Source organism: Lentzea sokolovensis, assembly GCF_033949975.1.
GTDB classification, from domain to species: Bacteria; Actinomycetota; Actinomycetes; order Mycobacteriales; family Pseudonocardiaceae; genus Lentzea; species Lentzea sokolovensis.
In genome coordinates this window covers 1-57,671 of the sequence record NZ_JAXAVU010000013.1, presented here as the reverse complement: position 1 = coordinate 57,671, position 57,671 = coordinate 1, and the positions used below count along the sequence as shown (strand labels likewise).

The 57,671-nt window shown below is 69.2% G+C and carries 54 protein-coding genes (1 of these 54 running past the window's edge); 12 read left to right on the top strand and 42 right to left on the bottom strand.

What is annotated here, in order from left to right; all coding sequences use genetic code 11:
- A protein-coding gene (locus tag SK854_RS31425; protein WP_319978746.1) for an immune inhibitor A domain-containing protein crosses the window boundary here: on the bottom strand, positions 1 to 2,246 show its 5' portion. Its footprint begins 79 nt before the window's first position; the window shows 2,246 of its 2,325 coding nt (coding positions 1-2,246); it begins with the start codon at positions 2,244 to 2,246; its stop codon lies beyond the left edge, outside the window.
- A 212-nt stretch (positions 2,247 to 2,458) separates the two neighbouring features.
- On the opposite strand from SK854_RS31425, the gene SK854_RS31420 reads away from it, so the two are divergent.
- Positions 2,459 to 2,953, top strand: coding sequence for an RNA polymerase sigma factor (locus SK854_RS31420; RefSeq protein ID WP_319978745.1), 495 nt, complete (start codon positions 2,459 to 2,461; stop codon positions 2,951 to 2,953).
- On the opposite strand, the gene SK854_RS31415 is transcribed toward SK854_RS31420, so the two are convergent.
- Together SK854_RS31415 and SK854_RS31410 are read right to left on the bottom strand one after the other, a co-directional pair.
- The gene (locus SK854_RS31415; RefSeq protein ID WP_319978744.1) at positions 2,935 to 3,804 is read right to left on the bottom strand and encodes a hypothetical protein; all 870 of its coding nucleotides are present in this window, start codon (positions 3,802 to 3,804) and stop codon (positions 2,935 to 2,937) included. The genes SK854_RS31420 and SK854_RS31415 overlap by 19 nt on opposite strands.
- On the bottom strand, positions 3,801 to 4,130 hold the full coding sequence (locus tag SK854_RS31410; RefSeq protein WP_319978743.1) for a TfoX/Sxy family protein: 330 nt from the start codon (positions 4,128 to 4,130) through the stop codon (positions 3,801 to 3,803). Before SK854_RS31410 ends, SK854_RS31415 begins: the two co-directional genes overlap by 4 nt.
- Positions 4,131 to 4,251: 121 nt before the next feature.
- Here SK854_RS31410 and SK854_RS31405 point away from each other — a divergent pair, with 121 nt between their 5' ends.
- Positions 4,252 to 4,488, top strand: a complete 237-nt coding sequence (locus SK854_RS31405) for a YggT family protein (RefSeq protein ID WP_319978742.1) — start codon at positions 4,252 to 4,254, stop codon at positions 4,486 to 4,488.
- Here the strand turns inward: SK854_RS31405 and SK854_RS31400 are convergent.
- Entirely contained in the window at positions 4,469 to 6,004 is a 1,536-nt protein-coding gene (locus tag SK854_RS31400) for an FAD-binding oxidoreductase (RefSeq protein ID WP_319978741.1), read from the bottom strand. The two genes, SK854_RS31405 and SK854_RS31400, sit on opposite strands and share 20 nt — an antisense overlap.
- A 94-nt stretch (positions 6,005 to 6,098) precedes the next feature.
- On the opposite strand from SK854_RS31400, the gene SK854_RS31395 reads away from it, so the two are divergent.
- Entirely contained in the window at positions 6,099 to 6,884 is a 786-nt protein-coding gene (locus SK854_RS31395) for a hypothetical protein (RefSeq protein ID WP_319978740.1), read from the top strand.
- Here SK854_RS31395 and SK854_RS31390 read toward each other — a convergent pair.
- Positions 6,881 to 9,469, bottom strand: a complete 2,589-nt coding sequence (locus tag SK854_RS31390) for a CHAT domain-containing protein (protein ID WP_319978739.1) — start codon at positions 9,467 to 9,469, stop codon at positions 6,881 to 6,883. The two genes, SK854_RS31395 and SK854_RS31390, sit on opposite strands and share 4 nt — an antisense overlap.
- Entirely contained in the window at positions 9,466 to 9,870 is a 405-nt protein-coding gene (locus SK854_RS31385; RefSeq protein ID WP_319978738.1) for a hypothetical protein, read from the bottom strand. The genes SK854_RS31390 and SK854_RS31385 overlap by 4 nt, the downstream gene beginning before the upstream one ends.
- On the opposite strand from SK854_RS31385, the gene SK854_RS31380 reads away from it, so the two are divergent.
- The 5 genes from SK854_RS31380 to SK854_RS31360 all read left to right on the top strand — a co-directional run bounded on the left by SK854_RS31380 (position 9,859) and on the right by SK854_RS31360 (position 14,570).
- Entirely contained in the window at positions 9,859 to 10,746 is an 888-nt protein-coding gene (locus tag SK854_RS31380) for a S8 family peptidase (protein ID WP_319978737.1), read from the top strand. The genes SK854_RS31385 and SK854_RS31380 overlap by 12 nt on opposite strands.
- A 54-nt stretch (positions 10,747 to 10,800) precedes the next feature.
- Positions 10,801 to 11,418 (top strand): RNA polymerase sigma factor, encoded by a 618-nt coding sequence (locus SK854_RS31375; protein ID WP_319978736.1) that lies wholly within the window; start codon positions 10,801 to 10,803, stop codon positions 11,416 to 11,418.
- Complete coding sequence (locus SK854_RS31370; RefSeq protein WP_319978735.1) at positions 11,396 to 11,839, top strand: hypothetical protein; 444 nt, start codon at positions 11,396 to 11,398, stop codon at positions 11,837 to 11,839. The genes SK854_RS31375 and SK854_RS31370 overlap by 23 nt, the downstream gene beginning before the upstream one ends.
- 98 nt (positions 11,840 to 11,937) lie before the next feature.
- Positions 11,938 to 12,738, top strand: a complete 801-nt coding sequence (locus tag SK854_RS31365) for an SAM-dependent methyltransferase (RefSeq protein ID WP_319978734.1) — start codon at positions 11,938 to 11,940, stop codon at positions 12,736 to 12,738.
- On the top strand, positions 12,738 to 14,570 hold the full coding sequence (locus SK854_RS31360) for a diguanylate cyclase domain-containing protein (RefSeq protein WP_319978733.1): 1,833 nt from the start codon (positions 12,738 to 12,740) through the stop codon (positions 14,568 to 14,570). The genes SK854_RS31365 and SK854_RS31360 overlap by 1 nt, the downstream gene beginning before the upstream one ends.
- Positions 14,571 to 14,613: 43 nt before the next feature.
- Here SK854_RS31360 and SK854_RS31355 read toward each other — a convergent pair whose 3' ends face one another.
- The 7 genes from SK854_RS31355 to SK854_RS31325 all read right to left on the bottom strand — a co-directional run bounded on the left by SK854_RS31355 (position 14,614) and on the right by SK854_RS31325 (position 22,146).
- Positions 14,614 to 15,132 (bottom strand): snapalysin family zinc-dependent metalloprotease, encoded by a 519-nt coding sequence (locus SK854_RS31355; RefSeq protein WP_319978732.1) that lies wholly within the window; start codon positions 15,130 to 15,132, stop codon positions 14,614 to 14,616.
- A 273-nt stretch (positions 15,133 to 15,405) separates the two neighbouring features.
- Positions 15,406 to 16,122, bottom strand: coding sequence for a hypothetical protein (locus SK854_RS31350; protein ID WP_319978730.1), 717 nt, complete (start codon positions 16,120 to 16,122; stop codon positions 15,406 to 15,408).
- Complete coding sequence (locus tag SK854_RS31345; RefSeq protein ID WP_319978728.1) at positions 16,119 to 16,979, bottom strand: hypothetical protein; 861 nt, start codon at positions 16,977 to 16,979, stop codon at positions 16,119 to 16,121. The genes SK854_RS31350 and SK854_RS31345 overlap by 4 nt, the downstream gene beginning before the upstream one ends.
- A 127-nt stretch (positions 16,980 to 17,106) precedes the next feature.
- Positions 17,107 to 17,703, bottom strand: coding sequence for a GTP-binding protein (locus tag SK854_RS31340; protein ID WP_319978727.1), 597 nt, complete (start codon positions 17,701 to 17,703; stop codon positions 17,107 to 17,109).
- Between the two features lie 16 nt (positions 17,704 to 17,719).
- Positions 17,720 to 18,142, bottom strand: coding sequence for a roadblock/LC7 domain-containing protein (locus tag SK854_RS31335; protein WP_030468876.1), 423 nt, complete (start codon positions 18,140 to 18,142; stop codon positions 17,720 to 17,722).
- Complete coding sequence (locus SK854_RS31330) at positions 18,139 to 20,931, bottom strand: sensor histidine kinase (RefSeq protein WP_319978726.1); 2,793 nt, start codon at positions 20,929 to 20,931, stop codon at positions 18,139 to 18,141. The genes SK854_RS31335 and SK854_RS31330 overlap by 4 nt, the downstream gene beginning before the upstream one ends.
- A 219-nt stretch (positions 20,932 to 21,150) precedes the next feature.
- Positions 21,151 to 22,146 carry an ABC transporter substrate-binding protein gene (locus SK854_RS31325; RefSeq protein WP_319978725.1) on the bottom strand — a complete coding sequence of 332 codons (996 nt, stop codon included), beginning with the start codon at positions 22,144 to 22,146 and terminating at the stop codon, positions 21,151 to 21,153.
- Between the two features lie 198 nt (positions 22,147 to 22,344).
- Between SK854_RS31325 and SK854_RS31320 the strand changes: the two genes are divergently transcribed.
- Together SK854_RS31320 and SK854_RS31315 are read left to right on the top strand one after the other, a co-directional pair.
- A complete protein-coding gene (locus SK854_RS31320) occupies positions 22,345 to 23,514 on the top strand; it encodes a 4-hydroxybenzoate 3-monooxygenase (protein ID WP_319978724.1) in 1,170 nt (389 codons plus the stop codon).
- A 176-nt stretch (positions 23,515 to 23,690) separates the two neighbouring features.
- The gene (locus tag SK854_RS31315) at positions 23,691 to 24,428 is read left to right on the top strand and encodes an IniB N-terminal domain-containing protein (RefSeq protein ID WP_319978723.1); all 738 of its coding nucleotides are present in this window, start codon (positions 23,691 to 23,693) and stop codon (positions 24,426 to 24,428) included.
- A gap of 341 nt (positions 24,429 to 24,769) precedes the next feature.
- Here the strand turns inward: SK854_RS31315 and SK854_RS31310 are convergent, their stop codons facing one another.
- The 14 genes from SK854_RS31310 to ald form a co-directional block, all read right to left on the bottom strand.
- Positions 24,770 to 25,579, bottom strand: coding sequence for an ABC transporter ATP-binding protein (locus SK854_RS31310; RefSeq protein ID WP_319978722.1), 810 nt, complete (start codon positions 25,577 to 25,579; stop codon positions 24,770 to 24,772).
- Entirely contained in the window at positions 25,563 to 26,330 is a 768-nt protein-coding gene (locus SK854_RS31305) for an ABC transporter permease (RefSeq protein ID WP_319978721.1), read from the bottom strand. Before SK854_RS31305 ends, SK854_RS31310 begins: the two co-directional genes overlap by 17 nt.
- Positions 26,327 to 26,905, bottom strand: coding sequence for an ABC transporter permease (locus SK854_RS31300; protein WP_406601850.1), 579 nt, complete (start codon positions 26,903 to 26,905; stop codon positions 26,327 to 26,329). The genes SK854_RS31305 and SK854_RS31300 overlap by 4 nt, the downstream gene beginning before the upstream one ends.
- 246 nt (positions 26,906 to 27,151) lie before the next feature.
- A complete protein-coding gene (locus tag SK854_RS31295) occupies positions 27,152 to 29,884 on the bottom strand; it encodes an nSTAND1 domain-containing NTPase (RefSeq protein ID WP_319978719.1) in 2,733 nt (910 codons plus the stop codon).
- 115 nt (positions 29,885 to 29,999) lie between these two features.
- The gene (locus SK854_RS31290) at positions 30,000 to 32,714 is read right to left on the bottom strand and encodes an nSTAND1 domain-containing NTPase (protein ID WP_319978718.1); all 2,715 of its coding nucleotides are present in this window, start codon (positions 32,712 to 32,714) and stop codon (positions 30,000 to 30,002) included.
- Between the two features lie 172 nt (positions 32,715 to 32,886).
- Positions 32,887 to 35,628, bottom strand: a complete 2,742-nt coding sequence (locus tag SK854_RS31285) for an nSTAND1 domain-containing NTPase (protein WP_319978716.1) — start codon at positions 35,626 to 35,628, stop codon at positions 32,887 to 32,889.
- Between the two features lie 169 nt (positions 35,629 to 35,797).
- Positions 35,798 to 36,532: a pseudouridine synthase gene (locus SK854_RS31280; RefSeq protein ID WP_319978715.1), complete on the bottom strand. Its 735-nt coding sequence runs from the start codon at positions 36,530 to 36,532 to the stop codon at positions 35,798 to 35,800.
- Complete coding sequence (scpB, locus tag SK854_RS31275) at positions 36,525 to 37,349, bottom strand: SMC-Scp complex subunit ScpB (RefSeq protein ID WP_319978714.1); 825 nt, start codon at positions 37,347 to 37,349, stop codon at positions 36,525 to 36,527. Before scpB ends, SK854_RS31280 begins: the two co-directional genes overlap by 8 nt.
- Positions 37,346 to 38,179: a segregation and condensation protein A gene (locus SK854_RS31270; RefSeq protein WP_319978713.1), complete on the bottom strand. Its 834-nt coding sequence runs from the start codon at positions 38,177 to 38,179 to the stop codon at positions 37,346 to 37,348. The genes scpB and SK854_RS31270 overlap by 4 nt, the downstream gene beginning before the upstream one ends.
- Positions 38,176 to 38,499 carry a hypothetical protein gene (locus tag SK854_RS31265; protein ID WP_319978712.1) on the bottom strand — a complete coding sequence of 108 codons (324 nt, stop codon included), beginning with the start codon at positions 38,497 to 38,499 and terminating at the stop codon, positions 38,176 to 38,178. The genes SK854_RS31270 and SK854_RS31265 overlap by 4 nt, the downstream gene beginning before the upstream one ends.
- Complete coding sequence (locus SK854_RS31260; RefSeq protein WP_319978711.1) at positions 38,496 to 39,419, bottom strand: ParA family protein; 924 nt, start codon at positions 39,417 to 39,419, stop codon at positions 38,496 to 38,498. The genes SK854_RS31265 and SK854_RS31260 overlap by 4 nt, the downstream gene beginning before the upstream one ends.
- Before the next feature lie 100 nt (positions 39,420 to 39,519).
- The gene (locus SK854_RS31255; protein WP_319978710.1) at positions 39,520 to 39,849 is read right to left on the bottom strand and encodes an ArsR/SmtB family transcription factor; all 330 of its coding nucleotides are present in this window, start codon (positions 39,847 to 39,849) and stop codon (positions 39,520 to 39,522) included.
- A 24-nt stretch (positions 39,850 to 39,873) separates the two neighbouring features.
- Positions 39,874 to 40,749: a site-specific tyrosine recombinase XerD gene (gene xerD / locus SK854_RS31250; RefSeq protein WP_455032267.1), complete on the bottom strand. Its 876-nt coding sequence runs from the start codon at positions 40,747 to 40,749 to the stop codon at positions 39,874 to 39,876.
- An 8-nt stretch (positions 40,750 to 40,757) separates the two neighbouring features.
- Positions 40,758 to 41,828 (bottom strand): alanine dehydrogenase, encoded by a 1,071-nt coding sequence (ald, locus tag SK854_RS31245; protein WP_319978709.1) that lies wholly within the window; start codon positions 41,826 to 41,828, stop codon positions 40,758 to 40,760.
- A gap of 53 nt (positions 41,829 to 41,881) precedes the next feature.
- On the opposite strand from ald, the gene SK854_RS31240 reads away from it, so the two are divergent.
- A complete protein-coding gene (locus SK854_RS31240) occupies positions 41,882 to 42,490 on the top strand; it encodes an NINE protein (RefSeq protein ID WP_319978708.1) in 609 nt (202 codons plus the stop codon).
- On the opposite strand, the gene SK854_RS31235 is transcribed toward SK854_RS31240, so the two are convergent.
- From SK854_RS31235 to SK854_RS31225, 3 genes are read right to left on the bottom strand one after another with little or no spacing between them, the layout of a single operon-like run.
- A complete protein-coding gene (locus tag SK854_RS31235; RefSeq protein WP_319978707.1) occupies positions 42,487 to 42,852 on the bottom strand; it encodes a DUF2752 domain-containing protein in 366 nt (121 codons plus the stop codon). The genes SK854_RS31240 and SK854_RS31235 overlap by 4 nt on opposite strands.
- 39 nt (positions 42,853 to 42,891) lie before the next feature.
- Positions 42,892 to 43,509, bottom strand: a complete 618-nt coding sequence (locus SK854_RS31230) for an NUDIX hydrolase (protein WP_319978706.1) — start codon at positions 43,507 to 43,509, stop codon at positions 42,892 to 42,894.
- Entirely contained in the window at positions 43,506 to 45,188 is a 1,683-nt protein-coding gene (locus SK854_RS31225; protein ID WP_406601848.1) for a CTP synthase, read from the bottom strand. The genes SK854_RS31230 and SK854_RS31225 overlap by 4 nt, the downstream gene beginning before the upstream one ends.
- Before the next feature lie 177 nt (positions 45,189 to 45,365).
- Between SK854_RS31225 and SK854_RS31220 the strand changes: the two genes are divergently transcribed.
- The gene (locus tag SK854_RS31220) at positions 45,366 to 46,049 is read left to right on the top strand and encodes a hypothetical protein (protein ID WP_319978704.1); all 684 of its coding nucleotides are present in this window, start codon (positions 45,366 to 45,368) and stop codon (positions 46,047 to 46,049) included.
- Between the two features lie 4 nt (positions 46,050 to 46,053).
- Here the strand turns inward: SK854_RS31220 and SK854_RS31215 are convergent, their stop codons facing one another.
- From SK854_RS31215 to SK854_RS31160, 12 genes are all read right to left on the bottom strand, one after another.
- The gene (locus tag SK854_RS31215; protein ID WP_319978703.1) at positions 46,054 to 46,992 is read right to left on the bottom strand and encodes a copper transporter; all 939 of its coding nucleotides are present in this window, start codon (positions 46,990 to 46,992) and stop codon (positions 46,054 to 46,056) included.
- Positions 46,989 to 48,173, bottom strand: coding sequence for a putative cytokinetic ring protein SteA (gene steA, locus SK854_RS31210; protein WP_319978702.1), 1,185 nt, complete (start codon positions 48,171 to 48,173; stop codon positions 46,989 to 46,991). Before steA ends, SK854_RS31215 begins: the two co-directional genes overlap by 4 nt.
- Positions 48,174 to 48,235: 62 nt before the next feature.
- On the bottom strand, positions 48,236 to 48,676 hold the full coding sequence (locus SK854_RS31205) for a hypothetical protein (protein ID WP_319978701.1): 441 nt from the start codon (positions 48,674 to 48,676) through the stop codon (positions 48,236 to 48,238).
- A complete protein-coding gene (locus SK854_RS31200) occupies positions 48,673 to 49,104 on the bottom strand; it encodes a hypothetical protein (protein WP_319978700.1) in 432 nt (143 codons plus the stop codon). The genes SK854_RS31205 and SK854_RS31200 overlap by 4 nt, the downstream gene beginning before the upstream one ends.
- Positions 49,101 to 49,706, bottom strand: coding sequence for a hypothetical protein (locus SK854_RS31195; protein WP_319978699.1), 606 nt, complete (start codon positions 49,704 to 49,706; stop codon positions 49,101 to 49,103). Before SK854_RS31195 ends, SK854_RS31200 begins: the two co-directional genes overlap by 4 nt.
- Positions 49,699 to 50,304 carry a hypothetical protein gene (locus SK854_RS31190; RefSeq protein WP_319978698.1) on the bottom strand — a complete coding sequence of 202 codons (606 nt, stop codon included), beginning with the start codon at positions 50,302 to 50,304 and terminating at the stop codon, positions 49,699 to 49,701. Before SK854_RS31190 ends, SK854_RS31195 begins: the two co-directional genes overlap by 8 nt.
- 73 nt (positions 50,305 to 50,377) lie before the next feature.
- Positions 50,378 to 52,159, bottom strand: coding sequence for a DNA repair protein RecN (gene recN / locus SK854_RS31185; RefSeq protein ID WP_319978697.1), 1,782 nt, complete (start codon positions 52,157 to 52,159; stop codon positions 50,378 to 50,380).
- Positions 52,160 to 52,254: 95 nt separating this feature from the next.
- On the bottom strand, positions 52,255 to 53,145 hold the full coding sequence (locus SK854_RS31180; protein WP_093604897.1) for an NAD kinase: 891 nt from the start codon (positions 53,143 to 53,145) through the stop codon (positions 52,255 to 52,257).
- Entirely contained in the window at positions 53,142 to 53,939 is a 798-nt protein-coding gene (locus tag SK854_RS31175; RefSeq protein ID WP_319978696.1) for a TlyA family RNA methyltransferase, read from the bottom strand. The genes SK854_RS31180 and SK854_RS31175 overlap by 4 nt, the downstream gene beginning before the upstream one ends.
- A gap of 6 nt (positions 53,940 to 53,945) precedes the next feature.
- Positions 53,946 to 54,113, bottom strand: a complete 168-nt coding sequence (locus tag SK854_RS31170; RefSeq protein WP_382428719.1) for a hypothetical protein — start codon at positions 54,111 to 54,113, stop codon at positions 53,946 to 53,948.
- A gap of 4 nt (positions 54,114 to 54,117) precedes the next feature.
- Positions 54,118 to 54,912: an HAD-IIA family hydrolase gene (locus tag SK854_RS31165; protein WP_093604903.1), complete on the bottom strand. Its 795-nt coding sequence runs from the start codon at positions 54,910 to 54,912 to the stop codon at positions 54,118 to 54,120.
- On the bottom strand, positions 54,909 to 57,581 hold the full coding sequence (locus SK854_RS31160) for a hypothetical protein (protein WP_319978694.1): 2,673 nt from the start codon (positions 57,579 to 57,581) through the stop codon (positions 54,909 to 54,911). Before SK854_RS31160 ends, SK854_RS31165 begins: the two co-directional genes overlap by 4 nt.
- Positions 57,582 to 57,671 lie beyond the last annotated feature (90 nt).

Here is a 57,671-nt window from a genome sequence, read left to right as displayed (position 1 = left end):
AGCTTGACACCCGCGTTCGGCTGCTCGGCGTACCAGAACTGCTTGGTGTCGTCGAACGTCGGCTGAGCAGCCGCGCCGCGGACGTAGGACGCCTTGCCGTTGACGTGCAACGTGAAGGAGTCCGACTTCTGCAGCGAGAACGGCGCGTCGTATCCGCTGACGGTCGGCGACCAGCGCTGACCCTCCAGGTTGTAGAGCGGCGCCGGGTTGGCGTCGATCGGCAGGATCAGGCCCTCACCGGGGTGCTCGCTGACGTTGTTGTCGAGGAAGCTCGTGTTCCACAACGACACCAGCAGCCCGTCCTGGTACGGGAAGTGCTCCACGAAGTCGGGCTTGTCCGGGAAGCTGTAGCGGTACGGGCCGGTCTGGTTGTACTTGCCGTACGACTCGTAGGTGCGGTTCGAGGCGATGTAGAACTGGTCGAACGTCTTCGTCTCCTTGCCCTCGGTCGTGCGGAAGCCGCGCGTGGTCCACAGACCGGCGGTCTCGCCGCCGTCGGTCAGCACCGGGGCGCCGTCCGCGGTCACCGTGATCTGGTCGGCGAAGAAGCCCTGCAGCGCAAGAGCTCCGTCGGTGCGGTAGGCGAAGCGCAGCTTGGTGTTCTTGCCGGCGTACGCGTCGAGCGACACGTTCACGTCGACCCACTGGTTGTCCGACGAGCTGCTGATCGCGGGCGAGTTGCCGGAGTCCCGCGCGAACGGCTGCCCACCGGCGGTGCCGTCGAGCTGCGTCCAGCTGCCGTCCTCATTGGACGCTTCGACGTAGAGGTAGTCGTAGTCGGCCTCGATGTCGAAGCGCGCCTTGAGGGTGAGCGACGCTGACGTCTTGCCGCGCAGGTCCAGCGGGGCCGTCATGGAGTGGTCGAGGTCGTTGCCCTTCTCGCTCCACCACATCTTGCTGCCCGCGAAGGGAGCGCCGTAGTCGAAGTTCTTCGAGATGTCCGGCAGGACGACCACGAGCCCCTGGGCCTTGGCGCTGTTGTACTCGTGCGGGCCGAGGTCGAAGACGCGTTCCTGACCGGCGACCGCCACCTCGTAGTCGAGCCAGCCGAGCTGCAGCTTGTCCCAGGCGGAGAACTCGTTGGCGCGCTCACCGGGAGCCTCACCGGGGGCGTTCACCCGGTTCTGCGCCATGATCGACCACCAGTTGACGCCGTTCGTGCCGCCGTTGGTGTCGTAGTGGTCCGGCAGGCCGAGGTCGTGGCCGTACTCGTGCGCGAAGACGCTCACGCCGCCGTTCTCGGGCTGCACGGTGTAGTCGCCGACCCAGATGCCGGTGTCACCGATCTGCGCGCCACCGAGCTTGTTGCTGCCAGGGCCGGACGTGTAGTTCTTGTACGCGTAACCGCGGTGGCTCCAGAGCGCGTCCTCGCCCTGCAACGGGTCGCCGTCGGCCTGGTCACCACCGGCGTGCACGATCTGGAAGTGGTCGATGTAGCCGTCGGCCTCGTTGAAGTCGCCGTCGGAGTCGTAGTCGTAGCGGTCCCACTGGTCGTACTCGGCCAGTGCCGCCTTGATCTGCTCGGTCGTCTTGCCCGCGGCCTTCTGGTCGGCGACCCACTGCGTGACCGCGTCCTTGATGAGCTCACGCGAGTTGTTGCAGATGTTGTCGTTGCACGGGTAGCCGTTGCTGCGACCGTAGCGCGCCTCGTTGTACTGGACCTTCACCCAGTCCGTGACGAGCCCGTTGACCGTGTACCGGCCGCTCGACTGCTTGTCGTAGAAGTTCGCGACGGAGTTGGCGTCCTTCTTGCGGCTGAAGTACAGGTCCTGGAAGTACTTCTGGCTGAAGTCCTTGCGCCAGATCGTCGTGTTGTCCACGGCCCGGTTCGGCTCGGGGATCTGGTTGTGCGCGGGCCCGTCGAACCGCTGCGGCCCCGGCGTGGCCGGGTTCGTGTCGCGGTCGGGGTAGTCGGGATGCCGCTCGTTGCCGAACTCCGTGAGGATCACGAAGATCTTGTCGGTCTTCTCCCGCTTGAGCTCGACGTACTGGTCCTTGTCCTGCTTCTTGCCGACCTTCGCGACGGTGCTGGTCCCCCGCTTCTCGGTGGTGGCCTGACCGGTCAGCACGTCGGCGAGCGCCTGCTGCTTCAACGCGCGGCGCTTGATCTCCAGCTCGTGCGGCTGCTCGTCGGACTGCCGCGTCTCCTGCGCCTCGGGCTGCGCGGGCGGCGTCGCGGTCGCCGGTGTGACCATGCCCGCGGTGATGAGCGCGAGCGCCGCCGCTCCCGCCAGAACTCTTCGCACTTGTCGTTCCCCTCTCGGAATCCCGAGCGCACGCTACGTAGGGGATTTTCGGCTCGACACGTCCGAAGGTCGGGAGAAAAGGGACAAGCCGGGTTCGCATGAGTGCTTTCGTCGGTGGTGAGCGGCACCTCCGGCCCCGTACCGTGGACTCGCTCCAGCTGTGATCCGTGCCTGCATGAGGGGTTGGCCGCGGATTCACCTGGAGGAAGTCAGTGCACACCGAAGCGGACTTCGACGTCGTGTTCGTGAAGTTGTTGCCACGCCTGCAAAGCCGTACGGCGCAGCTCGTCGGCGACCGTCACCTGGGCGAGGAGCTGGTGCAGGAGGTCTATGTCCGGTTGAAGAGCTCTTCGACGCGTCAACGTGGTCTGCTCGAACACCCGAACCCGTACGCCTACGCGCTCACCGCGACCATGAACCTGGCTCGCAGCAGGTGGCGTGCCGAACGGCGGTGGGTGGTGCGGGAGCACGTGGACGCCGGCGTCTGGCAGGGCGCCGCCGAGGGCGACGAGTTCGTGGCCGGGTTGCTGCGGCAGTTGACCGGCAAGGAAGCCTCCGCGTTGCTGCTGGTCGACCTGGCCGACCGCACGTTGGAGGACGCGGCGCGTCTGCTGGGCGTGCACAAGGGAACCGTGCAGCGGAACCGCGTTCGTGCGCTGGCCAAGCTGCGTGCCGTCCTCGTGCGCGATCACCAGACCAGCAGGTAGTGCTCCTTGACGACGGCGACCAGGTCCTCCCAGTCGTTCAGCAGCGGTTGCAGGGCCGCGATGTCGCCGTCGTACTCGAGAACGAAGCGCAGCCCGGGTTTCGCGGGATCCGAGAGCGTCAGCCCGCACTCCTCGTCCATCGTGTGCGTGCGTTCTTCCACCTCCCGCACGAGGCCGAGCACGTACTCCGGCAACGACGGCACCGTCTCGGCGTGCGGCACCACGACCACCACGTCGGGTTCCTCGACCAGTGCGCACTGCCGGGCGACCTCGGCGTCACCGGGCGGCGCGAAGATCACCCACGCCGACTCGTGCCGCCGCCACAGCAGGAACGAGTGGGTGTGCATCTCGATGTCGCCCCGCGCGTCCTCGGCGGTGCCGCCGAGGACGGGATCGTCGATCAGTTCTTCCAGGCGCGCCAGCACCTCGGGCAGCACCTCGCGGTCGATCCTGCCCACGTGCCCCAGACACGTGACGGCGAGCTGGGCGAGATCCCGGTCGGCACCACGGGTCACGTCGAGCAGGATGCGCTGCAACTGCTCGCGTTCCGGGTCGTGGCGGACGAGGGCGAGCATGGCCTGGTTCGCGTCAAGGCCGCCCGCGCGGAGCTCACCGTGCCAGCGCACCACGCACTCGGCGATCACGACGTCGGCCGACCGCGCCAACCACTCGTCGATGTCGCCGGTCACCGTCGCCCAACCGCCGCCCTCGGCGCGCACGACCAGTTCGTCGTCCACGACGCCGACGAGCGGGTCACCGTCCCACTCGAACACCAGCCCGCCGAGCCCTGGGACCTCGCGGACGTCCCGCCAGTCCTCAAGGGCGGCGCGGACCCGTTCGACCAGGCTCACTTCGGCGGCAGCGCTTCCACGAACTCGCGGCACCGCGCGATCCAGTCCTCCAGCGCCTCGTCCTCCGCCACCGCCTCGCCGTCGACGACCACCCAGCCGTTCATCGGCCGTCCGGTGAAGTCGAAGACGCGGGCGCCCGGCTGGGCCAGCGCGTCGGCCTGCGCCTGCGGGCCGACGCGCGCGATCACATCGGAGCCCAGCACTCCTACCAGCATGTTTCCCCGCCACATGAACACCAGGCTGCCGAACATCTTCTTCGTGCTCAGGTCCGGTAGGTCGCCCAGCGACTCGCCCAGACGGTGCGCAAGGCCCTCGTCGTACGCCACACGCTGAATACTGTCTCAGCGAGTTGCCAGGCGCCTCTCAGTTTCGTGTGGCTTGATGGACATACAGGACATAGGGAGGCCCATCTTGTTCGGCTTGGTCGGATGGATCGTCGGTTGGATCTTGACGCTGTTCATCCTCGTGATGATCGGCCGGATGATCGTGGACTGGGCGGTCACGCTGCAGGCGCGCGGTGACTGGGTGTGGAAGGTGCGGCGGGTGACGCACGGCATCACCGAGCCCGTGCTGGCGCCGGTGCGCAAGGTGTTGCCGCCGGTGCGGTTCGGCGGGTTCGGGCTGGACCTCGCGTTCACGGTGGTGTTCATCGCGGCGCTGATCCTCAGGTCGATCGTGTGGTGAGGACGCCGGGGTTGAGCACGCCCTGAGGGTCCAGCGCGGCCTTGGCACCGGTCAGGGCCGCTCCGAAGACGTCCGGCCGTTGGCGCGTGTACCAGGGCATGTGGTCGCGGCCGACGGAGTGGTGGTGCGTGATGGTGCCGCCTGACGCGATGAGTGCTTCGGACACCGCGGCCTTGATCTCGTCCCACTGCTCGGTGAGGCTGCCCCAGCGGCCCGGCGCGTAGATGCCGTAGTAAGGCGCGGGGCCGTCCGGGTAGACGTGGGTGAAGCGGCACGTGACGATCCCGATGCCGCACACCTTCTTCAGCGCCTCGGTCGCCGCTTCCGTCACCGCCGCGTGCAGTCCGGGGAAGCGGTCCCAGGTGCAGGCCGTCTCGAACGTCTCGGTGATCATCGCGTGCTGGGCCATCGCGTCCCGCTGGTAGGGCATGCGCAGGAACGACTTCCGCCACCGCTGCGCCGTTCCCTCGACGACCTCGCCGTCACCGCAGAGCTCCACAGCGCGAGCCAGCAACGCGTCGACGGGGTGGTCGGCGGACTCGAAGGCCAGCACCAGCACGGACGACGGCGAGCCGGCGTTGAGGAACGCCTCCGCCGGATCCAGCAACCGGCAGTTGGCGGGGTGCAGACCGGACTGCGCGATCAGCCGCGTCGCCTCGACGGCCCGGTCCCACGACGCGAACCGCACCGAGGCGCCCGCCCGGTGAACCGGCGGCTCCTGCAGCCGCATCCACGCCTCGGTGATCACGCCCAAGGTGCCCTCGGAGCCCAGGAAGAGCCGGTCCGGCGACGGACCCGCACCCGATCCCGGCAACCGGCGCGACTCGGAGATGCCGCTCGGCGTCACGACCCGCAGCGACTCGGTCAGGTCGTCGATGTGCGTGTAGAGCGTGGCGTAGTGGCCGCCGGCCCGCGTCGCGAGCCAGCCGCCGAGCGTCGAGAACTCGAACGACTGCGGGAAGTGCCGCAACGTCAGGCCGTGTTGTTTGAGCTGGGCCTCCAGCGACGGCCCCAGCACCCCCGCCTGAATCCGCGCGGCACGACTCGTCGGATCGACCTCCAGCACCCGGCCCAGCCCGCCGAGGTCCAGCGTCACGACCCGATCCAGGTCACGAGGTTCGACCCCGCCGACGACGGAAGTGCCGCCGCCGAAGGGAATCAGCGCCACGCCGTTCGACCCGCACCAGTCGAGCACGTCCACGACGTCCTGCTCGGTGCGCGGCCGGGCGACTGCGTCCGGCAACGGCCCGACGTCGCCGGAGAGGTTGCGGGTGACGTCGCGATAGGCCTGGCCGCGGGCGTGCGCGAGCCGGTCGACGAGATCGGTCGAGTAGATCTCGCCCGGCGGCTGGACGCGCGACTCGGGCAGGTCCAGCGACGACGGGTCCGGTGGCTCGTGGAACGTCAGATCCGCGTCCGGCAGCACGGCCCGGACCCGCTCGACCAGCGCACGGCGTTCCTCCGGGGTGACGGCGTCCTCGACGGTGCCCCAGCCCCACCACGACCTCGTTGTCATGACGAGCAACCATAAGCGAAACGCTGCCGTTCTGGAATGGCATGAGTAGAAGTACACGCGCGCACAAGAGGATCGCGGCGCTACCGTCGCCGTCATGAAGTTCTGGGGGATAGCACTTCTGGTGATGGCGCTCGTGGTGACCGCGTACTTCGGCGGCCAACCTGACGGCAACAGCGCTACCGACAAGAAGGCCGGACAGGTCGCCGAGGCCATCGGCTACCCGCGCGGCACCGACGCCAACGCCTATGCCCGTTCCGCGCTGTACGACAACTCCGACCAGAAGTACTTCGCGATCCTGGAGATCACCGACAGCCCGACGAACGATCCGGAGAAGGTCCGCGCCAGCCTGCTCTTCCGCATCTACGACCCCGGCACCTCCGAGGCCCCGCCGAGCTTCCGGCTCTGGGAGGAGGACCCGGTGACCGCCTGCTACCGCGCCGACTTCAACCACTACGGCGTCACCGACGGCGGGCCCGAGCGCGTCCGCTGTCCCGCCGACGCCAGGCCGATCGTCCCGCCGCCCGCTCAGCGCACCGGCGTGCCGGAGAACTACCCCGACGCCCTCAAGACCGTCCTCGCCGCGCTACCGCCCGCCCCGACGCAGGACGAGGTGCTCGCGGAGCTGCGCGCGAAACTCCCGCCGATGCCGGTCGATCCGGAGACCAAACTGCCCTGGAAGGAGCCTCGCCTCGACGCGTTCGTCCAGGACGGTGCCGTCGGCGTCGTCGTCGCCGGCGGTGGCGACTGCCTCAACGGGGTGCGGCTCGCGAACGGCACCGTCGAGGCGTGGTACCCGCCGCGCGTGCAGACCCAGCCCGGCGAGATCGGCTGTTCCGGTCAGGGCGCGCTGGTCCTCTACCGCACGCCGCCTCCGCACTAACCCGCGCCGAAGCAGACGAAGCCCACGGCCGCGGCATAGGCCGCGTCGTCGGCGGAAGCCCGCTGCACCGCCGCCAACGCCTCGGCCGGAGCCATCCCGGCGGCCAGCTTCTGGTGCAGCTCCACCATCACCGGAGCCGTGCCGTCGGTCGGCACCGGCACCACGGGCGCGATCAACGTCCGCGTGCCCAGGCCGAGCAGAGCAGCGGTGAAGCCCATCAGCTCGTCACCAGGCCGGACCGCGGACTGCCCGGTGTCGCACGCCGACAACACCACCAGCGTCGGCGGGGTGCGCAGGCGTTCGATGTCGTAGACGGTCAACGGCCCGTCGGCCAGCTCCAAAGCCGAGAACAGCGGGTTGTCGACGCGGAACGAGCCGTGGGCGGCGATGTGGGCGAGAGCGGCACCGTCCATTGCGGACGCGACAGCGCTCACCGTCGCCTCGGCGTCGACCAGAACGCGTCCAGGTACGTGCGCGCTGATGGCCTTGATCTCGGCGGGCGCGGCGGCCATGCGCGGTCCCGCGGCCAGCACGGCCTCGCCGGAGGCATCAGGCACCGAAGTGGCGCGCAGCCAGACCGAGGCCGACGGCGCGACGGTCACCTGGCGGTTCAGGACGGCCCACGGCAACCCGTTCAGGGCACCGGTCGGCACGACCACCAACGGCCGGCCGTCGATCCGCGACGCCAACGGGTCGAGCAGGCGGCGAGCCAGCAGCGAAGCGGCGTGCGACGCCGACGAGCGGGCCACGGCCATGTTCGGCAGCTGCGGCGGCAGGGTCACGAGGCGGTGCAGGGCGAAGCGGAGCAGGCGGATCTCGCGGACCACGCCCTCCACGGCGCCCAGCGAGTGCAGCGAGGCGCGGCCGCCGGCCAGGACGACGGCCATCAGCACGCCGTCGTACTCCACGAACTCGATCAGCGCCGACGAGCCCAGAGCGGACCCGAGCGAGCCGACCGACGGTGGCTTGAAGACGGAGACCTCGCCCGACACCTGGCGGGTGAGGTCGCGAACGCGTTGCTCGGCGCGGACCAGCTTGGCGCGCAGGGCACCGGCGGGTTTCCCGGCCAGCACAGCGGATTCCACGTCCGCCGCCACCGCGCGCAACGACGCCAGCGCGTCTTCCAGACGGGGGTCGTCCGGCGGCGACACGGACTTCATCCGCAACGCCCCGGCCCGCCAGCTCTCGGTCCACGACAGCACGCGCGCCGCGTTGCCCGAGGCCACCGCGAGCCGCAGGCCCTCCAGCGCGAGAGCCTGGCCCTGCACACCGGTCGACGCCCGCAGTTCCGCCGCGCCCAGCGACACCCGGTACTCGTCCAGCAGCCCGATCCCCCGGCGCAACGCGGACGAGGTCCCCCGCACGTCACCGGAAAGCTTGCGGCGCAACGCTTCCGCGTACCAGCCGCGCACGCGCAGACCGGCCGGGCCGCGCAGCCGGGCGCCGGCGGCGACGGAGAGCTCGGCGACGGCACGCGCCCGGTGGCCGAGGTCGGCGGCGACCAGGCCGGCGTCGATGCGCGCCTCCAGGGCGGGCAGCCGCCAGTCCATCGCGTCCAGCTCGGACGCGACCCGCGACAGGGCCAGCCGCAACGGCCTGTTCCGGTCCCCGCGCAGCACGGCCGCGTGCAGCTCCAGGTAGCGGGCGCCGGCCGCCCACAGCAGGCGTTGCTCGCGGCGGAACCGGCGGCGCGCCTCGGCGGCGAAGGAGTTGGCGGCGTCGGGATCGTCGTCCAGCAAAGCGATCCGGGCGCGGAAGTACAGGGCCTCCGAGACGCCCAGCGGGTTCTTCAGCGCCTTCAGCTCGGTGATCGCGCGGTCGGCGGCGGCGCGGGCCTCGTCCAGCAGCGGCACCGAGACGAGCAGTTCCAGCCGGTTGACCAGCAGAACTGGCCGCATCACGTCGAGGCGGCGGTGCACCTCTTCCGCCTTGTCGAACAACGTCAGCGCGGCGGGGACGTCGCCGCCGCGGGTCGCCATGATGCCGGCGTTCCAGTGCACGTCGGCGACGCCGAGCTCCTGGCCGAGCTCGCCGAGCAAGGACGCCGCCAGCTCGAAGTCCGCTGACGCCTCACGCATGTTCCCCACGTACGCGCGCACGAGGCCGCGGTTGTTGAGAGCGCGCGCCTCGACCAACTGGTCCCCCACGCGGCGTGCGCCGGCGATGGCCGCCGTGTAGTCGCGCTGCGCGTCGTCGTAGCGGGTCAGGTAGTGGAAGACGACGCCGCGTTGCATCAGGGCGGCGACCGAGTCCGCGCCGGTCAGTTCCGGCATGGCGTCGTCCAGCAACGTCAGCGCGGCCTTCTGCTTGCCCGTGTAGGCGAGCACCCACGCGAGACTCATCTGGGCCAGCGCGGCCAATCGGGGCAGCGACGCGTCCGAGGCGATCCTGATCGAGCGACGCAGGTGCCTGGCCGCGCCGGGGAAGTCGTGCATCTCCCGCAACGCGAGGCCGATCGCACGCTCGGCGATCGACCATTCCGAGCGATCTTCCGTCGCGCGAAGGACAGCGCGGGCCATCTCCACGGCCGCGCGCGGGTTGCGCTGCCTGGCCTCCAGCGCGTCCTCCGCACAAAAGTCGGTCACGGCAACACTTTATCCGCTGTGGTAGCTTGATCAAGCTCGGTCGGGGTGCCCGTCAACGCTGCTTTAGTGAGGCCGTGGTGTCGAAAACGCCAGAAAGCGCGGAGCTTTACCAAAGAGCTTTCCTGCAGCTCATCGCCGAGGACAAGAACATCAGCTTCCACGCCGAACGAGGGCGTGAATTCCTTTATCGACCCGGCCAGTTGCTCGTCGCAGCCGAGGATCAGCAACGGGTGATCGAGAAACTGCGCGAAAACAACATCGTCGCCCGGCCCGGCGAAGGATTCGCCGGATTGGCGCGATTGACGTTGCCGAACAACGCGGAGGACATTCCCCGCATTGTTCGTCTGTTGCGGGATCAACGAAACTGGCCGAACGAGCGCGTCCCTCTCGTGCAGCCGCACCACGTGATCGTCGGGCACGGCGGTCTCGTCATGGGCAACCCCGGCGACCGGCCCTACCCGGCCGACCCGGTGTCCGCGCCGAAGTTCGACGAGCGCCTCAAGGACGTCCGGGTCGGCATCATCGACACCGGCATCTCCCAGGGCGCCGACAGCGACCACTCCGACTGGTTCGGCGGCCGCTACGCCAAGGAGGCCGACGACGTCGACCCCGCCTACAGCAGCGGCGACAACTTCGCGTTGCAGGGCGGCCACGGCACGTTCGTCGCGGGTGTCATCCAGAACGCGGCGCCCGGCGTCACGTTCGACCCGGAGGTCGGCCTCGACCCGAACGGCTTCGGCGACGAGGAACAGCTCTGCCGCAAGATCACCGAGCTGGGCAAGAAGAAGATCAACCTGCTGAACCTGTCGCTCGGCTGCTTCACCGAGGACGACATCGCGTCCGAACCGTTGCGGCGCACGATCGAGGCCCTGCCCGCCGACATCGTCGTGGTGGCCTCGGCCGGCAACCAGGGCACGCAGCGGCCGAGCTGGCCCGCGGCGCTGTGCCGGGTCACCGCCGTCGCCGCCGCCCAGCAGGAGCGGGACGGCTCCATCGGCCCCGCCTTCTACTCGAACTGGGGCCACTGGGTCGACGCGTGCGCGATCGGCAACCGGGCCTCCACCTATCTCAAGGGCGAGTGGCAGCTGCCCGGCGAGGCCGCCGCTACGCCGTTCGCGCTGTGGGCGGAGTGGTACGGCACGTCGTTCGCCGCGCCCCTGGTCACCGGCCGGATCGCCGCCACGATGGTGTCGGACGGCATCGGCGCAGCTCAGGCACGTGACAAACTGCTGAGCGGGCCGGAGCTGCATCCCGGCTACGGAGTTTTTGTCAAATAGTTGTATCTGGGGAGCAACCTCGGCCTCCGCCAGTTGTGATCGCAAGGAGTCGACGTGAGTTCTGCATCCCCGATCGCCGCGCTCGTGAGCGCGGCGGCCGAGGGCGACCAGTCGGCGTGGAACGAGATCGTGGACCGTTACACGCCGCTGGTGGTGTCGGTGATCTACAAGCACCGGCTGCGCCCTTCGGATGCGGCCGACGTGAACCAGACGCTGTGGCTTCGGCTCGTGGAGCAGATCGGACGACTGCGCGAGCCGGAGGCGCTGCCGGGCTGGATCATGACGACCACCCGCAACGAGTGCCTGCGCGTGCTGCGCGTGCAGCAGCGGACGCACCTCTACGACCCGTTGTCCGAGTCGGACGCGCTGGAGTCGGAACAGGTGGACGCGGACGTGGAGGCGGACCTGCTGGCCGTGGAGCGGCGGCAGGCGTTGCGAGATGGGTTCGCCGAGCTCACGGAGCAGTGCAAGCGGTTGCTGACGAGGCTGATGACCGATCCGCCGCCGAGCTACCAGGTCGTGAGCGAAGAGCTCGCGATGCCGGTCGGCAGCATCGGCCCGACGCGGATACGTTGCCTGGAGAAGTTGCGGAAGACCCCTGCGCTGTCAGCGTTTCTGGGGTCACCGTCGAAGAGAGGAGGTGTGCTGGGTGCGGCACGACTGGGACAGTGACGAAGTACTGCTCGACGCCTTGCGCGACGCGTTGAGCACACCTTCCGAGGATGTGCCGCCGGAGTTCGTGGAGGCCGCGAAGGCCGCTTTCACGTGGCGGAACATCGACGAGGAACTGCTGCTCATCACGTCGTACGACTCCGTGCTGGACGACACGCTGTTCGCCCGTGCGCGGTCGACGTCGACGGCGCGGCAGCTCGTGTTCGACGCGAACGGCGTGATGCTGCAGGTGGAGGTGTCGGCGGCAGGGGTCACCGGCCAGCTGATGCCGGCCACCGGACAGGTCACCCTGGTGACGCCGACCGGCGACCACGAGACGGCGGAACTCGACGAACTGGGCATGTTCGTCATGGGGGTCGCGCCACGAGGACCGGTGAAGTTCCGGTTCGCAAGTGGCTGCACCGATTGGTTCATCCTCTGACTCACCATTCGTGTGATGGGTGAATTCCCTCGTTCGGCCTACATCTGCGGCCAGTAGGGTTATCGACGCTCAGAATTCGCATCGCGAGAGGTGTGGCTGTGGTCGATCGAGTCAGCTGGGTTCCGGAAGGCGTCAACGTCGAGGTTCCGAGTTCCGCCCGGATCTACGACTACCTGCTCGGCGGCGGACACAACTTCGAGGCGGACCGCAGGACGGCGGAAGCGCTGATCAAGGTCCTTCCGGTGCGGGACATGGCCCGCCGCAACCGCGCCTATCTGCGCCGGGTCGTGCTGGAACTGGCCGGACTGGGCGTACGGCAGTTCCTCGACCTCGGTTCTGGCATCCCGACCGTCGGCAACGTGCACGAGGTGGCGCACGAGGTCGCCCCCGGCTCGAAGGTCGTGTACGTCGACTTCGAACCGGTCGCGATCACGCACGCCGAGCTGATGCTGGCCGGCGAGCGGGACGTGACGGCGCTGCTGGGTGACCTGCGCGAGCCGGAGAAGGTCGTGGCGCAGGCTCAGCAGCACCTGGACTTCTCCCAGCCGATCGGCCTGCTGGTCGTGGGCGTCCTGCAGTTCATCCCGGACTCGGACGACCCGTGGGGCGTGTTGTCCCGCTACGTGGAATCACTCTCGTCCGGTTCGTACCTGGCGCTGTCGCACTTCACCGCGGACAGCATGCCGGCGGCCATGGCGGCCGGTAAGGAGATCTTCGCGAAGACCGCGGAGCCGATCACCCCGCGCACTCGCGCCCAGGTGACGGACATGCTGGCGGGCACCGAGATCGTGGAGCCCGGCATCGTGTTCACGCCGGAGTGGCGGCCCGAGACGCCCGAGGACATCGGCGACGATCCGTCCAAGGCCAACCTCTACGCCGCGGTGGGTCGCAAGCCCTGATGTCCACCAAGCCCGTCGCACAGCGCTGGGCGGCTGTTCTGATCGAGAGCGCGTATTCGCCGATGTCGCGGCGGAAGCTGACGCAGCACCTCGAGGAACACGCCGCCCGGCTGCGTGCCGGTCAGGCGGCGGTGGCCATCGGCGAATGGCTGGTGCGCAAGCGCTTCACCGGACCGGACTCGTTGCGCCGCACGCTGGAGGTGCTCGGGCCGGAGTTTCCTCCCGAGGTGCTCGGCGCGTTGGCGTCGGGCTACGTGCGGGCGACGCGCGACCAGTTGTTCGCCGAGCAGGAGTTGGTCAAGAACGCTCTGCTGAAAGCCGTCGAGGACGCGCAGCGCGACCTGCACGACAGCGAGGCCCGCTTCGCCCAGGTCTTCGCGACGACGGCGGTGGGCATCGCGATCTTCGACCTGGACGGCGCGGTGGTGGAGGCGAACGAGGCGCTGGCCGCCATCCTCGGGCACGAGGAGATGCCCAAGGAACTGTTCGCCGAGCCGGACGCGACCGCGCTGGCCGCGGCCTGCCGGCGAATACTCAAGTCCTCTGTGGACACCGATCGGCGGGAGTGGGAACTCGCCCGCGCCAACGGCGACACGGTGTGGGCGAACGTCGTGCTGTCCGTGCTGCGCGGGTCGGACGGGCTGCCGAAGTTCCACGTGGCGTTGATCGAGGACGTCACCGAGCAGCGGATGCTCCAGGAGTGGCTGCGGCACCAGTCGCTGACGGACCTGCTGACCGGACTGCCGAACCGGGCGTCGTTCACCGACAAGCTGGAGTCCGCGCTCGCGACCGGCGAGCCGCACACGCTGGGCTACCTGGACGTCGACAGCCTGACGATCGTCAACGACGGCCTGGGGTACGTGGCGGGCGACGCCGTGCTCGTCGAGGTGGCGCGGCGGTTGCGGGTGGTGCTGCCGGACGCGGTGGTGGCACGGGTCGGCGGCGACGAGTTCGTCGTGCTGATCCAGGGTTCTCCCGACGTCGCGGCGCTGGCGGCGATGATCGACGAAGAACTGTCCGAGCCGGTGTACCTGGAGGGCGCCGGCGTCGCGGTGTCGACGTCGATCGGTTTCGTGCACACCGCGGGACCCGGCGTGGACCCCACGGCGGTCCTGCGGCGGGCGCATTCGACGTTGCGAAGAGCGGAAACCGGCGGCAAGAGGCAGTGGGCGATCTACGACCACGAGGCCGATGCCGCCGACCGCACCCGGTTCGCGCGGATCGCGGCGATGCCCGGTGCCTTCGAGAACGGCGAGATCTCCGTGGAGTACGCGCCGGTGTCGTGGGTCTCGGGACCGCTCGCCTTCGTGGAGGCCTCGCTGCGGTGGGGCACCACCCGGCACGACGACGTCGTCGCCCACGCGGACGCTCTCGGCCTGGCCGCCCGGCTCGCCAGGATGGTGCTGCAGGACGCGTGTTCGCGCGGCGAGCCGGTGCTGGTCCGGTTGTCGCGGGACCAGTCGCGGGACCCGGACCTCGCGGCCCACGTGCGGTCCACGTTGCGGGACAACTCGTTCCCGGCTTCCTCGCTGTTCCTGGCGCTGGACGTCCGGACGATGCCGGACGGCGAGGAGAACCTCGAAGTGCTGCACGACATGGGCGTGCACGTGCTGCTGCACGAGTTCGGTGGCGGTTTCGGCGGGCTGTCCACTGTGGACCGCAGTCCGGTCTGGGGTGTCCGGCTGGCCAGGCCGCCCTCGGAGCGCCTTGCGCGGCAAGGGCTCGCGCTCATGGTGCCGCTGCTGCGGTCGGCCGGCGTGCACGTGATCGGCGGGCCGGGCGACCCGGACGAGCTTCGGGCGCTCGGCGTGGATCTGGTGGTCTCGCGGTGAGTGGTTGTGGCCGTCAGGGAGACCACAACCACTCACCCGCGACTTAGGCCGCGTCCTCGAACGTCGTGGCCTGAACCGTCACGGACCCGCCGAAGTTCCGGACGACCTGGGCCTTCTCCGCGGCGTTCGGGTTGGGGTTCTTGCACGACGTGCCGGCGCTGGCGCCGGACATCAGGTCGGTGCACAGACCCGTCCGGCGGTCCGGCAGACCCAGGATGTGGCCGAGCTCGTGCGCGGCGATCCGGATCTTGTCGTGGCCCTCGGTGACCGCCTGGCGGCCCATCCAGATCTTGCCGCGGCCGAGGCTCGTCGTCTGGGCACGGGGCCAGCCGTTGTCCGCGACGATCGTGATGTTCGCGGCCCCGGGGACCTTCACCAGCTTGATGGTGTTCGGGAGCTGCGTGTTCCACACGTTCGCGCCCGCGTCGACGGCCGCCACGAACTCAGCGGCGCCGGACGAGTTGTAGGTCAGCGTGCGGGGCGCGGCTTCCGCGGTGCCGATGAGGCCGACCGAGAGGGCGGCAGCACTGGCGACCACAGCAATTGTTTTGCGCAGGGACACAGGAATCTCCTCGCAATGCAGGGTAATTGCACCCCGACTGTATCGCTGCGCCGTTGGGGCACAAGAAGAGTCAAGTGTGAACCGCCGCTGGCACGGTCAAGAGAGTTCGTAGGTGATCGGACGACCCGGATCGCGAAAGTACCGCACGGCAAGGCGAAACTCGCCCTACTACCGGACTTCGCACGAACTCGCACACCGGACCGGCCGCCGCCGAACGGGCGAATAACTGTTCACACGCGTCTGGCTCTGATGGACCAGAAGGCGCAACGACGATCAGGACGACGCGGCGAAGTAAGCGGTGACCACGCGCATGTCGGCAGGCGGCGGAAAACTCGCGTTGCTCTCGCCCAAATCGCCGATCCTCACCGTCCACGGCGGTTTCGTCCTGTTCACCAGCGGGCCGTCACCGGCGAGCACGAACTCGTGTTCCCGATCGCAGAAGTACGCCCCGGCCAGTCCGTCCGATCGCCCAGGCCACGAACCTCCGTTGCGGCGCTGGCACTTCGCGCCGTCCGCGAGTTCGAGTCCCCACGGCTGGGCCTCCTCCCCCAACGGCTTCTGGTCGACCTCGCCGGCCGTCACCTTCCTCAACGACTTCTCCCACGGCGCCGTCCCGCACAGCAGCACGCGCGGCGTCGGGGTGACCCAGCAGACGTCCGCACCGGCCGCGGTCGGCGAGCAGCCGAGGATGCCCGCCGACGATCCGTGACAGCTCATCACCTCGCCGCCGTCGGAGACCTCGTAGCCGGCCGCCGGATTGCCGGCCCTGTCCACGGCCACCACGTCGACCACCTCGGTCGGCTGGTCCGGGTTCGGGTCGGCGAAAGCCGATGCCGTCGTCGTGGTGGTGGTCGTGGGAACCGGTTCCCGCGTCGGCTGGACCGTCTGCACCACGACGCCGCCCGTGTCCGGCGCGTTCACGGTGCGGAAGACGAAGATCCCGGCGGCGGCCACGATCACGGCGATCACCGCCGCCCAGGCCCACTTCACGACGCCCGTCCGATCTCGGCGAGCAATGACCGCACCTTCTCCAGCGAGCAGTCGAAGGCGTCTTCCGCGGTGTCCCCGCCGGCCTCCCGCAGGCGGGTGAACCCAGCCGGGTACAGGCTGCACATGAACTGGTCCTTGGTGCGGCCCGGCCCCACGATCAAACGGCCGTACTTGCCGGGGCTCACCCAGTCGAACCTCTCCTGGCTCTCACCGCTGAGCGGCAACGACACCGTCTCCTTGGTCTTGCCGACCGTGACGTCCGCGACGATGCGCCCCGTGTACGAGTAGCCGTCCTCGTTCTCCAGCCGCACTTCCAGGTTGCCCCGCTCGCCGGGTTCGAGGTTGAACGCGAACGGGCGGGTGTCGTCGGACCCGTCCACGAGTTCCCTCGCCTTCCGGTCCCGATCAAGCCTGAGCTTGAGAACCGCGGTCTCGGCGTTGCCACCGCTGGGGCAGCGGAAGTGCATGACCGGACCGGTCTCGACGCGTTCGACGTCCACCGCCCGCAGGTTGTCGATGGACAGCATCGCACCGTCCTCGGCAGCGCTGCGCACCGCGATCCCGTGGTACGGCGTGGTTTCCGTGCCGAACCTGCGCAGCCACTCCGTCATCACCGAGTCGCAGTAGAAGCCCGCGTCCATCTGCGGCAACAGATCCAGCGGAGCGTCGAGCGGCAGAGCGAAGTCGGTCATCTCCGTGCCGACCGCCTCGGCGGCCAGGCTCGTCACGGACGTCTTGTCCTTGCTCAGTTCGGGCACCGGCCCGGTCAGAGCGGCCACCAGGGCCAGGACCGCGACCACCCCTCCGACGAGCACGAACCACTGGTTCCTGGTGATCTTGTCCAGTCGCTGACCCACCTGACGCGCCTGCCCTTCCGAGTACGAAGACTCGCCGGGTCATCGGCCGCGACGCGAAAAGGGTTACCGCACAACGCGAACGGGGCCGGTGCGCGTGGCACCGGCCCCGTTTCCGCGGGAAGCGGGACTAAGCGAACGAAGGCTGGCGCAGCGCGTGCTCCACCAGCGCGATCAGGATCTGCTTCGTGGACTGCCGGTTGCGGGCGTCGCACGGAATTATCGGCACCGACGACGGAATCGTCAGCGCGTCCCGGATCTCCTCCGCACGGTGGTGCATGAGCCCGTCGAAGCAGTTCACCGCGATCACGTAGGGCAGATCGCGGTCCTCGAAGAAGTCGATGGGCGCGAACGCCTCGTCGATCCTGCGGGTGTCGACCATGACCACGGCACCGATGGCACCGCGGACCAGGTCGTCCCACATGAACCAGAACCGGTGCTGACCGGGCGTGCCGAACAGGTACAGGATCAGGTCCTTGTCCAGCGACACCCGGCCGAAGTCCATGGCCACCGTGGTGGTCACCTTGTCCGGCACCATCGACAGGTCGTCGACGCCTACCGATGCCTGGGTCATCACGGCCTCGGTCGTCAGCGGGGTGATCTCGGAGACCGACCCCACGAACGTCGTCTTGCCGACGCCGAACCCACCGGCGACGACGATCTTCGACGACACCACGCTCAGGCCGGCCCCAGGTGACCCCGGACGACCCGGAGCACCGTTGCTCATGGGAACTTCTCTCTACTCAGGCTCTCATGGAAACGTGCAGCTGGGCGCGAATCTCCGGCGTCAGCTGGAGGCCGACCCTCTCCACCAGGCGGGTCATCGCGTAACCGATGAGCCCGATGTCGCAGTTGGGTGCGGCGAGCACGGCGAGGCAGGACCCGTCGCTGATGGACATCAGGAAAAGATAGCCCCGTTCCATCTCGACGACGGTCTGTTTGACCTCACCGGCCTCGAAACAGCGCGCCGCGCCGAGGTTCAGCGAGACCAGTCCGGACGAGACGGCGGCGAGCTGCTCCGCGCGGTCGTGCGGCAGACGGTCGGACGAAGCGAGCAACAAGCCGTCGGCGGAGACGACGATCGCGTGCGCGACACCGGCCACCCTGCTGACGAAGTCCTCGACCAGCCAGCTGAAGTTGTCCAGTTCCTCAGTCGCGGTGGTCACTGGCGTTCCCTTTCTGCGATCACGGGGATGCCTCCGACGGCGGAGTCGAAGAGCGACTCACGGCCCATCTGGACACCCTTCTGGTACGTGGCGAACCGCTGACGCAACCGGTCGGCGGACCGGCCTGGGATGGCGGAGGCGCTCGTCAGCTGGGGTGCCGGTGACGACGGCTTCGGCAGCGAACCGGGGACCAGGCGCGCCTTCGGGACGCGCTTGGGCAGACCGTTCTCCGTCGTCTGCGCCGTACCACCGTTGCCGAGCGCGCCCGCGGCCTTCCAGCCCTCGTCCGCCGCGCCCCAGTCGGAGTCGGCGTAGTCGGCGACCGCGCGCGGCACCGCCGATGGTGCCTCGATCTTCACGGTGTCCGCCGAACGCTGCCGCTTGGGCAGGCCGTTCACCGTGGCGGGCTCCGCGTCGTCGTGCCCTGCCAGGTCGTGCCCTGCCAGGTCCAGCTCGGCGGGTTCCGGCTCCGCCGGCGGAAGGACCTTTGTGGAGGGTTCGGGCGCCGAGGGGGTCTGGAACCACCTCGACAGGTCGTCGTGCGAGATCAACGGCTCGTCGACGATCGCGGGGAAGATCTCCGTGGCGGGCTCGGCCGGGCGTTCGACCGGCGGCTCGTAGGAGTACCCGGCCTCGGCGGCCTCTTCGTCCGCCTCGATCCGCGCGGTGAACAGGCCGTCCGCGGACGTCTGCTCGATGCGGTGCCTGCCGGAGTTCTCGTCCTCGGTGGCGGGCCCCGGCACGACGACCGGGTGCTCCGGCGTCCACTTCGGCACACCGGACAGGCCTTCGCCGGTGCTGGTGGACTCGATCGCGGGCAGCGGTGCGGCCGGCAACGGCAGCGCGGGCGCGGATCCCTTGTGCAGCAACGAGATCGGCAGGATCACCTGAGCGGTGACGCCACCCTCTATGTCGTCGTTGTTCCCGAGCGTCACGCGGATCTCGTGGCGCTTCGCGAGCTGGCCGACCACGTAGAGGCCCATCTCGCGGGCCACGGAGACGTCGACCTCCGGCGGCTCGGCGAGCTTGGCGTTGAACTCGACGACGTCGCTCTCCTGCATGCCGACACCGCGGTCGTGGATGCGGATGGCGACCTCGCCCTTGCGGGTCTCTATCGTCCGCACCGTCACCTTGGTGGTGGGCTTGGAGAACGCCGTCGCGTTGTCGAGCAGCTCGGCGACGAGGTGCGCGAGGTCGTTGACCACGCGGCCCTGCACCATGAGCTCCGGCGTCGGCGCGATCTGGACGCGCGCGTACTTCTCCACCTCGGACACCGCGGCGCCGAGCACCTCGGCGATCGCGACCGGGCGGGTGACGCGGCGGTTGACCGTCGTGCCGGAGAGCACCAGCAGGTTCTCGCTGTTGCGGCGCATCTGCGTCGCGAGGTGGTCGAGCTCGAACAGCGACGCCAGGTGGTCCGGGTCCTGCTCGTCCTGCTCGAGCCGGTCGATCACGCTGATCTGCCGTTCCACCAACGCCTGCGAGCGCCGCGACAGGTTGATGAACATGTCGTTGACGTTCGCGCGCAGTGCCACCTGCTCGACGGCGAGGCGGACGGCTTCGCGCTGCACGAGGTCGAACGCCCTGGCGACCTGACCGACCTCTTCGGTCGTGTTGAGCGGCACCGGGACGATCGCCTCCTCCGCGGCCCGTTCGGGGTCGCGGTGCGAACGAATGCGGCGAATCGCGTCAGGCAACTGGTTGCGTGCCACATCCAGTGCGCTGCGCCGCAGCACTCGCAGCGGCCGCAGCATCGACTGCGCGACCATCGCCATCAAGCCGAACGCGATCAGCAGCGAGATGGCGACCAGTCCGGCGTCACGCCACGCGGAACCCCTTGCCACGTCGGCAAGGCGCGTGGTCGTCGCGTCGGCCTGGCTCTCCAGCTCGGTCGCGACCTCGCGAACCAGGTTCGCGGTGTCCTGGCCGATCTTGAGCACCTCGGCGTCCGTGATGGACACGGGCTTGCGTTCGGCGTCCTGCGCGAGCGCGAGCCGCACCAGCCGGTTGCGACCGTCCACGGCCGAACCGGACACGACGTCCTGGAACTTCTGCTGGTTGCCGGCCGAAGCCACGTCGTTGAACTCGTTGAACGCCGCGTCCAGCCGGGACTGCGCGGCACGCAGCTCGTCCGCGGCGCCGGGCGCGAAACCCTTGCGCAGCGCGGTGGACGTCAGGATCGCGTTCTGCTGGCCGAGCTGTTCCTGTGCGGTGTAGAGCGCCTGCGCGGCGGTGACCAGCGGAACGATCTCCGGCTCGCTGAGGCTCGACACCGCGGCACGGTGCACCGTGCCGAGCGACGCGATGATCTGGTTGTACGCACTGATCACGGCGACGTCGGGGTACTTCGTGCTCAGCAGCGTCACGCGCAAGCTGCCCAGTCCGGCGAGGGACTGCAGCGACTTGGTGAACGACTCCTGCAAGGGCGCGCTCAAGGCCGTGGCCGTCGCGCCCGAATCCCTGTACTTGCTCAATTCCACATCGGTGAGACCCGTGCGGGCGGCGTGCTCCGGGCACGCGTTCTGCCTGCCCGCGGCCACACACTGCACTGCCCAGTCACGTTCGACCTGTAGAGCGTTTTCCACCTTCGCGGCCTGGTGGCTCACGGCGAGCTCGCGCTGGACGCTGCCGAAGAGTTCGACGTCGTCGAGCTGGGTGTTCAGCCTCAGGCCCGCAAGAGTCGCGGTAGTCAGGGCTGGTACTAGCAACACCACCGCGAGCTTGCTCCGCAACCGCCAGTTGCGTAGGCGGAACCGGTCGATGCCTCGCTGGTCCTCACGACCGCGCACCGTCAACACTCCCCGCCCCGTTTAATAACTGCAAACCTGGTGGATCTTGGAGTAAAACGCGCTGTTCTCATACCGCCGTTCGGACGACAAAACAGCTGGTTCGAGAATCAACAACTTGAACTGGGCGACTAAACGGCCCCTAAGCGATAATTCATCTGGCGGAAACGTTCGCGCGGGTGACCGTGATCACGGCCTGATCACAGTCACCCGCGCGGTTCGTCAACTACCGGAGGGCTGGATGAGCATCGGCTTGACGTCGAGCTCCTTGTCCATCATCTGGTACCGCACCATCAGCTGGACGACCCGCTGAAGCCGGGTCGCGTCGAGCGTGGTCGGGAAAGCACCGAAGTGGACGAGACCAGCGGTTTCCTTGTCGACCTTGGCGTACTCGACGAGCAGCGGCTCGACCGTGGGACGGTCGGTGGCGTCGGCCTGGCCCTTGGCCATCGCGCGCTGGAACGCCGCGACGGTCTTGGGGTTGTTCTTGGCGAACTCGCCGCTGGTGGCGTAGCCGGCGATCGGGATGTTGTCCGTCGGGCCGGTCGCGGCGTCCAGCACCTTGATCTGACCGGCGGCGCGCTGGGCGCGGGTGATGAACGGCTCGACCATGAAGGCGGCGTCGACGGACTTGTTCTGGACAGCGGCCTGCATGTCCGGGAACGCCATCTCCTTGAACTTGACCGTGCTCACGTCCACGTTCGCGGCCTCGAGAGTCGCCTTCGCGGTCAGCTCCGCGATGTTCTTGAACGTGTTGATCGCGATGGTCTTGCCCGCGAGGTCAGCGGGGCTCTTGATGGCGGAGTCACCGCCGGCCAAGATCAGGAACATGTCGGGTTTTGCCTGGTAGCCGTCGGAGATGAGCTTGATTCCGTCGACTGCCTTCGCGACGTCCTTCGACTGGGCGGCGAAGAACGAGACCCAGTTGCCGAAGGTGAAGTCCAGTTCCTTGTTGATCAAGCCGGGGATTGCTTTGGCTCCACCCTCGATGACCTTGAGGTTGACCTCGAGGCCCTCGGCCGCGAAGTAACCCTTCTTGATCGCGACGTGGACGGACGCCACGTCGAGGATGGGAAGGACCCCCAGGGTGATCTTGGCCTTCTCGACCGGACCACTGGTGTTCTGGCCAGTCTGGGGTGCCTGCTCTGTGCCGCCGAGCGCACCACAGCTCGCCACGGTGGCGAGCAGCGTGGCAAGGGCGATGCCACGGATGGCCATACGGCGGACTCTTCGAGTCATCGGGAGCACTCTCCTGTCGGAGCGGTGTCGTCGTTGCGGGGAAGGATCGCGACGGTCAACCACTCAGAGTAATGACGCTGCTCCAAAAGACCCCAGTTGACCGACACGAGCAGGTTCCAGTCAACTACCTGCGGTGAGCATCTAAGCACAGCAGGTCTAGGGCTAGGAGAACCCCAGTTGAAGCGCTCCGTGACCGTTGTCGGCGCAGGGCCGGCCGGTCTGACCTTGGCAAACCTGATCCAGCAGTCAGGTATCGACTGCGTCGTGATCGAAAAAGCTAGTCGAACCCATGTGGAAACCCGAGCACGGGCGGGAGTCCTGGAGCACCGCTCCGTAACCATGTTGGAGTCACTCGGACTGGCAGATCGTTTGCTGATGGAAGCAGACCGTCACGGTACGTGTGAATTCCGCGTGAGCGGCCAGGCGTTCCAGGTGTCCTACAGCGACCTCTACGGCGGCCGCGAACACTACGTCTACCCCCAGCAGGAAGTCGTCAAGGACCTCATCGGGGGATTTCTGGACACGGGTGGGGACATCCGGTTCTCGGTCAGCGACGTGGAGTTGCACGACCTGACGTCCTCGTCCCCCTCAGTGGCCTTCACCAGCGAAGACGGCACCCGCGAGACCATCACGAGCGATTTTGTGGCAGGCTGTGACGGATTTCATGGCGTGAGCCGGCCGTCCATTCCCGAGGGCGTGCTGACGGAATTCACGCATCAGCACGGGATCGAGTGGCTGGCCATTCTCGCGGAGGCCCCTCCGTCGACTAAAGCCATCATTTACGCGCTGCACGAGGATGGATTCGCGGGACATATGTTGCGGTCGCCGTCGATATCCCGCTTCTATTTGCAGGTACCGGTCGGAACAAAGGCCTCCGATTGGTCCGACGAACAGGTCTGGGAAGCGTTGCACAAACGTTTCGCACTGCACGACTCGTCGTGGGGACTGACCGAGGGAAAGATCATCGAGAAGCGCGTGCTCGACATGCGCAGCCACGTGGTCGAGCCGATGTCGTACGGCCGGCTCTTCCTGCTGGGTGACGCAGCCCACATCATCACCCCGGTCGGCGCCAAGGGCATGAACCTCGCCATGAACGACGCCGCAACGCTCGGACGTGCGCTTATGGACTTCTACGCCACCGGATCCGAGACCGGTCTCAAGACCTACTCGGAGGACTGCCTGCGCCGCGTCTGGCGGGCACAGGAATTTTCACAGTGGATGGTGAACATGATCCACACCGATGTCAGCTCCCCGTTCTTCGGACGGTTGGCCCAGGCGCGGCTGGAGCACCTGGCCGAGTCCCCCGCCTACCGCGCCACCTTCGCGGAGAACTACGTCGGCCCGTGATGGCGAAAAGTCGACCCTCAAGGGTGAAATCCCCGCCCCCCTAACGGGTGACGCCCTCCCCCTAGGGATCTCCGTACGTCACAATCTGGGGCCAACTCCCGATGCTGGGGGATGTCGTTCATCCATACGGTTCAACACGACATCCCCCGATCCACCCCACAGGGAGCTCGAGTTCCATGGCCACCCAGACCACGCTGCACGACTTCACCCTCAACCTCCTCGGCGACCTGGACGCCCGCGAGGCGTTCCAGCTCGATCCGGAAGGCACCCTCGAGGCCGCGGGTCTGGGCGACATCTCGCCGGTCGACGTGCACGAGATCCTCCCGCTGGTGCTCGACAGCGCGTCCGTCGTGAAGATCGACGCGATCGACAAGGTCCTGGTCGAGGCGGGCGACCTGACCGCCGTGGACAGCCTCAAGCTGATCACCGGCAACATCGAGGGCGTCACGGGCATCGCCGACGTCGCCGCCCCCTCCGCGATCACCGCGCTGGTCACCGACTTCGGCGGCCTCGGCGACGTGACCGGCACCCTCGACGTGGTGAACGCCAACGAGGTCGTCTCGGACGTCACCGGCATCGCCCACGACAACTCCGTCGTCAGCACCGTGACCGACGTCGCGGACGTGCACGGCGTGACCGACGTGGTCGTGAAGGACCTCGACGCCGACGTGCTCGTGAAGGACGTCGTGGACTCCGACGTGCTGGTCAAGAACGTCATCGGCTCGGCGGACGTCGACGTCAAGGACGTCCTGGACGTGACCGACAACGTCACCGGCAACGTCGTGCAGGACGTCGCTCAGGTCGGCGACGTGCACAACGACCTCGGCCAGGTCGTCGGTGACGTCAAGGTGGGCGACATCGACCTGCTCGACGGCGGCATCGGCAACGGCGCCGACCTCGACATCCACTTCTGATCTTCTGATTCGCCCTGCAGGCCAAGGGGAACCGCACGACGGGCGCTCAGCGCTCTGCCCCCGAGCGCGGGCGTCCGTCTCGCCAGAACAGTGCTCACACCCTCCAGTAGGCACTGAGAACGCAGCTGAGCCCCGGACCGCACGGTCCGGGGCTCAGCTGTCGTTGCTTTCGTTCTAGCTAGTGGTGTGGCCCAGAAAGTTGCCGGGCGAATTCGCGGTCAGACGGGTGCATCGCGGCGCCGCCCCCACGTCCTCGTACTGGACGTACGGGGGCGTGGGGGCGGCGTCGCGAGGTGCCCTGCTGAGCGTGAATTACCCAGCCGACTTTCTGGGTCACGCCACTAGTTGCTCGCGGAAGACACGGCCTCGCTCAGCGATTCCCGTTCCGCCGCAGCCCACTTCTCGACGTCCATGGTGGGCTTGCCACCGACGTTCAGCAGCCGCGCCACCTTGGAGCGCAACGCAACGAAGGCCTCGTCGGTGCGCGTGGTCACCTGGTCGCGCTCGGCGGGAAGCGGCACCTCCAGGTCGGCCACCAGCTTCGCGGGCGAGCCGGACAGCACCAGGATGCGGTCACCCAGGTACACCGACTCGTCGATGTCGTGCGTGACAACGAGAACGGTCGTGTCGTGCTCACGGCGCACTCGAAGCAACAGGTCCTCCAGTTCGAACCGGGTCTGCGCGTCCACCGAGGCGAACGGCTCGTCCATCAGCAACAACGCCGGCCGGTACGCCAGAGCGCGCGCGATCGCCACACGTTGTTGCATACCACCGGAAAGCTGCCACGGCCGCTTCTTGGCCGCCGCGCCGAGGCCCACCCACTCCAGGGCTTCGGCGGCACGGGCGCGGCGCTCGGCGCGCGGCAGGGACCGCAGCGGGAACTCCACGTTGCCCTGCACCGAGAGCCACGGGAACAGCGAGCGCGAGTAGTCCTGGAAGACCACCGCGAGGTGGGAACCCTTCAGGGACACGTCACCACGAGAGGGTGCGATGAGTCCTGAGATCGTGCGCAGCAGTGTGGACTTGCCACATCCGGATGGTCCGACCACGCACACCAGCTCGCCGGCGCGGACGGTGAAGGTGAGGCCGCCGATGGCCTCGTAGTCGCCGTAGGTGTGGCCCAGGTCGGCCACCTCAAGCATGTTGCTCATCCCTGCTCCTCGGTTGCCAAGCCAAAGCCCTGCGTTCCACCGCCAGAAGCACGGTGTTGAGTCCGTAGCCGAGCACGCCCAACAGGACGATGCCCGCCCACATGCGCGTGTAGTCGAACTCGCGCTGTGCCGTGATGAGTTGTGAACCGATGCCGTTGTCCGTGCCCACGAGCTCGGAGATGACCATCAACACCAGGGACAGGGACAGGGACACCCGCAACCCCGCGAAGATCTTCGGGGAGGCCGCGGGCAGCACGACGCCCAGAACCCACTGGTAGCGCGGGATCCGGAAGACCGCGGAAGTGTCCACTTTGGTCACGTCGACGGAACGGGCACCGTCCACGCTGTTGAGCAGAACCGGCCAGATCACGCCGAAGACGATCGTCGCGAGCTGCATCGACGTGCCCGTCTTGAACAGCAACAGGAACACGGGCACCAGCGCGGGCGGCGGGATCGAACGCAGGAACACCAGCAGCGGTCCCGCGTACTCCATCGCCCGGTCGGAGCGGCCGAGCAGCAGGCCCAGCGCCACGCCGATCACCGACGCGATCGCCCAGCCGGACAGCAGCCTGCTGATCGACGGCAGGATGTGCTCGGTGATGTTCTCCGGCTCCAGGACCCACCACTCCCAGGCCGCCGTCACGATGTCGGACGGCGGAGGGAAGAACGGGTCCTCGGCGACCATGCCGAGCAACTGCCAAACGACAACGAGACCGGCGAACACGGTCCACCGTTGAAGAAAATTGTTCACCAGGCCACCCAACGCCGGCGGACGCGCTCAAGACCGCTGTTCAGCAGGACGCCGATCGCGCCCGCGACCACGGTGCCGACGAGCACCTGGTCCATCCGGCCGGGCCCGCTGCGGGCCTCCATGATGAAGAAGCCGAGCCCGATCTGGCTGCCCGCCATGAGCTCGACGCTCACCATCACGATCAGGGCGGTCGTCGCCGCGAGCCTGATTCCGGTGAGGACGAACGGCAACGCGCTCGGCAGGGCCACGCGGAACAGCACGCCCACGCGTCCGGTGCCGAAAACCCGTGACGTCTCGACGAGCAAGGGGTCCAGCTCGTCGAGCGCGTAGATGGTGTTGAACAAGATCGGCCACAGCGCGGCGTAGACCGCGAGCGTGATCTTCGTTTCCGGGCCGAACCCCAGCATCACCAGAGCGAGCGGAATCAGTGCCACAGAAGGGATCGGGCGCAGGAACTCGATGACCGCACGAGTCGCGTGGCGCACGGCGGGAACGCTGCCGAGCACCAGTCCACCCGGCACCGCGATGGCGATGGCGATCGAGATGGCGATCAGCACCGCCAGGACTGTTGCCACCACATGACTCATGAAGGCGGGAGAGGTCAACTGCGTGACGAGCTCACCGAACACGACGGACGGTGGCGGAAGCGAGTCAGCAGGTAGAAGGGGAGAGCGTCCTAAGAGCTCCCAGAGCGCGAGGAACCCGGCAATGCCGAGTAGTCCCCTTGTGAACGCACGCACTCGGTCACCCTAGAGAGTGGATCTCGGCTTCACAATGCGTGGTTGCTCAACTCCGGGTTGTTTCCCACACATCGCGGCGGTTCAGCAGACCTCTACGCGCGCCACTTCGCCGAAGCTCTTAACCCATTCGGAGTCCGTGAGCCGTGCACCGTCTTTTTCACACATCCGCTTGATGATCGAACCGGTGTCGAGGTCGTACGGCAGCAACTCGGGATCCTGGCCTCCGCTGCGCACGAGGAAGTCGCGGTTCTGCGGCCGGTACACCGCGCGCGTCGAGTCGCCGTGCCCGACGACGTACGCGAGCCGGTCCGCCGCACGGTCGTTCGGGTAGAGCTGGTGCACCTCGAAGATGTTGTCGCGCACGACGGCCACGCGGCCGTCGTCGGAGAACGTGACACGGGCTCCGGCACGCAACGCGGTGTCGAGCCGTGCGCGCAGCACGGGCGTTCCGCTCGGCACGCGCTGCCACACCTCGACGATCGACTCCGGTGACGAGTGCTCGACGGCGAGCCAGCGCCCGTCACCGCTGTAGGTGATGCCGCGGACGTAGACGTGCTGCGGCAACGGCGGTCCCGCGGACTCGACGGTGCCGCCGATGCTCCAGAACTCGATGGTCGTGGTGCCGGTGGCCGGGTCCCAGAGACCGGTCGCGAGCTCACGGCCGTCCTGGCTCAGCGCGACGGTCTCGGGGTCGCGCACCGGCATCGGCAGCTTGCGGGGGTTGCGCGGGTCGCTCAGGTCGTAGAGCTCCGCGTGCTCGGACTCGTCCGGCGTCGGAAGCCCGACCTCCACCGCGTCGCCGACCTTGCCGACGAGCCGCGAGCCGTCCGGGCTCAGGTCGAGCGTGCGGAACCGGCTGGGCAGCGCCGTGAGGTAGGTGATGTCGCCCGCGTCGTTGACGGCCCACAGGTGTTCCTGGCCGGTGAAGTCCTTCGTGACGGCACGGCGTTCGGCGAGCTTGACGACCCGGTGGCGGTCGGCGAACTTCTTGCCCGGCACCGCCTTGTCCTCGTCGATGCTCCACATCCGGTCGGTGCCGTCCTCGTCGGTCACCGCGGCCATCTCCCCGCGCGGAGCGACCACGACCTCCGCGTCGTCCTTGGGCGTGCCGGTGAACGGGATGCCGCGCGCGACCGCGCTCGCGAGCCGCAGCACCTTCTCGGCCTCGGCCGACGGGCTGACCTCGTAGCCGACCAGCGCGTACTTGTCCGCGTACGGCCGGCGTTGCTCCAGCAGCGCCTCGGACTGCGACAGCGCCTTGCCGCCGAGCTCCCGGTCGTTCATCTCGGTGATCTTGCGTTCGTTCGCGAGCGCGTAGACGACGGTGCCGGGCACCAGCGCGAGCAGCACCGCCACGACCGCGATCAACGCCGTCGAACGGCGGGTCTCCCGTTTGATGCTCTTGTCGACGAACTGGCGCTCACGCACCGTCAAGAACTCGCCGAGCTCCTTGGCCTTGCGCAGCCGCGGGCCCCGGTAGAGCGCCAGCGGATCGCGGTCGCTCGCCTCCCACAGCTCGATCGCGGTGACGAGCTGCTGGTGCGTGCGGAGGTTCTCGCGTTCCTCGTCGATCCACCGGGCGAGCCTGGGCCAGCGCAGCACGGCGTCGTGGGTCAGCTCGACGCCGTCCTCGGTGAGCGTCACCAGCCTGGCCTTCGCGAGGAAGTCCAGCAGGTGCGTGTCGATGTCCAGCCTGCGGGCGCGGCGTTGCGCGATCCCGTTGCGCTGCACGGAGACGAGCCTCAGGAAGATCTGCCTGGCCGCGCGCTGGTCGTCCTCGCCGAGGCCCGTGAAGGCCGTTTCGGCGGCCTGCGAGGTGACGTGTTCGATGCCGCCGGACTCCTCGAAGCCCGCGAGCGACAGCGTCATGCCGCGCTTGCGCCGCCACGTCTCGACCAGTGCCTGCTGCACCAACGGCAGTGCGTGCTGGTTCGCGGCATCGGCCACCAGCCGGGCGATGACCGCGGTCTCGACGGTGGCGCCGATCTTGGCGGCGGGTTCGGTGATGGCGCGGCGCAGCTGGTCCGCGCTCATCGGCTCGATCACGATCTCGGTGCCGCTGATGCCCTTCTCACGCCAGTGCTGCTCGTGGTCGGCGCGCACGGAGAGCACGACGTGGGGGCAGCGGGTGACGGCGGCGACGAAGTCCTCCGCGTCGAGCGCCTGCTCGAAGTCGTCGACGAGCAGCACGAGGCCGGGGCGGTGCTGGCGGATCCGCAGCCGGAGGTGCTCGGGGTCCTCCCGGAACTCCTCGGCCAGGCGGTCCGCGGTGGTGTTCTCGAAGACGCCGGCGAGAGCGGCGGCCAGGTCCCCGATCGGGTCCTGCCCCGGCGTGATCACCACGGCGTCGTCCAGGGCGGGGTGCAGACCGGCTCGCAGCAGCGACGTCCGGCCGGATCCGGAGGCTCCGAAGACGACGGTGACGGGCTTGGCCCTGACCGACTCGACGACCTGCTCCACGAGGCACTCACGCCCGAAGTACCGCTTCGCGTCGTCCTCGGTGAACGGGGCGATGCCGGGGTACGGCGTGTTCGGGTGCAACGGCTGCGTGTGCTCGGCGGCGAGCTCACGCCAGCGCCTGGTCCACGCGGCGGGATCGGCCTCACAGGCACGCACGAACGCGAGCGTCAGCGCGAGCGACGGCAGCTTGCGCCCACCGGCCGCGTCGGACAACGCGGTCGGCGAGTAGTTCGCGCGCCTGGCCAGTTCGCGGTAGCTCGGTTTGCCTGCCTGGTCCCGCAGTCTGCGCAGGTCACCGGCGAACCGCAGCAACGCGGTGTCCTCCGGACCCAGCGGTCGTTCACCTCGTGGCATGCCGCCTCCTGGCCGGATTGTCCACCAGAGGTTCGCCCTCCGTCTAACGGCCTGCTAACCGCCCACCACCCGGACGTGCGCTTCGTGATCGTTCCACCTGCCCGGTGCTGGGCTTTCAGTCGCGGCACGGTGGGGCGAAGTCGAGATCGCCGAAGTACTGCTCCCACTCCTCGCGGCTCATCCGCGGAATGGCCTGCTCGCAGATCCTGACCGCCGGGTCGCGCGGGTCGGCGTTCCACAGCCGCACCGCCCGGTCCGCACCGCCGGTCACGACCTCGTCGCCCTGGGGCGTCAGGCCGACCGCGGTGACCGGCCCGGCGTGCCCGCGCAGCAGGGCCTGCTCCACCGGTTCGCCGGCACCGAGCCGCCAGAGCCGCACCAGCCCGTCGTCGGTGGCGATCGCGACGTGGTCCGGGCCGAGCCGGGCCGAGGTGACCTCACCGCCGCCGGAGGGGATCCTGGCGCGCAGGACCGGGCCGCGCGGGTCGGTGGTGTTCCAGAGGTGCACGGCCGTGCGGGCGGTGGTCATCAGGTGCTCGGCGCCGGCGAACTGGGCGGTGCCGGCGAACTCCCTGGTCAGCGACAGGAGCTTGACGTCGCGCGGGTCGGTGACGTCGACCAGGTGCACGGCGCGACCGGTGGTGACGGCGGCGAGGACCTGGCCGTCCGGGCGGAACGACAGGCCCGCCAGCGGCCCCAGGCCGAGCTGGGCCGTGGTGAGGAGCCGCGGGCGTTCGCGGCGCAGGTCCGTCCAGAAGCTCAGGGTGCCGGCCTCGTCGGTGGTGACGAGAGTGGTGCCCTGCCAGGCGATCGCGATGGCACGCACGGGAAGCACGGGCAGTTCGCGTGGTTTGCCGAGGGAGACGTCGACGACGTGCACGGTGCCGTCGTCGCCGGCGGACGCCATCAGGCCGCCGGTCGAGTCCATCGCGAGGGCGGTGACGGCGCCGGAGTGCCGGGTGGCGTCGTAGGAGGCGCGCGGTGCCGGAAGGTCGGCCAGGCCCGTCAGCACGACGGTGCCGTCGCGGTGCCCGGTCGCGACCTGCTGCAGGGTCGGCCCGACCGCGAGCGCGGTGACCTCGGACTGGGCCTCGCGCAGCACCTGGGAGGGCACGTCCTCCTGCCGCAAACCGTTGCGCGCCTGAGGTAACGGCACGAGCTGATAGGCGGCGAGCGCGACCTGCTGGGCCAGGGCGGGATTCGTGGAACGCAGGGCGGCGGCCTCGCTCACGGCCCTCAGGACGGCGGCGTTGGCACGTTGCTCGTCGGCGGCTTTGCCCGCCTGCAGGGCGAAGGCGGTCGAACTGGCGGCGACGACCACGAGTGCCGCCAGCGCGGCGAGCAGCTGACGCTGGCGGCGGGTGCGTCTTCGTGCACTTGCCGAGACCTCCTGTTCCGCGGCCAGGCTCGCGGCGAGGAAGGCGCGTTCCCCGGCGTTCAGGGAAAGTCCGCCGGGAACGTTCGCCAGGCGGCGTCCCCGCAACAACGCGCCCGCGTCGCGGTCGAGCGACTCCCAGGTCCGCGTGGCGAGCGTGAGTTCGCGCTGTGCCTTGATGTTCTCGCGGTCTTCCTCCACCCAGCCCTGGAACGCGGGCCAGCCGCGGATCAACGCCTCGTGCGCCAGTTCGACGCCGTCGCGGTCGATCACGACGAGCCGCGCCGCCGCCAGCGCGAACAGCACCTCGTCGTCGGCTTCGAGCTCGGCGTGGTCCGCGCGGCGTTTCGTGTCCTCGGCGGTGACGAGCCGCAGCAGGATCCGTTTCGCCTGCTCCCGCCCCGCCGGGGAGAACGCGTCGAAGACCTCCTGCGCGGTGCGGGCGACGGCGTGGTCGAGGCCGCCGACCTCCTCGTAGCCGGCGAGGGTCAGCGTCATGCCGCGCCGGTGCTGCCAGGTCTGCGCGAGCGCGTGCGACAGCAACGGCAACACGGCCGCCTGCCCGACCGCGTCGGCCATGAGCCTCGCCAGCAACGCCGTCTCGACCTTGGCGCCCACGACCGCGGCGGGTTCGGTGATCGCGAGGCGGAGCTCGTCCGGCGTCATCGGGCCGAGCAGGAGCTGGGAACCGTCGAGCGCCTCGACCAGTTCGGGGTACCGCGCGCAGTGGCCGTAGTAGTCGGCCCGGACACCGATCACCACCTTCTGGCAACCGGTGAGCGCCGTGACCAGCCACTGGCGGAGCTCTTCGTTGCGGCACAACGTGAACAGCTCTTCGAACTGGTCGACGACCACGAGGTGCCCGTGGTGGTGCTGGAGTTGCCGCGGATCTTCCAGTTCGTCGGCGAGCTCGGTCGCCTCACCGCCGGTGAGCCGGGCGAGCGCGAGAGCGCACTCCTCCACGGGATTCGCGCCGGGAGTGAACAGCAGGACGGGTTCACGGGTGCGAGCGATGAGACCGGCCCGCAGCAACGACGACTTCCCCACACCGGACGGCCCGAACACGCCGGTGAAACGGTTCTTGGTGGCGAGCAGCTCGGCCGTCAACCGCTCCCGCCCGAAGAACCTCGGCGCGTCGCCGGGCTGGAACATCGAGAGCCCGACGTACGGATTGTCCTGCGCCGCATGCGGTTCGGCCTCGGCCACCGCACGCCACCGCCGCGCCCACTCCTCCGGATCGGCGTCACAGGCCTTGGCGTACGCCTTCGTCACCGCGAGACTCGGCAACTTCCGCCCGCCTGCCGCCTCCGACAACGCCGCGGCCGAGTAGTGCGCCCGCCGGCTCAGCTCCCGGTAGGTGGGGCTGCCCGCCCGCTCCCGCAGCCGCCGCAGATCCGCCGCGAACCGCAGGACACCGCTCTCGCCCTCGTCGAGAGGGCGTTCCCGTCTCGGCATCCCGTCATTGTTCAGAGAACTTTGTTCAGCGGCGAACACATGACCGTGAACAACCCGTTCGTCTTAATGTCGAGGCAGACGCAACTACGGGGAAGACCCGGTGCTCGCGCCCCGAACCGGCGCCGGAGTGGCCGTGGGTGGCTCGCGCACGTGCCACCCACGGCTCACGAACTCAGCAGACGGGCACGCGCTCGATGTCCGGGAAGTAGCGCCGCCACTCGTCGTCGCTCAACTCCACAGCCTTCTCCCGGCAAACCCCGTTCCTGACCTTCTCCAGGTCCGTGCTCATGACCCAGACGGACGGCCCGCCGTCGGTCATGCCGAAGGCCTTCTCCCGCTGCCGGTAGCGCAGCAGATCACCCGGACCTGGAAAGCCACCGAACGAGCCCACGGCGACCGCGTCACCTTGCCCGCCCATGTCCCAGACGTCGAAGGTGGACTGACCGAGCGCCGCTATCTGCCGGTCGTCGGCGCTGAAGGCGTACGAGACGATGTCGCCCGGCACCCGCGGCACCGTCGCCCGGACCTGTGCCTGGGCGCCGGACACGTCCCAGACGACGATCCTGGTCGTCTCCTGCACCGCCACCAGGCGCCCGCTGTCGGCGATCTTCATGCCGACGGTGCCGACGGGGACCCGCATCGTCGTCCGGACACGTGGTTCTCCGCGGCTGATGTCCCAGATCTGCACGTCCATGTTCTGGCTGGAGTCATCGCGCACGAGCAAACCGATCTCCTGGCCGTTCGGAGCCATGGCGACGTGCTTCACCCTGTCTCCAGGCAACCGGGTCTCCACGGGCCGTGCCGGATCCCTCAGATCCCAGACCGACGCTCGTCCGAGCCCGTCGCCGCGCAGCGAGATGGTCGTGGCCCCCAGCGTGCCCTCGCGGTTCAGGACGAGGTCGATCGGGCGGTCGGAGCCAGGTAGCGTCGCGAGCTGCTTCGGACGCGCGGGATCGGCGAGGTCCCAGATCCCGGTCTCCCCTGATTCCTCGGTCGTGAAGAGCCTCCGGTCGTCAGCGCTGAGCACGACGCGGACGACCCTGTTCCCCATCGCCGGCAGGGCCTCGCTCGACCTGGTGCCGGGCACGATCCTTGCCGGTCCCGTGCCGTCGGCGGCGATGACCAGCTCACCGTCCACCGACACCGCCAGGAACCCCTGGTTGAGGCCTGGCTTTGCCTGCATCCCCTTCGCCAGCCTGGCGGCGTCCGCGTTGAGCAGCGCGTCGCGCGTCTGCGGACCGGGCGCGACCACGTACGCGGCGAGCGCGATGCGCACAGCCTGCCGCGGACTGGCCGGGATCAGTCGCATGACCTCCGCGACGGCACGGCCGATCAGCGCGTCGTTGCGCTGCCGTGTCGCTTCTCGTGTCTTGGTCACCGCGAACACCGCCGTGCCGGCCAGCAACAGCACCAGGACCGAGAGGACGCTGATGACGGCGCGAGCCCGGCGGGCACGGTGACGTCCGGCGACCTGGCTCGCGGCGAGGAAGTCACGCTCGGGTCCGGTCAGCCCGGTGGCGTCCAACTCGGCTGCCTGAGCCAGCCGCGCGCCCTGGTAGAGGAGGTCGCGGTCGCCGCCCCACTCCTTCGCCGCCTCGGTCAGCTGGTGGTGAACGCGCAGGGTCTCGCGGTCTTCCGCGATCCAGTCGCGCAGTCGCGGCCAGGAACGGATCAACGCTTCGTGCGTGAGTTCGGCGTGCTGCTCGGTAAGCGTGACCAGGCGGGCGTTCGCCAGGTGCTCCAGGACCTCGGCGTCGAGATCCTCGCGGTTCGCGCGGCGTTTGGTGTCCTCGGTGCCGTCGCCGAGCGCGATCAGCCGCAGGAAGGTGCGACGGGTGGTCTGCCGCTGTTCCTCGGTGAGCTGCCCGTACGCGGCCTCGGCGGTGCGGGCGATGGCGTGCTCGACGCCGCCCGCCTCCTCGTAACCGACGAGAGAGAGGGTCATGCCCCGGCGGCGGTGCCAGGTCTCGACGAGGGCGTGCTGCACGAGCGGCAGGGCGGCCACCTGACCCGTGACGTCGGCGACCAGGCGGGTGACCAGCGCGGACTCGACGGTGGCGCCGACGCGCAGGGCAGGTTCGACGATGGCGCGGCGCAGTTCGTCGGCGGTCAGGGGGCCGACCAGGAGTTGTGCGCCCTCCAAGGCCTCGGCCAATTCGGGGTATCGGCCGACGTGGCCGTAGAAGTCGGCACGGACGCCGATCACCACGTGCGGCGCGCTCATCAGGGCTCGGACGAACCAGTCGCACTGCTCGGGGCTCGCCAGGGTGAACACCTCCTCGAACTGGTCGACGACCAGGACGAGGTTCTCGTCGTGCTGCCGGATCAGCAGACCGAGCGACGCGGGGTCGGTGAGCTGGCCGCGCAGGACCACCGCCGAGTTCCCGGTCAGCTGGGCGAGGCGGACTGCGCACTCGTCGAGCGGCTGGACGCCAGGGGTGAAGATCAGCGCCTGGCCGAGGCGTGGCAGCAGGCCGGCGCGCAGCAGTGACGACTTGCCGGAGCCGCTCGCGCCGAAGACGCCGACGAACGGGCGTTTCCGGGTGAGTTCCACCAGCTTCGCGGTGAGCTTCTCGCGGCCGTGGAAGCGGTCGGCGTCTTCTTTTTGGAACGCCTTCAATCCCACGTACGGGGCTTCCGCTGTCGGTTCCGGTGGCGCGGCGATGTCGCGCCAGCGCTGTTCCCACTGCTGCGGATCGCCACCGCACGCCGTGACGTAAGCGAGAGTGACCGCGAGACTCGGAAGTTTCTTGCCGCCGGCGGCGTCGGAAAGCGTCGCGGCCGAGTAATGCGCGCGTGAAGCGAGCGCGCGATAGGACGGTTTGCCCGCCTTCTCGCGGAGTTTCCTCAGGTCGGCGGCGAACTGGCCGAGTTCGGTGTCTTCGCAGTCCAGCGGACGTTCGGTGCGTGGCATGCCGGTCTCCCCCTGAGACTGATTGTCCACACCTTGTTGTTCAAAGCGCACTTCCGACCCCTTACAACGTCGTCGCCATAGCGTTTCCGTCGCAAGGTGAATGAGGGTTCACCGCAGTTCGTCCCTCCGGCTCTGGGGGCCGGAGGGACGAGCGGGGTTCAGATTCTGATCAGAGACCGACGAGCTTGTAGAGGCCGCCGACTTCCTGGCGGTTCAGCACCCGCATCGAACCGGGACGCTGGTTGCCGAGCGACACCTCGCCGACGGCGACGCGGACCAGCGACTGCACCGGGTAACCGGCGGTCTCCATGAGGCGGCGGACGATGTGCTTGCGGCCCTCGTGCAGCACGATCTCGACCAGCGCCTTGCCGGGCACGGCGCTGATGAGCTTGAAGGAGTCGACCTTGACCGGCCCGTCCTCCAGTTCGATGCCCGCCTTGAGCTTCTTGTTGAGACCCTTCTCGACCGGGCCGGGGACCTCGGCGAGGTAGGTCTTCTTGACGTTGTAGCTCGGGTGCATCAGCCGGTGCGCGAGCTCGCCGTCGTTCGTGAGCAGCAGCAGGCCCTCGGTCTCGGCGTCGAGGCGGCCGACGTGGAACAGCCGCTCCTTGCGGCTGCGCACCAGGTCGCCGACGCACGGGCGGCCCAGGTCGTCCTCCATCGTGGAGAGCATCCCGTACGGCTTGTTGAGCGCGATCGTGACGACGTCCTCGCGGATCTGCACCCGCAGTCCGTCGACGTGCACGACCGCCGTCTCGGGGTCGATCCGCCGCCCCTGCTCGGTGACGACCTTGCCGTCGACCTGCACGCGCCCCTGCTCGATCAGTTCTTCGGAAGCGCGGCGCGAGGCGACCCCCGCCTGCGCGAGCACCTTCTGCAGGCGCACGCCCTCGTTGTCAGACATCGTCGATCGCATCCACTTCGGGCAGGAGCGGGGCGATTGGTGGCAGGTCGGCAAGTGACGACAGCCCCAACCGCTCCAGGAACAGTTCGGTCGTGCGGTACAGGATCCCACCCGTGTCGCTGTCGGTGCCCGTCTCCTCGATGAGCCCCCGTGCGACCAGGGTCCGGATCACGCCGTCCACGTTGACGCCGCGAACCGCCGCGATCCGCGCCCGCGTGACAGGCTGCCGGTAGGCGATCACCGCGAGCGTCTCGAGGGCCGCGCGGGTGAGTTTCGCACGCTGACCGTCGAGCAGCAGCTTCTCCACGAACGGGGCGAACCGGTCCCGCGTGTAGAACCGCCAGCCGTCCCCCGCCCTGCGCAGGTCGATGCCACTGCCGGACTCGGTGTACCGAGCAGCCAGTCTACGGAGTGCCGCCTTGATTCGCTTAACCGGCTGCTCAAGGGCACTGCTGAGCTGGTCTTCCGCGATCGGGCTGTCCACCACGAGCAGGACCGACTCGAGCGCGGCCTCGAAGACCGCGTCGTCGGTCAGGTCGGGCAGGCCGCTGTCCTCGATCGCCTCCTCGGGGGCGGCGGCGAGGAGTTGGGCCTCGAGGGCGGTGGCGTCTTCGGCGTCGGCCGGGTCTGCCTCGGGCTCGGGCTCGGAGGCTTCGGGCTCGTCCAGCACAACGGCTGCGGGAGCGGCGTCGTCGAGAGCGGCGTCAGGCTCGGGCTCGGCGACCTCAGGCTCCGCCGCCTCGGGCTCGCCCCCGTCGAACGCCGGCCCCGGCTTCTCGATCTCCGCCGCGTCCGGCCCCACCAGTGGCTCGCTCATCCGCCGTAGTCCTCATCCTCGTGGCCGGCGTGCACCTGCGCCTGCGCGTCGTCCAACGTCCCGCCGACCCACGTCACCTGCAGCGGCCCGAGCGGGTCCTCCTGCTCGAAGGCCAGCGACTTCTCCCGGTACAGCTCCAGCAGCGCGAGGAACCGCGCCACGATCTCCATGGTCTCGGTGCAGTCGGCGACGATCTCCGAGAACGACGCGGTGCCCTTCTCGATCAGAATCGCGCGCAGAACGTCCGCGGTCTCGCGGATCGACACGCGGTGCTGGTGGATGTGGTCGACCGACAGCGTGCGCTTCTGCTTCGGGCGGAAGGAGGAGGCCGCGATCAGCGCGAACTTGTGGGGCGTGACGCCGAGCATCACCTCGGGCAGCAGGCCCTCGAAGCGCGGTTCGAGCGACACCGAGCGCGGGTAGCGCCGGAACGCACCCTGCTCCAGTTCCGCGAACAGGGCCGCGACCTGCTTGTAGGCGCGGTACTGCAGAAGGCGGGCGAACAGCAGGTCGCGCGCTTCCAGCAGGGCCAGGTCGTCCTCGTCCTCGACGTCACCGGTGGGCAGCAGCCGGGCGGCCTTCAGGTCCAGCAGCGTGGCCGCGATGACCAGGAACTCGGTGGTCTCGTCGAGGTCCCACTTGTCGCCCATGCCGCGCAGGTGCGCGATGAAGTCGTCGGTGACCGTGTGCAGGGCCACCTCGGTCACGTCGAGCGTGTGCTGGGAGATCAGCTGCAGCAGCAGGTCGAACGGACCTTCGAAGTTCGTGAGCCTGACCTTGAACTTGCCATCGTCCGGAGCGGCAACCTCGGCAGGGGCTTCCTCGGTCACTGCTCGCGCAACCTGCGTACCAGCAACGACGCGTCACCGTGCATCTCGAGGTCGTCCAGCACGATGGCGATCGCCTCACGCACCACACGGCCGCGGTCGACGGCCAGCGAGTGCGAGCCGCGCAGCACGAGCCGCGCCTGCTCCAGGGCCAGCAGTTCCTCGTCGGACACGTAGACCGTGATCTTCGTGGTGTGCTTGGTGCGGCCGGAACCACGGCGCTGCTGCGGCGTGACCTCGTCCGAGGAGACCTCGGGCGCGGGCGCGGCAGAGGTCAGCCGGAACAGTTCCGCGGCCCCCGGCAGTGAAGGGCGACGGTTCACCGGGCGATCACCTCGCGAGCCAGGCCGCGGTACGCGTTGGCACCGGCCGAGCGCGGCGCCCAGCGGGTGATCGGCTCACCGGCCACGGTGGTCTCCGGGAAGCGCACCGTGCGGTTGATGACCGAGTCGAACACGATCTCGCCGAACGCCTCCACGACGCGTGCCATGACCTCACGCGAGTGCAGCGTGCGCGGGTCGTACATCGTGGCGAGGATGCCGGTGATGTCGAGCTTGGGGTTCAAGCGTTCCTTGACCTTCTCGATGGTGTCGATGAGCAGCGCCACCCCGCGCAGCGAGAAGAACTCGCACTCCAGCGGGATCAGCACACCGTCCGCGGCCGCGAGGGCGTTCACCGTGAGCAGGCCGAGCGAGGGCTGGCAGTCGACCAGCACGTAGTCGTAGTGGTCGATGACGGGACGAAGGGTGCGCACGAGGGTGTGTTCGCGACCCACCTCCGACACCAGCTGGATCTCGGCCGCCGACAGGTCGATGTTGCTCGGCAGCAGGTCCATGTCCTCGATCATGGTCTTGCGGATGACGTCGGGAACGGCGGTGTCGTTCTCCATGATGACGTTGTAGATCGTGGTTTCCAGCTGGTGCGGGTGCACGCCGAGGCCCACCGAGAGCGCGCCCTGCGGGTCGAAGTCGACGAGCAGCACACGCCGGCCGTACTCGGCCAGCGCCGCGCCCAGGTTGATGGTCGTCGTCGTCTTGCCGACGCCACCCTTCTGGTTGCAGACGGCCAGGATCTTCGCCGGACCGTGGTGCAGCAACGCCGGCGGATCGGGGATGTGACGACGCGGTCTGCCCGTCGGGCCGATGCCGTCGACCTGCTCCGTGGCGACGTCGTCCACCGGCGCGGCGTGCGGAGCCAGGCTCAGATCGGCACGGGGCGCGAAAGCGTGCTCCGGTGTCGACATGGCTGGCGATCCCTCACTGGTCGTAGTCGTCTCTCCGGGCGCAGCCTAGGCCGCACCCGTGCGAGCGGCAACGCGCCTCGCCGGGCTTGTCAAGACTTGATTAGACAGTGACATCCGTTCGTGTTCGCCGATCGGCGGCTGAGAGCACCACGTCCAGCAGGCCTGGGAACAGATGATCCAGGTCATCGCGGCGCAGTGACACCCACCGTTGATTACCGCGGCAGCGTGTTCGCGTGATGCCCGCTTCGCGCAATACCCGCAGATGCTGGGAAAGGGTCGACTTCGCTACGTCGACCTCGAAAGCCCCGCACAGCCTCTCGCCGCTCAACTGGATCTGGCGCACGACCGCGAGCCTTGTCGGGTCACTCAGCGCGTGCAGCACGGCGGCTAGATCAATGGCCTGTGGGGACGGCTCGTCCAAGTTCGGCACCTGCCCACCGTACCCGTGGAAGCCTCATGTTCCAGTGGCTCGAGGGTGTGCAGTTGCGTAGACCTCCCTCAAAGTCGTAACGGTTACCAGTGTGTACACCTGAGTGGTCGTAACCGATGCGTGCCCAAGGAGTTCTTGCACCACCCGAACGTCAGCACCCCCTTCGAGCAGATGGGTGGCAAACGAATGCCGCAACGTGTGAGGGGACACCACAGCCGTGATTCCGGCTTGCTCCGCAGCGGTCTTCAGAACGGTCCACGCGCTCTGCCGGGAGAGCCTTCCGCCACGTGCATTCAAGAACAATGCAGGTGTGCCACGCCCCTTCGCCGCCAACGCGGGACGCGCCCGAACCAGGTAGGCGTCGACCGCCGCCAACGCCGGCCGCCCGACCGGAACCAGCCGCTGTTTCCCTCCCTTCCCGTCCAGCAGCACCGTCCGCTCGGAAGCGTCGATGTCGTCCACGTCCAGCCCGACCACCTCGGAAATTCGCGCTCCCGTCGAGTACAGCAGCTCCAGCAGCGCTTTGTCCCTGAGGTTTCCCACAGTTTCGAGGAGGGTGAGAACCTCATTGATCGGTAAAGCCTTCGGCAGCCTCTTCGGTGGCGACGGTGGATGAACGGCCCGTGCAACGTCTTGCGGCACAACACCTTCACGGTGCGCGAAGCGGTGCAACCCGCGCACGGCAACCAACGTCCGTGCGGCAGAAGACGCCGCAAGTCCGCTCTCGCGCAGCACGGCAAGGAACTCACTCACCTGAAGCTCCGTCACCGCGCCCAAATCCGTGACACCCAGGGACTCCAGGTGTTCGGTGTAGCGGCGCAGGTCACGGGTGTAGGAGTCGAGCGTGTTGCGGGCGGTGCCGCGTTCCACGGCGAGGTGGTCGAGATAGGTCGCCACCAACTCAGCAATCACGCCAGCCCTTCCAACACGATCTCCCCATCACGCGCGTTGACCCCCTTGGCGAGCGCCGGGTCATCCGCGACAGCACGATCGAAACCCTTGTCCGCCAACGCGATGACGTACGGCAGCGTCACGTTCGTGAGCGCGTACGTCGACGTGTTCGGCACGGCACCAGGCATGTTCGCGACGCAGTAGAACACGGAATCGTGCACACGGTACGTCGGCGCGTCGTGCGTCGTCGGCCGCGTGTCCTCGAAACACCCGCCCTGATCCACCGCGATGTCCACGAGCACGCTGCCGGAGCGCATCCGCGACACCAGGTCGTTGCTGACGAGCTTCGGCGCCTTCGCACCGGGCACCAGCACGGCACCGACGACGAGATCCGCCCAGCGGCAGGCCTTCTCGACCTCGTAGGCGTTCGACGCGATCGTCTGCAGGTGCCCGCGGTAGGTGAAGTCGATCTGCCGCAACCGGTTGACGTTGTTGTCCAGCACGATCACCTCGGCCTGCATGCCGACGGCCATCGTCGCCGCGTTCATCCCCGCCACACCCGCGCCGATCACCGCGACCTTGCCCGCCGCGACACCGGGAGCACCGCCCAGCAGCACACCGCGCCCGCCCTGGGCCCGTTCCAGGCAGTGCGCGCCGACCTGGGCGGCCATCCGCCCGGCGATCTCGCTCATCGGCGCCAGCAACGGCAAGGACCCGTCCGCGAGCTGCACGGTCTCGTAGGCGATGGCCGTGATGCCGGACGACGCGATCGCCTCGGTGCACGACGGCGACGCCGCCAGGTGCAGGTAGGTGAACAGCACCTGGTCGCGGCGCATGCGGTGGTACTCGGGCTCGATCGGCTCCTTGACCTTCAGAACCAGGTCCGCCTGCCCCCACACCTCGTCAGCGGAAGCGGCGATCCGCGCACCGGCGGCCACGTACTCGTGATCGGGGAACGACGAGCCCGCGCCGGCGTCGCGCTCGACGACGACGGAGTGCCCGCGACGCGCCAGTTCGACCACTCCGGCCGGTGTGATCGCGACGCGGTACTCGTGGTTCTTGATCTCCTTTGGGACACCGACCAGCATCGTCGCAGCGTATTCCCGATATCGATCTGCTGCATCGGATAACGTGGCCAGCCGTGTCAGAAGCATTCGGGCCTGAACAGCAGCGCATCGGCAACCAGCAGCGCGAAGAGGCGATCACCGCGCTCAACGACCACTTCGCGATGGCGCGGCTCGACATCGGCGAGTACCAGGAACGCGTGAACCGCGCGTCCGGCGCGCAGAGCTACGTCGAGCTCGCGGAGCTGTTCCGCGACCTGCCGCAGCCCCACCCGCCGTTCCTCGCGCCGCCCTCGGTGCCGTTCACCGCCGTGCCCCCGCCGCCGCCCGGCTACGCGCCGCAGCCCACTCAGCCGTACTACCCGCCGCCCACGGGCCCGCAGCCGCAGTACGCGGTCCCGCCGCCCGGCATGGTTCCCCACGGCGTGGGTTACGACCCCGGCGCCCCGTGGGGCCGCGACCCGTACACGGGCGTGCCGTACTCGGAGAAGTCGAAGATCGCCGCGGGCCTGCTCCAGCTGTTCCTCGGCAACTTCGGCATCGGCCGGTTCTACATGGGGGACACCGGAATCGCGGTCGCCCAGCTGCTGACGTGCGGTGGCTGCGGCATCTGGTCGCTGATCGACGGCGTGCTCATCCTGATCAACGGCGGCACCGACGCGGAAGGACGCCCGCTGAAGGGCTAGACGCCGGCGATGTTGCGGCCCACGCCCCACACGAGCATGACGGCGAGAGCGGCGAACCCGACCGATGCCGGTACCGGTCGCCGTTCTCCCTTCCAGCGGCTCACCGTCCAGCGCGTAAAGAGCCAGGCCATCAGCGGCACGCCGAGCACGAGCAGCACGGCGTTGAAATGCCACGCGGCCACCACGTCGCCGTGCAGCAGCGCGTGCACCATGCGCGTGATCCCGCAGCCAGGGCAGTCGAGCCCGGTGAGCGCCTTGAAGGGGCACTTGGGCAACAGGTTGCCCGGCTGGTTCGGGTCGACGAACAGCAAAAGCACGGCACCCGCGGCGCCGGCCGCGAGCACGCTGAGGGGTCCCCTCATCCGTGAGAGAGAACCCTTCAGCGTCTGCATCAGCCCAACTTACTTCCTGCGCGCGGCGAACCGGGTCGGCTTGTCGCGAAACGGTGCGTCGGCCGGACGCGGCTCTGCCCGTCCCTCCAGCACCTCCCGCGCCGCGAGCAGCCCGGCGACCGCCGAGGAGTTCACGATCTCGCCCGAGAGCACCATCCGCACGGCCTCGTCGATCGGGAAGCGGTGGATCTCCAGGTCCGCCTCCTCCTCGCCCTGCACGTCACGGTCCACTTCGGACAGTTCGCGCGCCAGGAACACCCGCACGACCTCGTCGGTGAACCCGGGAGACGCGGCCGTGTCGACCAGCGCGTCCCAGCGCGCGGCGTCGAGCCCGACCTCCTCGGCCAGCTCACGGCGGGCGCCGACGACGGGCTCCTCGCCGTCGTGGTCGAGCAGTCCGGCCGGCAGTTCCCAGAGGTGCCTGCCCAGCGCGTGCCGGTACTGGTGGATCAGCACGACCTCACCGGCGTCGTCCACGGCCACGACCGCGACGGCGCCCATGTGCTCGACGATCTCGCGCTTGGCCGTGCCGCCACCGGGCATCTCGACCTCGTCGACCCGCAACGCGACGACCCGCCCGACGTGCACGTCCTCGCTGGAGACCGTCCGGAAGTCGTGCCTGGTCACTTGCCGGCCCCCGCGGTCAAAGGGAGGCGGTCGGCCACCCGGTAGTCGATCGCGGCCTTCACGAACGCCGCGAACAGCGGGTGCGGCTTCGTGGGACGCGACTTGAGCTCCGGGTGCGCCTGCGTGCCCGCGTAGAACGGGTGCACGTCCGACGGCAGTTCGACGAACTCGACCAGGCGGCCGTCCGGCGACAGGCCGGAGAACACCAGACCGGCCTCGGCGAGCTTGCCCCGGTACGCGTTGTTGACCTCGTAACGGTGCCGGTGCCGCTCGGACACCTCGGTCGCGCCGTACGCCTGAGCGACGACAGACCCCGCCGTGAGCTTGGCGGTGTACGCGCCGAGGCGCATCGTGCCGCCCATGTCACGCTGACCGGCCACGACGTCCTGCTGGTCGGCCATCGTGGAGATGACCGGAGTACCGCCCTCTTCGAACTCGCTGGAGTTCGCGTCCTCGATGCCCGCGAGGTTCCGCGCGGCCTCGATCACCATGCACTGCAGGCCGAGGCACAGGCCCAGCGTCGGCACCCCGCGCGTGCGGGTGTACTTCAGCGCGCCGACCTTGCCCTCGATGCCGCGCACGCCGAACCCGCCGGGGATCAGCACCGCGTCCATGCCGGACAACGCCCGTGCCGCGCCTTCGGGCGTCTGGCACTCGTCCGACGGCACCCACTTGATCTCGACCTTGGCGTGGTGCGCGAAACCGCCCGCACGCAGCGCCTCGGTGACCGAGAGGTAGGCGTCGGGCAGGTCGACGTACTTGCCGACGAGCGCGATCTTCACCGTCTCGGACGGGTTGTGCACCCGCTCCAGCAGGTCGCCCCACACCGTCCAGTCGACGTCGCGGAACGGCAGGTCGAGACGGCGCACGACGTAGGCGTCGAGGCCCTCGGCGTGCAGCACCTTCGGGATGTCGTAGATCGACGGCGCGTCCACGGCCGCGACGACGGCGTCGGTGTCGACGTCGCACATCAGGGCGATCTTGCGCTTCAACGCGTCCGGGATCTCCCGGTCCGCACGGCACACGATCGCGTCCGGCTGGATGCCGATGTTCCGCAGCGCCGCGACGGAGTGCTGCGTCGGCTTGGTCTTCAGCTCGCCGCTGGGCGCCAGGTACGGCACCAGGCTGACGTGCAGGAAGAAGACGTTGTCGCGGCCGACGTCGTGACGGACCTGGCGGGCCGCCTCGAGGAACGGCAGCGACTCGATGTCACCGACCGTGCCGCCGACCTCGGTGATGACCACGTCCGGAGTGACGCCGTCGGCGTCCGGCTCGGCCATCGCCCTGATGCGGCGCTTGATCTCGTCGGTGATGTGCGGGATGACCTGGACCGTGTCGCCCAGGTACTCACCCCGCCGCTCCTTGGCGATCACCTCGGAGTACACCTGGCCGGTGGTGACGTTGGCCTCGCCGCTCAGGTCCCGCGACAGGAACCGCTCGTAGTGGCCGATGTCGAGGTCCGTCTCCGCGCCGTCGTCGGTCACGAAGACCTCGCCGTGCTGGAACGGGTTCATCGTGCCGGGGTCCACGTTCAGGTACGGGTCGAGCTTCTGCATCGTTACCCGCAGGCCGCGCGAGGTGAGCAACTGGCCGAGACTGGAGGCAGTGAGCCCCTTGCCCAGGGAGGAGGCGACGCCCCCTGTGACGAAGACGTGCTTGGTCGTACGTGCCTGCTGCACCAACGGGGCTCCCGTGAAAATCGTGGGGGCCGAATCCCCCTATCCACGGGCCATAACGCTAACACGCCGCCGGTCACTCAGCGCACCACGACCCGGCAGATCACATCACCCGATCGGCGCAGCGCGGTGTTTTCCCGAACTCCCACGGCACGCGCCGGGATCAGGAATCGTTGTCACGTGACCTTCGACGTGGCAGGGAGCGCCGCACGAGCCATGCACGACCGCTCGGCGGCGTGGCGTTTCATCGAGGGTTTCGCGGCCGCGTGGGCCGAGCCGCTGGAACCGCAGGACGGCTGGAACCGGTCGGATCTCGCCGCCACCGAGGAGCAGCTTCTCGTCCGGCTGCCCGAGGCGGTGAAGGAGGCGCTGGCGCTGTTCGGCAAGCGTCCCGACCTGACCAGCAACCAGGACCGCCTGCTGACGCCGTCCGAACTGCGCGTGGTCGACGACGTCCTGGTGTTCCGCGACGAGAACCAGTGGGTCGCGGCCTGGGGCACCGCGCTGGACGGCGACGACCCGGAGGTCCGGATCAAGCTCGACCTCGTGGACAGGACCGAGGAGCGCTGGGACGCGTGGCTGCCCCGGTTCTCGCTGGCGTGCGTGGAGATGGTGCTGTCCGAGGCGCTGTTCCGCGACGGGGCCGAGACAGCGGACAGGGAGACGTCCGAGGCGGACATCTCCCTGCTCGAAGAGCATTTCGCACTGCTGCCGCTGCACAGTCCCGGCACCCGCTGGTTCGCCGCGGACGACCTGATCGTCCGCGAGGACGACCGCCAGTGGCTGTGGGCCCGCGCCCGCACGCCGGACGCGCTGGACCAGCTCCTGAAGGCCCTGCCCGGCGAGTGGACGACCGAGCACTGAGCTTCTAGCCGGCTGTGCCGGGCGAGGACGCCTCCGCGTTGCCCGCGACGCCGTACCGGCCGGAGCGGCCCTCCAGCTGTTCGCGCAACGCCATCACCACGACGACCTGGCCCGCCGGGGTGTCGGAGTTGTCCACCGTGGACAGGATCGACGTCGCGGCGGTGTCCGCGCGGACCACGCCGATCGCACCCGTGCCGTTCGCCGAACCGTTCGCACCGGCCAGCACGACACCCGCGCCGGCCCGGTCGAGCTGGGTGGCGAAGCGCGCGACGGTCGCCGCCCGGTCCGCGGCCGAGTCACCGATCGCGGCACCACCGGTCAGCACGATCGCGAGCTGCGCGGGCTTCACGCCCGAGGTCGCCTTCACGAACCCCGAGTTGGTCAGCCCGGCGAGCGCGGACGCCGTCTCGTCGGCCGTGGCCTGTGGCTCGTTGTTGGACGGGTTGAGCAGCAGCAACGTCCCGAACAGACCGCCCGCGCGGGTGCCGGGGTCCGCGGCCGTGGGCAGCTGCGAACCGGCGGGCTGCAGGCGTGCCACGAGATCGCGCAGCTGGTCGCCGCGCGACGGGTCGGCGAACGCGTCGGTCAGCTGGATCTCGCCGGTGACGGTGGCGCTCGCGGACTTCAGCAGCCCGGCGAGAGCGTCCCGATCGGACGGACGGGCGTCCGACGTGGTCACGATGACGACCGTGCGTTCGGTGAGCCGGTCCTTGACCGCCAGCGGGCCGACGGACGCGGCGAACTTGTCCGCCTCGGTCAGCTTGGCGTTCAACGCGTTGCGGTCGTTCTGCAGGTCGTTCACCTGCTGTGCCAACGAGTTCTTCTCGTCGCTCAGCCCGGAGAGCAGCCTTCCGCTGATCGCGGTCGACCCCAGCACGACACCGACCGCCAGCGCGAGGAACACCGCGGTGATCGAAACTATGTGGTAGCGCAGCGTGATCACGAGAGGAACCCCTTGAACCAGTTGACGACGGATTGCCAGCCGTCGACCACGATGTCGACGTAGACGTGACCGACGCCGGACACCGCGAGGGCCGCCGCCATGGCGGCGATCGCGGCGGTCACCAGCAGGACGATCACGCCCAGCGAGACCCGGCTGCGGTGCAACGTCGCGACGGCCTCCCCGTCGACGAGCTTGCTGCCGAGCTTGAGCCGGGTGAGGAACGTGGAGGGGTTGGAACCGGAGTGCCCGCGGTCGAGGAACTCGCGCAACGTCGCGCGCAGCCCCACCGTCACCACCAGGGACGCCCCGTGCGCCTCGGCGAGCAGCAACGCGAGGTCCTCCGCGTTGCCCGACGCCGGGAACGTCACCGCGCCGATGCCGAGGTCCTGGATCCGTTGCAGGCCGGGCGCGTGGCCGTCGGTCTGCGCGGGCACGACCACCTCGGACGCCGCGCGCAGTGACGCGGTGCCGATGCCGTCGGGGTCGCCGACGATGATGTCGGGCTTGAGCCCGGCGTCGTGCAGCGTGTCCGCGCCGGTGTCGACGCCGATCAGCACCGGCCGGTACTCGCGGATGTACTTGCGGAGCTTGCGCAGCTCCTCTGCGTGCGACGGGCCGCCGGCGACGACGAGCACCTGCCGGTCGCGCATCGGCACGTACACCTCGGGCACGCCGACGCCGTCGAGCACCAGCGCGCGTTCACGGCGGAGGAACTCGATGGTGTTGGCGGAGAACGCTTCCAGCTGAGCCGACATGCCGGCCTTCGCCTCGATCATCGCGTCGGCGATGCTTTCGGCGTTCTGCTCGATCCCTTTGGCGAGCTCACGTTCCCCGGCGTACACGACTCCTTCGTGCAGCCGGATCTTCGCGCCTTCCTTGATCTCCCGCAGCGCGACGGCGCCGACGTTGTCGATCAGCGGAATGCCCGCCTCGATCAGCAGTTCCGGTCCGAGGTTGGGAAACCGACCGGAAATCGACGGTGACGCGTTCACGACGCCGACGACCTCGGCCGAGACGAGCGCTTCGACGGTCCGCCGATCGAGGTCGACGAGGTCCATCACAGCGATGTCACCGGCACTGACGCGCCGCACCAGGTCGCTCGCGCGCCGATCAACCCGCGCGACGCCCGTGACACCGGGAAGTTCGTGGTTGGTGCGGCTCAGCAGCCCGGAAAGCTTCATGGGCCGATAGTGACTCACGGTGCGCACGCGACAGGTGAGGCACGCCGGGCATTTCTCGCTGGTCAGTCGTCGGGGTGAACTACTACGGCTCCAAACGCGAGAACCACTGCACTTATGAGCACCCAAATACCGTTGCCGAACCCGGCTTCCAGCGCCGGATCGATGGCGATGTTGCCCTCCTGGTGAAAGCTGATCGCGTTCAGCAAATACACGAACAACATTCCGGTGACGCCCGCCAGCCCGGCCGCTCCGGCAAAGGCGACCTTCCGCCACCTGACGCCCACCAGCACCACGGCGGCCATCACCACGATCGGGATGCCGAACAACGGTCCGTGTTCATCCGCGGTGCCACCGAAGTGCGTGCTCCACCCACTGGTGACGTAGGCGGTCTGCGCCTGCCCAGGAGCGAGCCGGATCAACAACTCGGAGAACGGCAGGAACGTGGCCCCGACCGCAGCCACCGCGGCGAGCCCGAGCAGCACGACGCCAAGGATCTTCCTCACGCCGCCTCCCGTTGCGCGGCAACAGCTCCCACGAGCCCGACCACCGTCCCCACGACGAGGAACACCAGCCCGAACCCGACCGCGAAGTCCCCCTGCTGCTCGATCGCGTGCCCGCGTTCGGACACCACGAGCGCAGAGACGACCCCCACCGCGCCCAGCTGCCCGGCGGCCCCGGCCAGCGCCGCGCGGTTGATCCAGATCCCGGCCACGAGCAACGCGACCGTCACCACGACAGGCACGCCGTACCAGGGCGAGAGCTCCCCGGCGGGCCAGTCGCCGGGCTTGTTGAGCACCTCGGTCCCCCAGGCCCGCACCACGACCTCAACGCCACCGGCGTACGCCGTCGAGTACCACGGCAACACCATCGCCGTAGCGCTCAGCACCACTCCGGCCGCGATCAACGCGATCGCCGTAGGTCTCCCGATCACCGGGTCTCCCGCTCGTCGTCAGGAATGGCAATCCCGAAGGGAGGCGTGTCGTCGTCGCCGTCGAGCTGGTGCACGACAACCCCGTCCCCTTCGTCCTCGTCCTCCACCACCGGCTCGGGACTCCTCCGCTGAGCGAGCACCGCACCCACGAGCCCGGCGACGGCCGCGATCACCAGGAGGTAGAAGCCGTCGTGGTAGAGCAGCTCGTCCTTGCCGGCACCGCGCGGCGGCTCGGAGTCGATGAGCTCTTTCAGCTCCCGCAACTGGAACACGTAGAGGAACAGGATCCCGGCCAGCACCCCGGCCCCGGCCATGGCCAGCGGCCGTCCGGCGAACGCGGTCTCCTGACGCGTCAGCAGCACCACGGCGACCGCCATCATGATCGCCGCGACCACCACGGGCCACCCGGCGGCGAAGAGCGCGGTCTGTTCGACCGCACCGTCCTGCGGGTTCGACGTGGTGACCCACAGGGTCGAGGTGGAGCGCAGATCGGTCCCGAAACCCTTGTAGACCGTGCTGAAGACGTCCTGGAGCGACCCGATCACCGCCAGCACTGCCCCGAGCGCCAGCAGCACCCACGCGATCTTGCGACGCTCAATCACTCTTGGGCTCCACGATCACCGGATACCCGTAGGGAGGCGTGTCGGTGTCGTCCGCCTCGTCGTCGATCTGATGGATCACAGCGCCTTCACCAGCAGTGTCCCCTGGCACGGCCCGAGGCAACTCCTGGTGCAACACGGCCGCCACCACGGCCAGGCCCGCGGCGACGATCAGCATGGTGACCCCGTCGCCCTGCGCCACCTCGATGGTCGCCGGCGACTCGACCTCGGCCAGCCTGTCGATCACGCCCTGCACCCGAGCGACAGCGGACCAGGCCACCCCGGTCAGCACCCCGGCCCCGAGCAACGACCCGACCCGGACAGCGGGAACCCGAAAGGCCAGCACCGCCGCCAACGCCATGACCAGCGCGGCCGCCACAGCGGGCTCCCCGAACTCCAGGGGTTCCAGCAGCAGCAGGTCGCGGAAGTCGTCCCGCTCGACCACCCACGAGGTGGCCTCGAACCGCCACGTCCGACCGTTGGCCACGACCTGCACCGTGTAGGCGGACAAGAACGTGGCCGTCACACCCAGCCCAGCGGCAACGACCACCAGCACGGCCCCGAACACCCGGCGCGTGGTCAAAGATCCGGTAACGGTCACACCCCCATCATGCCGAAACAGGCCACACCGCGACCGCCCAGCTGGGGCCGCGATGACGAAGGCGGAGCCGAGGTCAGCTCTTCTTCTTGCGCCGCCGGACCACCGCCGCGGAGGACTTGTCCGCCTTGGCCGCGGCCAGCAGCTCCTCGGCGTGGGCCCGGCCGGTGTCGGTCGAATCCATGCCGGCCAGCATCCTGGCCAGTTCGACGACCCGCTGCGTCTCGTCCAGCTTCCGCACCGCGGACCGCGTGAAGGTCCCGTCAGCGGACTTGTCCACCACGAGGTGCCGGTCAGCGAACGCGGCGACCTGAGGCAGGTGGGTCACCACGATCACCTGGTGAGACCGGGCGAGCCGAGCCAACCGCCGCCCGACCTCGACCGCGGCCCGCCCGCCGACGCCGGCGTCGACCTCGTCGAACACCAGGGTGGGCACCGGGTCGGAGTGCGACAGCACGACCTCCAGGGCCAGCATCACCCTGGAGAGCTCACCTCCGGAGGCCCCCTTGTGCACGGGCAGCGCCGGCGCACCAGGATGCGAGATCAACCGCAGCTCGACGTCGTCCACCCCGGACGACCCGGCGTGCAGGATCGACCGCCCCACGGCCAGCGCCTGGGCGTCCCCGGCCTCAGCGTGCCGAGGCCGGACGGCCAGTTCCACCGAGGCGTGCGGCATGGCGAGCCCGTCGAGCTCCTCGGTGACGGCCTTCCCGAGTTCCAGCGCGGCCTCGACGCGAGCGGCCGTGACCTGGGCAGCCAACGCACCCAGCTCGACGGCGAGCTCGTCCCGCCGAGCGGCCAGCGAACTCAACGCCTCTTCGGACGTGTCCAGCCCGCCCAGCCGGGCACGGGCGTCAGCGGCCCAGGCGATCACACCGTCTATGTCGGCCGCGTACTTCCGGGTCAGCGCCTTCAACTCGGCCTGCCGCTGCAACACCGACTCGAGCCGGCCGGGGTCGGCCTCCAGGTGATCCAGGTACCCGGAGATCTCGGCACCGACGTCGGCCAGCAACGTCGCCGCCTCGACGAGCCGCGGCTCCATCTCCCGCAGCTTCGGGTCCTCGGAGGCCGACAACCGGCGAGCGGCCTCGGAGATCAGCCCGAGCGCCCCGGGGTTGTCGGGATCCCCTTCAAGAGAGCCGGAGACCGCGAACTGCGCGCCCTGAGCGGCCTCGCGCAGCTGGTCGGCGTCGGCAAGCCGCCGGGCCTCGTCGTGCAGCTCGACGTCCTCGCCCGGCTTCGGGTCGACGGCGTCGATCTCGCCGAGGCCGTGCCGCAGCAGGTCGGCCTCACGGGCGAGCTCACGAGAGCGCTCGGTGCGTTCCTTCAGTTCCGTGGAGACGCGCAGCCACTCCTCGCGAACGGCTTGGTACGCGCGCAGCGGCCCGCTCACGTCGTCGCTCGCGAAACGGTCCAGCACGGCGCGCTGCTCGGTCGGGCGCATGAGACGCAGCTGGTCGTTCTGGCCGTGGACGGCGATGAGCTGCTCCGCCAGTTCGGACAGGACGCCGACCGGCACGGAGCGGCCGCCGACGTGAGCTCGCGAGCGGCCGTCGGCTCCGACGGTGCGGATCGCGATCAGCGACCCGTCCTCGTCGGCCTGGCCGCCGACCTCCTCCGCCACCTTCGCGGCAGGGCTGCCCGCCGGAGCCTGGAAGCGGCCTTCGACCACCGCTTTGTCGGCTCCGGTACGCACCCGCGACGCCTCCGCACGGCCACCGCCGAGCAGGTGCAACCCGGTCACGACCATGGTCTTGCCCGCACCCGTCTCACCAGTCACTACGGTGAATCCGGGGTCCAGTTCAAGGGTGGCCTCGTCGATCACGCCAAGGCCATTGATGCGCATCTCGGCCAGCACAGGGCGAACCTTACTTGTCGGGTCCGACATTTCCGGATGGATCCTTGCTCTGGGGGCACCATAGCCAGCGAGTGCCGACGCGCCGAGCGGCGCGGTCAGCCTGCCGATGGTCCCCGCCATCCCTTCACCGGCAGGGCGAACTTCTCGACCAGCCGGTCCGTGAACGGTGCCTGGCGCAGCCGCACGACCTTGAGCGGCACCGCGCCTTCCACGATCTCGATCCGCGCACCGGCGGGCAGCTCGAACGTGCGCCGCCCGTCCGCGGACAGCGCCGCCGGGTGGCCCGACGAGTCGATCTCGAACGCCACGTGCGACTTCGGCGAGACGACCAGCGGCCGGGAGAACAGCGCGTGCGCGTTGCTCGGCACCACCAGGATCGCCTGCACGTCCGGCCACACGACCGGTCCGCCCGCCGAGAACGCGTAGGCGGTCGAGCCCGTCGGCGTCGCACAGATCACGCCGTCGCAGCCGAACGCCGACACCGGCCGGCCGTCGACCTCGACGACGACGTCGAGGATGCGTTCGCGGATCAGCTTCTCGACGGTGATCTCGTTGAGCGCCCAGGTCTGCGCGACCACGTCGCCGTTGACCTTCGCGACGAGGTCGAGCGTCATGCGCTCTTCCACGAAGTAGTCGCGCTCCAGCACGTGGCCGACGGCCTCGTGCAACGCGTCCGAGTCGGCTTCCGCGAGGAACCCGACGCGGCCCAGGTTCACGCCCAGCACCGGCACCCGCGCCGGCCGGGCGAGCTCGGCGCCGCGCAGCAGCGTGCCGTCGCCGCCGAGGACGAGCACCAGCTCGGTGCCCTCGGCCGCGTGGTCGTCGGCGGGCACGACCTTGGTGCAGCACGACGGGCCGAGGTCACGCGCCTCGTCGTCGAGCACCCTCGTCGTGACGCCCCCGACCGCGAGACGGCCTGCCACCTGACGGGCGAGATCGATGTTGCTCTGGTGACCGGTGTGGACGACCAGCAGGACTTCCCTCATTGGGGCCCTTCTTCGACGGCGGTGCGCACCATCTCCTCCGCAGGGACGGGTTCGCCCTTGCGAAGCCAGAGGAAGTACTCGACGTTCCCGGACGGGCCGGGCAACGGGCTCGCGACGACCCCGTGCACGGCCAGGCCGAGTTCTGCTGCCGCCCTGGTCACGTCGAGCACGGCTTCGGCACGCAGCTCGGGCTCACGCACGACACCACCGGAGCCGAGGCGTTCCTTGCCCACCTCGAACTGCGGTTTGACCATGGGCAGCAGGTCGCCCTCCTCGTCGAGGCACGCGGCCAGTGCGGGAAGCACAAGCCTCAACGAGATAAACGAAAGATCGGCCACCACGAGTTCAACTTTGCCGCCGATGTCCTCGGGCGTGAGGGCGCGGACGTTGGTCTTGTCCTTCACCACGACCCGGTCGTCGGTCTGCAGCTTCCAGTCGAGCAGACCCCTGCCGACGTCGGCCGCGACCACCTGACGCGCGCCTTTGCGCAGCAGCACGTCGGTGAAACCGCCAGTGGACGCGCCGGCGTCGAGACAACGCCTGCCGGTGGGGTCGATCTTGAAGCCTTCGAGCGCGCCGATGAGCTTGTGCGCGCCTCGGGAGGCCCAGTTCGGGTCGTTGCCGATGTCCTTGACGACGACCGGGTCGGAGGTCTCCACGGCGGTCGCGGGTTTCGTCGCGACGGTGCCGCGCACCTTCACGCGCCCGTCCGCGACGAGTTGGCTGGCGTGCTCACGGGACCTGGCGAGCCCCCTGCGCACGAGTTCGGCGTCGAGCCGCACCCTGCGAGGCACTGTGCATCACACCTTGTCGATGCTCGACAGTGCGTCGGTGAGCGTCGAGTGCACGGCGTCGAACCGAGCCACGTGCTCGTCGAGGGGAACGTTCTCGAGCCCGTCGAGCCTCTCCAGCGCGCCGTCGATGGCGTCAGCCGGGTTGGGCGGAGGTCCGGGCAGGGGGTAGCTCACGGTCTTACGGTAGCCGATGGAGTACCGACAGGTCCGCGCCGACATACGTGGGCCTTTGCTCAGCCGGAAGCGCTTGCGCCTCTTGCTCCGTGGACACACCTGTGAGCACGAGCAGCGAGTCCATGCCCGCGTTGACCGCGCCGAGGATGTCGGTGTCGAGCCGGTCGCCGATCACCAGCGGACGGTTCGCGCCGAGGTCCTTCGCCGCCTGCTGGAGCAGCGGGGTGGCGGGCTTGCCGGCGACGAGCGGTTCCTGGTCGGTCGCGGTCTTCAGCGCCGCGACGAGGCTGCCGTTGCCGGGCAGGAGGCCGCGTTCGGTGGGCAGGGTGGCGTCGACGTTGCACGCCACCCACAGCGCGCCGTTGCGGATGGCCACCGCGGCCTCGGCCAGCTCACGCCAGCCGAGGTCCATGGACAGCCCTTGCAAAACCGCCACCGCGCCTTCCGCGGTGTCGGTCGGGATGAGTCCGCGCTTGAACACCTCGGCCTCCAGGGCCTTGGTGCCGAGCACGAGCACAGTGGATCGCTTCGGCAGTCGTTCGGCCAGCATGGCCGCGCCTGCCTGCGAGGAGGTGCTCACCTCGTCGACGTTCGTCTCGAACCCGAGCTCGACGAGGTGATCGGCCACCATCTGCGGTGAGCGGGAGGCGTTGTTGGTGACGTAGCGGATCCCGACGCCCTTGCTTCTGGCCGCCGCAATCGCTTCGGCGGCACCCGGCACGGCCTCGGACCCTCGGTAGACGGTGCCGTCGAGATCGATCAGCAACGCGTCGTACCTGTCGACCAACGTCTCACTCACTGCTGCGGGGTCTCCTCCTGGGTCAGCTCGAACGCGCGCTCGGCGGCGTCCGTCTCCCCTTCGTCGTCAGCCTCGGCGGCGTTGAGGAACCACTTGACGGACTCCTCGATGCGACCGGCCGCGGCCAGGTTGTCGGCGTAAGCGTAGAAGAGCCGCGCGGAGTAGGGATTGCGCTGCCCCGGGTCGAGGTCAGGACCCTGCAGTGCGACCACGGCAGCGTCGAGCTGGCCCATGTCGCGACGAGCGCCGGCCGCGACGATCCGCAGCTCGATCTCGTCCTCCTGGCTGAGGTCCTTGACCGCCGGGTCCTTGGCGAGGTCGATCGCCCGCTCCGGCCGGCCCAGGGCCCGCTCGCAGTCGGCCATGATCGCCAGGTGGCCCGGTCCGGTCATCATCCGGCGCGCGGCCCGCAGCTCGCTGAGCGCCTCGGCCCACTCGTCCGCGAAGTAGGCGGTCAGACCCGCCGCTTCCCGCACGACACCGACACGAGCAGCCTTGCTCCGCGCGTACCGCGCGTGCTCCAGAGCCAGCTCCGGGTCCTCGTCGATCAGCAGCCCGGCCGCGGCCAGGTGCCGTCCGATGATCTCCGCGAGGCCCTTGGGCAGGCTGCGCAGCTCGGCCTTGATCTCCGGGTCGAGCAGCGACAGGTCGGCTTCCTCCGGCAGCTCGGGCCGTCCGCCACGGGGCGCGGGCGCCTCGTCGGGCTGCTCCGCGCTGTCGGCGTCGTCCTGCTCCGCACGGGGCTCGTCGTCCCGCTTCTCCGCGTCGACCGGGCCGTCGCTGTCAGCGGCGACCTTGGTCTCGGCGACCTCGGCGCCTTCAGCGGCGACCTCGGTGTCAGCGGCCGGCTCACGACCGGCGGCCGCGCGGGTGGCGGCGGCGCCGTCGCCCAGGCGGTACCCGGCGCGCTCGGCGGCCGGGGTCACCTCGGCAGAGGCCCCGGTGCCGTCCTTGTCCGCGGTCTCCTGCTCCGACTGACGCCCCTGGAAGCGCGCCGCACGCTCACGGCTGCGCTCGTCACGACGGTCGTCGCGCGGCGGGCCGGAACGCTCGTCGTTGCGGTGGTCGCCGGAATCGCTCTTCCGGTAGCCGCCTCGGTCGTTCGAGTCGTCCTTGCGGTAGCCACCGCGATCGCTCGAACCCTGGCCGCGGTAACCGCCGCGGTCGCCCGACTCGCTCTTGCGGTAGCCGCCGCGGTCACTCGAACCCCGGTCGTCCTTGCGGAATCCACCACGGTCACCGGACTCGCTCTTGCGGAAGCCACCGCGATCGCCCGAGTCGTCCTTGCGGAAGCCGGGACGGTCGCTCGAACGCGAGCCGCCACGATCGCCGGAGTCGCTCTTGCGGTAACCACCGCGGTCGCTGGACTCACTCTTGCGGAAGCTGGGACGGTCGCCGGAGTCGCTCTTGCGGTAGCCGCCACGGTCGCCGGAGTCGTCCTTGCGGAAGCTGGGACGGTCGCCGGAGTCACTCTTGCGGTAACCGCCACGGTCACTGGACTCGCTCTTGCGGAAGCCCGGGCGGTCGCCGGACTCGCTCTTGCGGTAACCACCGCGGTCGTTCGAGTCGCTCTTGCGGAAGCTGGGACGGTCGCCGGAGTCGCTCTTGCGGAACCCGCCGCGCTCGCCCGACTCGCTCTTGCGGAAGCCACCGCGATCGCCTGAGTCGTCCTTGCGGAAACCCGGACGGTCGCCGGAGCGCTCGCCCCTGTAGCCACCGCGATCGCCGCCGCGGTCACTCGAACCCTGGCCGCGATAGCCGCCACGGTCGCCCGACTCGCTCTTGCGGAAGCCGGGACGGTCGCTCGATTCGCTCTTGCGGTAACCACCGCGATCGCCCGAGTCGTCCTTGCGGAAGCCGGGACGGTCGCCGGACTCGCTCTTGCGGAAGCCGCCGCGGTCACTGGAACCCCGGTAGCCACCACGGTCACCGGAGTCGCTCTTGCGGAACCCGCCGCGCTCGCCCGAGCCGGACCGGTCGCCGGAGCGGAAACCGCCACGGTCGCCCGACTCGCTCTTGCGGAAGCCGGGACGGTCGCTCGATTCGCTCTTGCGGTAACCACCGCGATCGCTGGAGCCCTGGCCCCGGTAACCACCACGGTCGCCGGAGTCGTCCTTGCGGTAGCCGGGGCGGTCACTCGAACCCTGGCCGCGATAGCCGCCGCGGTCGCTGGACTCGCTCTTGCGGTAACCACCGCGATCGCTGGAGCCCTGGCCGCGGTAACCGCCGCGGTCGCCGGAGTCGTCCTTGCGGAATCCGGGGCGGTCGCCGCGGAAACCGCTGCGCTCACCGGAACCGGAACCCTGGCCGCGATAGCCGCCTCGGTCGCCCGAGTCGCTCTTACCGCGGTAGCCACCACGATCGCTGGAGCTGCTGCGGTCGCTCGAACGGTCGCCGCGGTAGCCACCGCGGTCGCCGGAGTCGTCCTTGCGGTAGCTGCCGCGGTCGCTGGAACCCTGACCGCGGTAACCGCCGCGGTCACTGGAGCCGGCGCGGTTGTCTCGACGGTCGCCGCTGTTGGTGCGGTCGCCGGAGCCTTCACCGCGCTGAGAGTTGTTGTTGCTGCTGCTGAACTTGCGGTCGCCTGATGGACGGCCACCGTCGGAATGGCGCGGTCGGTCTCCCTGGCCACGCTGACGGTCGCCGGGACGATCCCCGAACCTTGACACCAAATCCTCCTACTATGGACACGCTGAAAGGGGCCTGTGAGCGAAGCACTGTAATTGTGCCCCGCGATCACAAGCCCCTTCAGGGAAGTA

Coding starts and splice junctions, on each gene's coding strand:
- SK854_RS31400 (WP_319978741.1), bottom strand. CDS start 6,004: ATGACAACGAGGTCGTGGTGGGGCTGGGGCACCGTCGAGGACGCCGTC.
- SK854_RS31395 (WP_319978740.1), top strand. CDS start 6,099: ATGAAGTTCTGGGGGATAGCACTTCTGGTGATGGCGCTCGTGGTGACC.
- SK854_RS31360 (WP_319978733.1), top strand. CDS start 12,738: ATGTCCACCAAGCCCGTCGCACAGCGCTGGGCGGCTGTTCTGATCGAG.
- SK854_RS31340 (WP_319978727.1), bottom strand. CDS start 17,703: ATGAGCAACGGTGCTCCGGGTCGTCCGGGGTCACCTGGGGCCGGCCTG.
- SK854_RS31325 (WP_319978725.1), bottom strand. CDS start 22,146: ATGGCCATCCGTGGCATCGCCCTTGCCACGCTGCTCGCCACCGTGGCG.
- SK854_RS31315 (WP_319978723.1), top strand. CDS start 23,691: ATGGCCACCCAGACCACGCTGCACGACTTCACCCTCAACCTCCTCGGC.
- SK854_RS31310 (WP_319978722.1), bottom strand. CDS start 25,579: ATGAGCAACATGCTTGAGGTGGCCGACCTGGGCCACACCTACGGCGAC.
- SK854_RS31295 (WP_319978719.1), bottom strand. CDS start 29,884: ATGCCACGAGGTGAACGACCGCTGGGTCCGGAGGACACCGCGTTGCTG.
- SK854_RS31290 (WP_319978718.1), bottom strand. CDS start 32,714: ATGCCGAGACGGGAACGCCCTCTCGACGAGGGCGAGAGCGGTGTCCTG.
- SK854_RS31285 (WP_319978716.1), bottom strand. CDS start 35,628: ATGCCACGCACCGAACGTCCGCTGGACTGCGAAGACACCGAACTCGGC.
- SK854_RS31280 (WP_319978715.1), bottom strand. CDS start 36,532: ATGTCTGACAACGAGGGCGTGCGCCTGCAGAAGGTGCTCGCGCAGGCG.
- scpB (WP_319978714.1), bottom strand. CDS start 37,349: ATGAGCGAGCCACTGGTGGGGCCGGACGCGGCGGAGATCGAGAAGCCG.
- SK854_RS31260 (WP_319978711.1), bottom strand. CDS start 39,419: ATGTCGACACCGGAGCACGCTTTCGCGCCCCGTGCCGATCTGAGCCTG.
- ald (WP_319978709.1), bottom strand. CDS start 41,828: ATGCTGGTCGGTGTCCCAAAGGAGATCAAGAACCACGAGTACCGCGTC.
- SK854_RS31235 (WP_319978707.1), bottom strand. CDS start 42,852: ATGAGGGGACCCCTCAGCGTGCTCGCGGCCGGCGCCGCGGGTGCCGTG.
- steA (WP_319978702.1), bottom strand. CDS start 48,173: ATGAAGCTTTCCGGGCTGCTGAGCCGCACCAACCACGAACTTCCCGGT.
- SK854_RS31180 (WP_093604897.1), bottom strand. CDS start 53,145: ATGAGGGAAGTCCTGCTGGTCGTCCACACCGGTCACCAGAGCAACATC.